Below are 57,671 nucleotides of genomic sequence, written 5' to 3'. Positions count from 1 at the left end.
GCGTTCAATTCCAATCTGATGAAAATTTGCGTAGCTCATCGATTGCGTCGAGGTGTGATCATCCCCGGGTGACAAAGCGGTCGGGTCGGCAAATCATCTAGTTGGAGCCGATACATCCTCGTGTTGAATCGTCACCTGCGTGTCACCTTGGAGAGATTAAAAACTTCGATCGGCGGTATCCTTTTGACTGTCATTATCAACTGCATTACTCGTAGTTCATCAACGTCGTTTGTTAGTAGGAGTAGCCGGGCATGATGATCTTCGACAGAGATGACGTCACCTTCACCGTCGTCGTGAATCACGAAGAGCAATATTCGATCTGGCCGACGTTCAAGGACATCCCGAACGGGTGGACGGCCGTCGGCGTGACCGGGAGCAAGAAGGAGTGTCTGGACCATATCGAGCAGGTATGGACCGACATGCGGCCGCTCTCGCTGCGGAAATTCATGCAGGAGAACGCGCAGGCTTCTGCCGAATCCTGAAGCGAAGGAGGCTGGCTGCCATGCGGCTGATCTGTTTGCCCTATGCCGGCGGCAGCGCCATGGTCTATGCGCGCTGGAGGAGAGGTCTTCCGTCCTGGATCGAGGTCCAGCCGCTGGAGCTGCCAGGACGGGGCGCGCGGATGGACGAGCCACTGCAAACGGATGCGACGGCGTTGGTCGATCAGCTCGCGTCCGAACTGGTCGGGACGCCGTTGGCGGAGCCTTACGTCCTGTTCGGGCACAGCCTCGGCGGCTTGCTCGCCTTCGAGCTCGCGCACAGGCTGCTCGCGCTCGGCGCGCCAAGGCCGCAGATGCTGCTCGTGTCCGGAACGGAAGCGCCTGCCGTGCGCGACGGCAGCCGCTGGCGCGAGCCGCTCGGTGACGACGCATTGCGCGAGGAGCTTCTCAGGCTGAACGGCACGCCGCCGGAGGCGTTGCAGAGCATGGAGATCATGCGCGGCACACTGCCGATCCTGCGGGCCGATTTCCTGATGTGCGGGAACTACGTGTATCGGCGGCGCCAGCCGTTGCCGTGTCCGCTGCACGTGTTCGGCGGAGAGCTCGACGAAACGCGTGCCGAGGCACTGGAGGCATGGCGGGCCGAGACCTCCGGCACGTTCGGCCGCGACATGCTGCCGGGCGACCATTTCTTCATCCACAGCCAGCAGGCGGATCTGCTGAAGCTCGTTGCCGCATTGCTGGTACGTCGGGCATGGCCGGAGCCCGCCGTTGCTCGCGCGGGGCCTTGAGCGGCGCGTCGAAAGCAGGACCCAGCCGGAAAAGCCGGCTGGTGAAGAAACTTCGATGCTGAAATCGACGGGAGACGGGGAGAAGTCATGTTCGCAATACAATCTAAAGTAGAGCAAGAATCGCTGCCGTTCCTTCTGCGGGCCAGCCGCACGCAGCAGCCGCTGATGGAGGCCGTCAGCGAGGTCCGCGACATGATCGAGCGCCAGCTCTACGCGTGCGGCGGAATTCTCTTCCGTGGCTTCCATCTCGACGGCGCCGAGGCGTTCAGGAGCTTCGCCGCGAGCTTCGGCCATCCGCTGCTGTCCTATGAATTCGGCTCGACGCCCCGATCGCAGGTCAGCGCCGGCGTCTACACCTCGACCGAATATCCGCCGCACCAGAGCATCCCGCTGCACAACGAGCAGGCCTATACGCGCGACTGGCCGATGAAGATCTGGTTCTATTGCGAGCAGGCGGCACAGCAGGGCGGCGAGACGCCGGTCGCCGACAGCCGGTCGATCCATCGCGACATTCCGGCCGCGATCCGTAACCGCTTCGCCGAGCGGGGCGTCATGTATGTTCGCAACTACGGCAGCGGACTCGATGTCGACTGGCGACAGGTGTTCGGCACGGAGTCGAAGGCCGAGGTCGAGGCCTATTGCGCCTCCCATGCGATCGCCTGCGAATGGAAGGATGGCGACGAGCTGCGGACGCGGCAGGTCTGCCAGGGGACCGCGGTGCATCCCGTGACCGGGGACATGGTGTGGTTCAATCAGGCGCATCTGTTCCACGTCTCCAGCCTCGCACCCGAGGTGCGGGAAAGTCTTCTCGACATCGTCGGCGATCCGCTCGAGCTGCCGCGCAATGCGTTCTACGGCGACGGCTCGCCGATCGAGGATGAGACGCTGGCCACGGTCAGAGCCGTGCTCGACCGGCATAAGATCGTCTTTCCCTGGCAGACCGGCGACGTCGTCATGCTCGACAACATGCTGACGGCGCACGCGCGCGAGCCGTTCAAGGGGCCGCGCAGGGTGATCGTCGCGATGGCGCAAGCCCATCGCGTGAATTGAGCCTGCGCGATCGATCCTCACATTGTTATCGGACCTTCGGAAGATGCCGACACAGACCCTCGTCGAACGACTCCGCGAGCATGCCGCCTCGCGTGCCGATCATCCGGCGCTGCGCTTCATCGAAGGCGACGATGTCGTCGACGAGCTGACATTCGCCGCGCTGGATCGACGCATTCGCGCAACGGCCGCACATCTGCAGGAGCTTGCCGGCGCAGGCGAGCGCGCCGTGATTCTGCTGCCGAACGGTCCCGACTATGCCGTCGCGTTCTACGCGTGCCTTTATGCCGGGGTCATTGCCGTGCCGGCCTATCCGCCGGAAACCGGCAAGGAGCGTTACACGAGCCGGCTCGACGGCATCCTGCGCGATGCCGCGCCGCGGCTCATTCTCACCCAGGCGCGTCTGCGCGACGCCATCGTCGCTGCGTTCGGCGAGCCCAAGGCTCATGTTGTTGCCGTCGACGAGGTGCCGGTCGATGCCGCCGCATCCTGGCGCGAGACGGACTTGCACGGCGAAGCGATCGCGTTCCTCCAATATACGTCGGGTTCGACGTCGCAGCCGAAGGGTGTCTGCGTCACTCACCGGAACCTGGTCGCCAATGAGATCGCAATAGAGGCGGTGCTCGGCGGGACCAAGGATGACGTCTTCGTCAGCTGGCTGCCGCTCTATCACGACATGGGATTGATGGGCGGATTGCTGAATCCGCTGTTCACGGGCTTCACGGCGGTGCTGATGTCGCCGCGCAATTTCCTGGAGCAGCCGCGGCGCTGGCTCGACGCCATCCATCGCCACGGCGGCACCTGCAGCGGCGGGCCGGACTTTGCGTTCGCGCTCTGTGCGGACCGGATCTCGGACGAGGCGATCGCGCGTCTGGACCTCGGCCGATGGCGGTTCGCGTTCTCCGGCTCGGAGTTCGTGCGCCGCGCGACGCTGGATCGATTTGCCGCGCGCTTCCGGCCGGCGGGCCTCGATCCTCGCGCGCTGACGCCGTGCTACGGCCTTGCCGAGGCGACCTTGCTGGTGACGGCAGGCGACCGCGCGAGCCGGGCGGTTTGTCACACGCTCGATCCCGCAGCGCTCGCCGGCGGGCGCGTTGCGGGCGCCGGCGAGGGCACGGACCTGATGGCGTGCGGCGCCGTGGCAGACGGCCACGCCGTGCGCATCATGAGGGTCGATGCGTCCGCCGAGGCCGAGAGGAATGAGGTCGGCGAAATCTGGGTCGCAGGTCCGAGCGTCGCGCTGGGCTATTGGAACAATCCCGAGGCGACGCAGCAGACGTTCGTCGTTCGCGACGGCGCGCGCTGGCTGCGGACCGGCGATCTCGGCTTCGTCCGCGACGGCGAACTCGTCGTCACGGGAAGGCTCAAGGATCTGCTGATCGTCCGCGGCCAGAACATCTATCCATTCGATCTGGAGCAGGCCGTCGAGACCGAGGTGGCCTCGGTGCGGAAGGGACGTGTCGCGGCCTTCCCGGTCCAGATCGATGGCGCCGAAGGCATTGGCGTAGCTGCCGAGTTCAGCAGGGCAGTGCTGCGGCGAACGCCGGCCGACGTGCTGATCAAGGCGATCGGCGACGCGGTCATGCGGCAGACGCAGGAATATCCGGCGGTGGTCGTGCTGCTGAACCCGCAAGGCATGCCGCTGACCACCAGCGGCAAGCTGCAGCGGTCCGCCTGTCGCGCCAGGTGGGCGCAGGGCACGCTCGATAGCTTCATGGTGTTCGAGCGGCGACGCGAGGCGGCGGACCCATCGCCGTCCCCGGAGCTCGCGACGGCGACCGAACGCCGTCTTGCGCTGATCTGGCGGGATGTGCTCCGGCGCGAGACCGTCGATCGCGACGACGACTTCTTCATGCTCGGCGGCAACTCGGTCGCGGCCGCTCAGATCACGGCGATGGTGCGCGAGCAGTTCGGAATCGAGCTCGCGCTGCGCGGCTTCTTCGATGCGCCTACGCTCGCCGCGCTCGCAGAGCTTATCGATGCCGCCAGCGCGGACGCGAAAGTGCTTCCGCCGCTGCAGCCGGCACCGGCGGGCATACGCGAGCTGCTGTCTCCCGCGCAGGAGCGGCTGTGGTTTCTCTGGAGCATGGATCCGGCCGGCACGGCCTACACCATCGCCTGCACGGTGCATTTCGACGGCCCGCTCGATCAAGCACTGCTGGTGCAGGCGCTGACCGAAATCGTCGCCCGTCACGAGACGCTGCGCACCACCTTCTCCGCCCCGGATGGCCGCGTCGTGCAGGTCATCCATGCGGCGCCGGACATTCCGGTCGCGGTCGAGGATCTGCGGCGCAGCCCGGCGGCGGAGCGCGCGTCGCGGGTCGCGGCGCGGACACGCGAGGAGCTGGCGCGGCCGTTCGATCTCGTCAATGGCCCGCTGCTGCGCGCCGTGCTGATGCAGCTCGCGGACGACCGCCACGTGCTGCTGCTATCGGCGCATCACATCGTCGCCGACGGGCTCTCGCTCGACGTGCTGCTGGCGGAGATCGCCGCGCTCTATGACGGGCTCCGGCGCGGGGCAGGGGCGCCGCCGTCCCCATCCGCCGTCCAATATGCCGACTACGCCGCATGGCAGCGGGATTGGCTTTCCGGCCCCGAGGCTGCGCAGCAGCTCGCCTACTGGCGCGAGCGGCTCGGCGACGCGGATACACCGCTTGCATTGCCGTTCGACCGGCCGCGCCCGCCCGTACCGAGCTATCGCGGCGACACCATTCACGTCGAGATCGCGCCCGATCTGGTGCTGAGGCTCCGCGTGCTCGCCAGGGAGCATCGCGTCAGCATGTTCATGCTGCTGCTCGCCGCCTATCAGCTGCTGCTGTTCCGCTACTCCGGCCGCTCCGACCTGCGCGTCGGCGTGCCCGTCGCCGGGCGCCGCCAGGCCGAGCTGGCGTCGCTGATCGGCTGCTTCGTCAATACGCTGGTGCTGCGGGCCGACGTGGCCGACGGCATGAGCTTCGCCGAGCTGCTGGGGCAGGCGAAAGAGGAGGTCATCTCCGGGCTTGCACATCAGGATCTGCCGTTCGACCGTCTCGTCGATGCGCTGAAGCCGACCCGCTCCGGCGGCCACAATCCACTGTTCCAGGTCAAGTTCAACTACATGGACGCGCCGGCCGGATTTGCGCTCGGCGATGGCCTGCACGCCCAGCCGCGCATCGTCGATCTCGCCGGCTCGCATTTCGATCTCGCGCTCGACATCATCGACGGCCCAACGGGCATGAATGCGAGCCTGAATTTCGCAACTGATTTGTTCGATGCGGCCACGGTCGAGCGGATCGGGAGCCAACTCGTCGATTTCCTGCGGCAGATCGCGGCGGGCATCGACCAGCCGCTGCGCGACTTCGCAATCGCGCGAGACGTCAGGCAGGTCGTCGCGGCGGAGGTGAAGAGCTTCCCGTCGACGGACATCCTCGATCTGATCGACGCTGCGTTCGCGGGCCGCGACGATCGGATCGCGCTGCGCCAAGGACAGGACACCGTCAGCGTCGCCGAGCTCGTGGGCTGGTCGGACCAGATCGCGCGCACGCTCGTTGCGGCGGGCGTCACGCATGAGACGCCGGTGGCGCTGTGGATCGAGCGGTCGCCGAGCTTCGTCGCGGCGCTGCTCGGCGTCCTGAACGCGGGCGGCGCCGCCGTGCCGCTCGATCCGGCGTGGCCGGTGGCGCGTGTTGACCGTATTCTTCACGATGGTGGCATCGACACCCTGGTCGCGACCGGCGAATGCCTCGCTGCGGCGAGCGCGTTGCAATGCGTCGCGCTGGATGGCGAGTCGCGCAGCGATGCGTCTCGCGGCGAGTTCATTCGCCCGCACGTTCATCCGGCGCAGACTGCCTACATCATCTACACGTCGGGCTCGACCGGCGCGCCCAAGGGCGTCGCCGTGTCACACGGCGCACTTGCCAACTATGTGCAGGCGCTATTGTCCCGGCTGCGGCCACGCGCCGACGCGAGCATGGCGATGGTCTCGACTGTTGCCGCCGATCTCGGCCACACCGTGCTGTTCGGCGCGCTCGCGAGCGGCGCAACCTTGAATCTTCTTCCGGCCGATGCCGCGTTCGATGCGGATGCGTTTGCGCAAGCGATGCGCGACGGCGAGATCGGCGTCCTCAAGATCGTGCCGAGCCATCTGCGCGGCTTGCTGCGGGCACGGCGCTCGGCCGACATTCTGCCGCGCGACATGCTGATCCTTGGCGGCGAGCCGTGCGATCACGGCTTGATCGAAGAGGTCCGCCGGCTGCGGCCGGATTGCCGGATCATCAATCACTATGGACCCACCGAGACGACGGTCGGCGTTACGACACATGAGTGGACGGAAGCCGCAGGTCGAGGTCCGGTGCCGGTCGGATTGCCGCTTGCCAATCTGCGGACCTACGTTCTCGACGATGCACTGAATGCCGTTCCGGCCGGGGTCGCCGGTGAACTCCACGTCGGTGGTGTTGGGTTGGCGCGCGGCTATCGCTGTGCGCCCGCGCCGACGGCAGAGCGCTTCATCCCCGATCCGTTCGGGGCGCCAGGTGAGCGCCTCTACCGAACCGGCGATCGCGTGCGTTGTGATCAGGCCGGCCGGATCGTGTTCCTCGGCCGGCGCGACGATCAGGTGAAGCTGCGCGGCTACCGCGTCGAGCCCGCCGAGATCAGCCGCGCGATTACATTGATGAGCGGCATCGCCGATGCAGCCGTCGTGGCCCGCGCCGTCGATGCTGAGCAGGAGCGCCAGGAGCTCGTGGCCTATTGTGTCGCTGCAGCGGGCGCCGTGTTGCAGCCGGAGACGCTGCGGCAGCAACTCTCGGCGATGCTGCCGGACTACATGGTGCCGTCGCGCATCGTCGTGCTCGACTGGCTGCCGCTGACCGCCAACGGCAAACTCGACCGCGCGGCGCTGCCGCAGCCGGACGAGGACGCCGTGCTATCCTATGCCGCCCCGGTCGGGGCGGTGGAGGAGACAATCGCCGCGGTCTGGCAGGACGTGCTGGGCCGCGAGCGGATCGGCCGCAATAACAATTTCTTCGAGCTCGGCGGCGACTCCATCCTCAGCCTGCAGATCATCGCGCGGCTGCGCAAGCGCGGCGTCATGCTGACGCCGAAGCAGATGTTCGCGCAGCAGACGATAGCGGCGCTGGCCGGCGTGGTTGCGACCACCTCCGCGCCAGCCATCACGCCGCCGGCAGCAGCACGCAACGCAATGAACGCCTGCGCTGCGGAGCTGCTGCCGATCCAATTGCGCTTCTTCGCGGAGGATATCTCCAACCGCGATCACTTCAACCAGGCGGTGCTGCTGATCCCGCGGGACCGGATCAACTGGAGCGTGCTGCAGCGGGCGCTCGCTGCCGTCGTGGGGCATCACGATGCGCTTCGCATGACGTATCGGCAGGTCGCGGGTGAATGGCAGGCGGTGCCGTCCGACCTGCCTGCCGCGCCTGAGCTGCTTTGGCTCCGCACGGCAGTCGAGCCGGCCGACGTCAGCGCGATCGCGTCGGCGGCGCAGGCGAGCCTGTCATTGGCATCGGGATCTCTGCTGCGCGCCGTCGGGTTCGACATGCGCGACGGCAGCCAACGGCTGCTGATCGCCATTCACCATCTCGCCGTCGATGGCGTGTCGTGGCGGATTCTGCTCGAGGACATCGCGTCGGCCTGCGAGCAGCTGACGGGGCAGGTGGCCGCCGTCAACCTGCCGCCCCAGAGCTCCACGCCGTCCTCCTGGGCGCAGCGACTGCGCGCGCATGCGGCCTCCGATCGGCTGGTCGGCGAGATGCCGTTCTGGCTGGCGTCCTCCCGCGGCAGCGAGCTGCCCTGCGACGACGACCATGGTGGCGCCGACGTCGAAGCCGACGCCGAGGAGGTCGTGCTGAAGCTCGAAGCGGAGCTGACCGAACGACTGCTCGATGCGGCGCCCGCGGCCTATCGCACGCAGGTCAACGACCTGCTGCTGGCTGCGCTGGCGCGTGCGGTCTGGAACTGGCGCGGGATCGATGGCGTCGTGATCGAGCTCGAAGGCCACGGCCGCGAGGATGTCTTTGCGGACGTCGATCTCACGCGGACCGTGGGCTGGTTCACGACCGCATTCCCGGTCCGTCTCGACGGCGGCGGCAAGACCGACGGCGCGCTCATCACCCGCGTCAAGGAGACGCTGCGCGCCGTGCCCGATCGCGGGCTCGGCTATGGAGTCCTGCGCCATCTCGGTGCGAAGGAGCATCGCGAGGCGCTGGCCGCGGTGCCGAACCCGCGTATCGTCTTCAACTATCTCGGCCGCTTCGATGGCCAGCTCGGCGCGTCGGCGCCGTACCGGATTGCGCCGGAAAACCCGGGACCGATGCGAGCCGCCGACACGCCGTTGCGGGCCTGGCTCACGATCAACGGCGAGGTGCGTGACGGGCAGCTGCGTCTCGGTTTCCGCTATGGCAGCCGGTGCTATCGGCGCGCGACCGTCGAACGGCTCGCGGAGCTCTATCGGGCGGCGCTGCACGGTCTCGTCGATCATTGCCTCGGCGGCGCCGGCGGTCTCACGCCGTCCGATGTTCCGCTCGCGGGGCTCGATCAGGCGGCGCTCGACCGGCTCTGCGCGACGATCGACTGTCGCTCCGTCGAGGACATCTATCCGCTGTCGCCGATGCAGCAGGGCTTGCTGTTCCATGCCCTGCGCGATGGCGCTGATGACGTCTATGTCAACCAGCTCTCGATCGAGCTTCGAGGTGTGACGCCGGCGCGGTTGCGTGCGGCATGGCAGGCGGCGAGCGCGCGGCATGCGGTGCTGCGAACCGGGTTCGCCTGGCAGCAATTGTCCGGAGCGGCCCAGCAGATCGTCTACCGTCAGCTCGAGGTGCCCGTCGTCGAGGAGGATTGGCGCGGCCGTATCGCTGATGGGGCCGCTGCGGTGGCTATCGATGCGGCGCTTGCGGAGGCGGCGGGGCGCGAGCGTGAGCTCGGCTTCGACATCACCCGGCCGCCGCTGCAGCGGTTGCGGCTGATCCGGCTCGGCGATGACAGGCTGTGGCTGATCTGGACGCATCATCACATCGTGATCGATGGCTGGAGCTCGGCGCGGCTGCTCGCAGACGTGCTGCAGCAGATCGGCGGCGCTGCGCCGTCGGCGGCGCAAGCCAGTTATCGCGACTACATCGCCTGGCTGCAGACGCGCGACCACGCGGCGGCTGTGGATTTCTGGCGCGAGACGCTGCGCGGCTTCGATGAGCCAACGCCGCTCGCCGACGCCTTGCGTGCGAGCCGCGCGATCGACGCTGCGAGCGGCCACGGCCGGCTGACGCTGCGCGTGGACGTCGATCTCGCTGCCCGCCTGCGGCGGTTCGCGACGCAACAGCGCATCACGATGAATACGCTGCTGCAGGGGGCCTGGGCCCAATTGCTGCGGCAGTATACGGGACAAAGCTCGGTCTGCTTTGGCGTGACGGTCTCGGGCCGTCCGGCCGAGCTTGCCGGCGCCGAGCACATGGTCGGCCTCTTCATCAACACGCTGCCGCTGATCGACCGCGCGCACCCGCAGACCGCGACCGGCGACTGGCTGCGAACCCTTCAGGCGCAGAGCGTCGCGGCGCGCGACTATGAGTGGCTGCCGCTGCACGAGATCCAGCGCCTCGCCGACAGGGCCGGGCAGCCCCTGTTCGACAGCCTGATGGTGTTCGAGAACTATCCGATCGATCAGGCGCTCACCGCGCGCAACGGTGCTGGGCCGCAGATCGGGCGGGTCGAACATGTGACGCCGACCAGTTATCCGATCGCGGTCATCGTGTTCGACGGACCCGAGGGCCTGCGCCTCGACTTCAACTACGATCGTGCGCAATTGGACGAGCACGCGATTCGACGGGTGAGCGCGTCGTTGCGGGACTGGCTGATGCAGATTTCGGCGGATGCCACCCGTCCGACCGGCAGCCTTCGAATGGTCGATGGGGAGGCGCTGGCGTGGCTCTTGCGCTGGAGTGGAGCTGCGATTGGCGAGACGTCATCCCCACGTCCGTTGATCGACGCAGCGCCCGGCGTGGTGGCGCAGATCGAGGCGCGGGCGAAGGTTGTCCCGGACGCGGTTGCGATCGTCAGCGGCGACCGCCGGATCAGCTACGGCGAGTTGAACGCGCGCGCAAACCGGCTGGCGCGGCGACTGCGCGCGCGCGGGATCGGCGCCGATGTCGTGGTCGGACTGGCGCTGGAGCGCGACGCCGAGATGATCGTCGCGCTGCTCGCCGTGCTGAAGGCGGGTGCGGCCTACCTGCCGCTCGACCCGGATTATCCGGCCGAGCGTCTTGCTCACATGCTGAGCGACAGCGGCGCGAGGCTTCTGCTGACGCAAGCTGGGCTGCAGGATCGGTTCGCGCTTGCGCTGGCCGATAGCGGAGCCGAGGCCTGGCTGCTCGATCGCGACGATGATGCGGGCGACGCCGACAATCTCGGCAGCACCATCCATCCGGAGAGCCTCGCCTACGTCATCTATACCTCGGGCTCGACCGGCCTGCCCAAGGGCGTGATGGTGCGTCACGGCGCAGTGACGAACTTCCTGGCGACGATGGCCGAGCAGCCGGGGATCGCGTCCGACGACCGGGTGCTGGCATTGACCTCGCTGTCGTTCGACATCGCGGTGCTGGAGCTGTGGCTGCCGCTGACACGGGGCGCCCGGATCGTGCTGGCCGATCGCGCCTCGGCGCAGGATCCGACGGCGCTGAAGGCGATCGTGGCCAGGCACGGCGTGACCATGATTCAGGCGACGCCGTCGAGCTGGCGCATGCTGCTCGATCATGACGGGACCGCGCTGCCTCGTCGCTGTCGCGTACTCTGCGGCGGCGAGGCGCTGGCTCCCGATCTGGCACGGCGGCTCGTCGCGCTGAGCGGCGAGGTCTGGAACATGTATGGGCCGACCGAGACCACGGTGTGGTCTGCGCGCCACCGGCTCGATTCCAACGATCCTATGCCGGTGCTGGGTGGTCCGATCGGCAACACCACGCTCTACGTGCTCGACGCCAATCTCAATCTGGCGCCGCCCGGCGTGACCGGCGAACTGTTCATCGGCGGCGAGGGACTGGCGCGCGGCTATTGGCGGCGCGCCGGGCTCAGCGCAGAGCGCTTCGTTCCCGATCCGTTGGGCGGCCCCGGTGCGCGGTTGTACCGGACCGGCGATCTGGCGCGCTGGCGTGCCGATGGCACGCTCGACTATGTCGGCCGCGCCGATCACCAGGTCAAGATGCGCGGACATCGCATCGAGCTCGGCGAGATCGAGGCGCGGCTGCGCGCACTGCCCGGCGTTCGCGACAGCGTCGTGGTCGCGCAGGAGTTCGGCGGCGGGCGACACCTGATCGGCTATGTCAGCAGTGACAGCACCCTCGACGGCGGCGACTTGCGCGCGATGCTCACGGCCATGCTGCCGGACTACATGGTGCCGTTGCGCGTCATCGTGCTGCCGCGGCTGCCGCTGACGCCGAACGGCAAGGTCGATCGCAAGGCGCTGCCGCTGGCCTCACAAGGCGAAGCGGGAGACGACTATCAGGCTCCGGTCGGTGAGATCGAGATCATCCTGGCCGGCATCTGGGCGGAGCTGCTCGGCCTCGATCGCATCGGGCGGGGCGATCACTTCTTCAGGCTCGGCGGCCACTCTCTGCTGGCGGTGCGGCTGCTCGGCCGTGTCGCGCAGGAGTTCGGCACGTCGGTGCAATTGTCCGAGCTGTTCGCTCATCCGGAATTGGCGGAATTCGCGCGCGTCCTCTCGATCAGTCTGATCGAGCAGGAGTTCGCCGAAGGTGAGCTCCAGGAACTGATGACGGCGGAGCTATCATGAGCGGACAATCAGGACAGCCTCTTCTGCGTGACCTCGATCCGGAGGCGCTGCGCCGGTTGGCATCGCGCGCGCGACAGCGCGGCCGCAACGCCCCCAGACGCGACACAAACACGATCCCGATCGTCGATCGCGGGGGCCGGCTGCCGCTCTCCTTCGCGCAGCAGCAGCTGTGGCTGCTGGCGCAGCTCGATGGCGGAAGCGCGAATTATCACATCGACGTGGCGCTGCGGTTGCGCGGCCGGCTCGACATCGGCGCATGGCGCCGCAGCCTCGACCGCCTGTTCTCCCGGCACGAGGCGCTGCGGACGGTCTTTGTCGCCGAGGACGGCGAGCCGCGAATTGCGCTGTTGCCGTCCGACACCAGCCTGCCGCTGGAGATGCATGATCTTCGCGGCCGGCCGAACCGCGAGAAGCGGCTGGGCGACGTGCTGGATGAGTGCACGCGCGCGCCGTTCGATCTCGCTCGGGGGCCGCTGATCCGCAGCCATTTGATCCGTCTGGGCGATGATGATCACGTCGTTCTGCTCAGCCAGCACCACATCATCTCCGACGGATGGTCGATGGGCGTCATCGTCCGCGAGTTCTCGGCACTGTATGGCGCCTTCGCCGCAGGCGGCGACGATCCGTTGCCGCCTCTGGCGATTCAGTATCCGGACTATGCAGCATGGCAGCGGCATTCGCTGACGGCAGATCGGCTGCAGCGGCAGCTCGATCATTGGACCGCCGTGCTGCGCGACGCGCCATCCTTGCTGACATTGCCGACCGACCGTGGGCGTTCTGCGCCGCGATCCAACGCCGGCGCCGCGGTGCCGGTGGAGATCGACGACGGTCTATCGGCCGACATCAGGCGGCTGGGCCACGCGCTCGGCGCCACCCCGTTCGTCATCGTGCTGGCGGCCTGGGCCATCGTGCTGTCGCGGTTGGCGGGCCAGCAGGATCTCGTGATCGGCACGCCGAGCGCAAATCGGATGCGTTCGGAGCTCGAAGGCCTAGCCGGCTTCTTCGTCAACATGCTGGCGCTGCGGCTCGACCTCTCGCATGGTCCTGCTGTCGCCGAGCTGATCGACCGCGTCAAGACGGCGGTCCTCGCGGCGCAGGATCATCAGGATCTTCCGTTCGAGCACCTGGTCGAGGCGCTCCAGCCGCCGCGGCATCCGGAATACACGCCGGTGTTCCAGGTGGTGTTCGCGTGGCAGAGTAACGATGTCGGCTCGTTCGCACTGCCCGGCCTGGCGGTCGAACGCCTTGCGATCGAGCAGCACAAGATCAAGTTCGATCTCGAGCTCGATCTCAGCGAGAGCGGCGGCCGCATCTCTGGCAAGCTCAACTACGCGACGGCGCTGTTCGACGCCGAGTCCGTGCAGCGCTATCGCACCTATCTGCTGGCTGCGCTGCGCGCCATGGTCGCCGACACCAGCCAGCCGGTCGATCGGATCGAGCTGCTGCCGGCCGAGGAACGTACGCTGCTGCTGGATGTCTGGAACCGCACGCAGTCGTTCACGCCAGCCGACTGCTGCATCCAGGAGCTCGTCGCAGAGCAGGCGCGCCGCCGCCCCTCCGCCGTGGCGCTGGTGCATGGCGCGGTCAGCTTGAGCTATCGCGAGCTCGAGGAGCGCGCCAATCGCCTCGCGCATCATCTCGTTGCGCTGGGCGCCGGTCCGGACCGGCTGGTCGCGATCTGCCAGCAGCGCGGCATTGATGCGATCGTCAGCGTGCTCGCGGTTCTCAAAGCGGGAGCGGCCTATCTGCCGCTTGACCCTGCCTATCCGCCGCAGCGTCTGCGCGAGACCGTGGCCGATGCTCAGCCGACGATGCTGCTCTGTGACGGCGCGAGCGCCAGTACGCTCGGCAGCGTGGCATGTCCGGTAGTGGATGTGGAGAGCGATGCGCCGGCCTGGAGCGGGCTGCCGGAGGGCGCACCGGATGTTGTTGCCCGTGGCCTGACGCCGCGCAGCCTCGCCTATGTCATCTATACCTCGGGCTCGACCGGACAGCCGAAGGGCGTGATGATCGAGCACCAGGGCCTGGTCAATCTCGCGCAGGCCCAGATCGGGCTGTTCGACACCGGTCCGCACAGCCGGATCGTGCAATTCGCCTCCTTCAGCTTCGACGCAAGCGTGTGGGACATCGTCATGGCGCTTTGTGCCGGTGCCGAGCTGCATCTGCTCGGAAGCCGCGAGCATCGCGACGCGGCGGAGCTGCTGAATTATCTCGTCGAACATCGCATCACCCACGCCACCTTGCCGCCCGCGATGCTGCAGGGCCGCTCGGACCTCGCCCGGCTCTCCGGGCTCGAGGTGCTGGTTCTCGCCGGCGAGTTGCCAAGGCCGGAGCTGTTCGAAGCGCTGCCGCCCGAGATTGCGGTCTTCAACGCCTACGGGCCGACGGAAGCGACCGTCTGCGCCACCGCATGGCGCCGTCCGCCCGGCTTCGCCGGCGGTGACGTCCCAATCGGTCGCCCGATCGCCAACGCGCGGATCTATCTGCTCGACGCCCAGGGCATGCCGGTGCCGCGCGGCGCCGTGGGCGAGATCTGGATCGGCGGGGCAGGGGTTGCCCGCGGCTATCTCAACCGTCCCGATCTGTCGGCGCAGCGCTTTGCTGCGGATCCCTTCGATCGTTCGGCCGATGCGCGGATGTATCGAACCGGTGATCTCGGCCGCCATCTCGCCGACGGCAACATCGAATTCCTGGGCCGCAACGACCATCAGGTGAAGATCCGCGGCTTCCGCATCGAGCTCGGCGAGATCGAGCATCGGCTGAATGCGCAGGCTGGCGTGCGGGACTCGGCAGTCCTGGCGCGGCGCGATGCGCAGGGCGATCTCAGGCTCATCGCCTATGTGGTGCCGACGGAGGACGCCGACGACACCGGCGCGTGGGCCGCGAAACTCCGTTCACATCTGCAGGGAAGCCTGCCGGACTACATGGTCCCGTCGGCGATCGTTCGCGTCCCTGCACTTCCGCTGACACCCAACGGCAAGGTCGACCGGCAGGCGCTGCCGGCGCCGGATGACGAGGCGTTCTCGCACGCCACCTATGATCCTCCCCAGGGCGAAGCCGAGCAGACGCTCGCTGCCATCTGGCGCGAGTTGCTTGGCGTCGAGCGCGTCGGCCGCAACGATCATTTCTTCGAGCTCGGCGGTCATTCGCTGCTCGTCGTCCGCATGCTGGACCGGCTGAAGCGCCATGCGCTGACGATCGACGCGCAAGCGGTGTTTGCAAGGCCGGTGCTGTGCGATCTCGCGGCCAGCCTGCGGCGCGGCGAGGAGATCGCGATCCCCGACAACCTGGTCACGGCGGAGAGCCCGGCCATCACGCCGGACATGCTGCCGCTGATCGCGCTGAGCCAGCCCGACATCGACCGCGTGGTGGGCCGTATGCCCGGCGGCGTCGTCAACGTCCAGGACATCTACGCGCTGTCGCCGTTGCAGGAGGGAATCCTGTTCCATCATCTGCTCGCGACCGAGGGCGACCCTTACGTGCTGGTCGCGCAGATGGCATTTGCGGGCCGTGATCTGCTGGATCGCTATCTTGCGGCCGTTCAGGACGTGATCGACCGGCATGACGTCCTGCGGACGTCGTTCCTCTGGGATGGGCTGTCGGTGCCGGCGCAGGTGGTCTGGCGCCAGGCACCGCTAAGCGTCACCGAAGTCACGCTCGAAGGCAACGAGCCGGCCCAGGTCGAGCTGGCGCGCCGCTTCGATCCGAACTCCTGCCGGCTCGATCTGACCCAGGCGCCATTGCTGCGTCTCGTTGTCGCCCGCGACCCAGGAAGTGATCGCCTGCTGCTGCTGGTCGTTCTGCATCACATGGTCGGCGACCATACCACTCTGCAGGCGCTGCACGAGGAAGTGCAACTGATCCTGGCGGGCCGCCGCAGCGCTCTCTCTCCACCGATTCCGTTCCGCAACCTCGTCGCCGAGACTCGCAAGTCGGGCGGACAGGATGCTCAGCAGCGCTTCTTCCGCAGCATGCTCGCCGACATCGATGCGCCGACGGCGCCGTTCGGATTGATCGAGGTGCGCAGCGACGGCGCCGGCGTGCGCGAGGCAAAGCTGCCCCTGCCGGCTGCGCTCGATGCGCGGCTGCGCGCGCAGGCGCGGCGCGTTGGCGCGAGCCTCGCCAGTCTCTGTCATGTCGCCTGGGGCCAGGTGCTGGCGCGCAGCAGCGGACGTGAGCAGGTCGTGTTCGGCACCGTGCTGCTCGGCCGCATGCAGGCTGGCCATGATACCGGCCGCAGCCTGGGCCTGTTCATCAACACGCTGCCGTTGCGGCTCGATCTCGACGGCACGTCGGTTGAGGACAGCGTTCGCGCAACGCATGCGCGGCTGGCGGAGCTGATGGTTCATGAGCATGCCTCGCTGGCAATGGCCCAGCGTTGCAGCGGCGTCGCGCCGCCGACGCCGCTGTTCTCCGCGATCCTGAACTATCGGCACGGCCAGCGGCAGGACGCGCGGGCAGACGCGCAGCCCATCCAGGCTCTGCGTGGCGTCGAATGGCTCGGTGGCGAGGAACGTACCAACTATCCGCTGATGCTGGCGGTGGATGACGACGGTCATGGACTTCACCTGACGGTCCAGGCCGTGGCGCCGGTTGCGCCCGAGCGGGTCGGCGCGATGATGCAGCAGTCGCTCGATCGGCTGGCGCTGGCGCTCGAAGCGGCGCCGCACACGCCGGTGCGCCAGCTCGATGTCGTTCCAGTGGATGATCGCGCGCGACTGCTGCGCGCTTGGAATGCGACGGCTGTCAGCTTTGCGGATACGCTCTGCGTGCACCGGCAGTTCGAGGTGCATGCGGCGCGATCTCCCGATGCGATCGCGCTCGTACACGGGCAGGAGACGATCAGCTACGGCGCGCTGAATGCGCGGGCGAACCGCCTGGCGCGGCGGCTCAGGGATCGCGGCATCGGGCCGGATGTGGTGGTCGGGCTGGCGCTGGAGCGCGGCGTCACGATGATGGTGGCGCTGCTCGCGGTGCTCAAGGCGGGCGCGGCCTATCTGCCGCTCGATCCGGACTATCCGGCCGAGCGTCTCACGCACATGCTGAACGACAGCGGCGCCAAACTGCTGCTGACACAGGCCACGCTGCATGACCGGTTCGCGCCGGTGCTGGCCCGGAGCGATGCCGAGGCCTGGCTGCTCGAGGTGGCGGCCGGCGATGGCCTCGGCCAGACCGATGATCTTTCCGTCGACGTGCATCCGGAGAGCCTCGCTTACGTCATCTACACCTCCGGCTCCACCGGTCGGCCCAAGGGCGTGATGGTGCGTCACGCCGCGGTGACGAACTTCCTGACGACGATGGCCGAGCAGCCGGGCATCGCGGCCGACGACCGCGTGCTGGCGTTGACCTCGTTGTCGTTCGACATCGCCGTGCTGGAGCTGTGGCTGCCGCTGACCCATGGCGCCCGGATCGTGCTCGCCGACCGTGCCGCGGCCCATGATCCGGTGGCGCTCAAGGCGATGGTGGCACGGCACGGCGTGACCATGGTCCAGGCGACGCCGTCGAGCTGGCGCATGCTGCTCGATCACGACGCGGCCGATACACACGAGACGGCTCCATGGCTGCCGAAGGGCTGTCGCCTGCTGAGCGGCGGGGAGGCGCTGGCCTCGGACCTGGCGCGGCGGCTGGGCGCGCTGGGCAGCGAGGTCTGGAACCTGTATGGGCCGACCGAGACCACGGTGTGGTCGGCGCGTCACCGCCTCGATGCGACCGATCCGTTGCCGCTGCTCGGCAGCCCGATCGGCAACACCCGGTTGTACGTGCTCGACACCGAACTCAATCTGGCGCCGGTCGGCGTCACCGGCGAGCTCTTCGTCGGCGGTGACGGACTCGCGCGCGGCTATTGGAAACGCGCCGCGTTGAGCGCGGAGCGCTTCATCCCGGATCCGTTCGGCAGCGACGGCGCGCGGCTGTACCGGACCGGCGACCTCGCGCGCTGGCGGGCCGACGGCGTGCTCGACTATGTCGGCCGCGCCGATCATCAGGTGAAGATCCGCGGACATCGGATCGAGCTCGGCGAGATCGAGGTGCGGCTGCGGGAGCAGCCGGGCGTGCGCGACAGCGTCGTCGTGGCGCAGGAGCTCGGCGGCGGCCGTCAATTGGTCGGCTACGTCAGCGGCGAGGATACGCTCGACGGCGGCGGCCTCCGCGCTGCGCTCGCAGCAGCGCTGCCGGACTACATGGTTCCGTCGCGCGTGATCGTGCTGCCGGAGCTGCCGCTGACGCCGAACGGCAAGATCGACCGCAAGGCGCTGCCGCGGCCCGATGTCGGGGCTCCCGAAGCGCATCGCATCGCCCCGCGCAATCCGACCGAGGCCGCACTCGCGGCGATCTGGGCAGAGCTGCTGCACAGGCCGGACGTCGGCGTCACCGACAATTTCTTCGAGCTCGGCGGCGACTCGCTGGTGGCCGTCCAGCTCGTCGGCCGCATCAAGCGCGATCTCGCGCGGGAGGTGCCGCTGAAGCGGTTGTTCGAGCTGACCACGATCGAGGCCATAGCGTCTGCGCTCGCCGCGGACCCGCCGATGAGCAGGCGGAGCGACGACATCGCCGCCATGTTCGATCTGCTTGAGGAAGTCGAGTTTGCCAATGAATGATCAGTCCGGACTCCAGGCCCAGCAGCTCGGCGAAATCGCGCGTCGGTTGGTGCGTCTCGATGCGTCGAAGCAGCGCGCGTTCCTGACGCAGTTGGCGGCCAAGGGGATCGATCTGTCGATCTTGCCGATCGCCCGGCAGCATCTGCAGCGCGCGCCGTTGTCGTTCGCGCAGGCCCGCCTCTGGTTCCTGTGGCGGATGGATCCGGGCGGCTCCGCCTACAACATGCCGGTCGCGATCCGGTTGCGGGGTCGGCTTGATGTTGGTGCGCTCCAAAGGGCGCTCGATGAACTCGTCATGCGCCATGCCGCGCTCCGCACGACGTTCCGGCAGGACGACGGCGAGCCAGAGCAGATCGTAGGGTTGCCGGCGCCTGTCGCGCTTCGCCGCATCGAGATCGCGGGCGATGACCGCGAGCAGCAGGCGCGCCGGCTGCTGCGTGAGGAAGCGGCGTTGCCGTTCGATCTGGAATCCGGACCGCTGCTGCGCGCGGCGCTGCTGGGACTTGGCGAGCACGACCATATCCTTTCCGTCACGCTGCACCACATCGTCGCCGATGGCTGGTCGATGCAGGTTCTCACCGACGAGTTCTGGCAGCTCTATCACGCCGCCGCCTGCGGCGAGGCGGCCTCGCTGCCGGCGCTCGAGATCGACTACGCCGATTTCGCAGCCTGGCAGCGACTGTGGCTCGGTGCCGTCGAGGAGGAGCGGCAGCTTCGCTACTGGACCGGCCGTCTCCATGACACGGCCATGCTGCCGCTGCCGTTCGATCGGCCGAGGTCAGCCCAGGCCGATCAATCCGGCGATGCCATACGGCTGTCGCTCGGGGCGGAGCTTGCCGATCGCCTGCGCGAGCTGGCGCGGGGACAGCACACGACGTTGTTCGTCGTTCTGCTGGCGGCGCTGAAGCTGGTGCTCTATCGCTACAGCGGCCAGCCCGACATCAGCGTCGGCGTTCCGCTCGCCAATCGCGACCGGTCGGAGACGCGGCGTCTGATCGGCCTGCTCGTCAACACCCAGGTGCTGCGCACACGGATCGACAGTCAGGGTACGATCGGCGAAGTCATCAAGGCACTGCGCGAGGCCTCGCTCGAGGCCCAGGATCACCAGGATCTTCCATTCGAGCGGCTGCTCGACGTGCTGCAGCCGCAGCGCAGCCTGAGCCAGATGCCGCTATTCCAGGTGCTCTATAACCATCAGCATCGGCGCGAGCCGGCGCATGCGCCGGCTGCGTCCGAATTGCAGATCGAGACGATCGCGGCAGAGATCGACACGGTGAAATTCGACCTCGCTCTCGACAGCGAGGAGGCGCCGTCGGGAGACGTCTCGGCGCTGTTCTCCTTTGCCACCGCGCTGTTCGACCGGTCGACCATCGCACGGCTCGCCGGGCATTGGCTGACGATCCTACAGGCGATGGTCGCGGATCCCACACGTCGGATCGCGGCATTGGAGCTGTTGTCGGCCCGGCAACGCGACGACGTCAGACAGTGGAACGCTTGCCCTCCCGCGCTCATGCCGTTCCAGCCGGTGCATCGGATGTTCGCCCGGCACGCAAAGGAGACGCCGAGCGCAGCGGCCCTGGTGTTGGGGGCCGAGACGATCACCTATCAGGCGCTCGATCGCCGCGCCAACGCCATCGCACAGCATCTTGCAACGCTCGGCGTTCGTCCCGGCGAGCTCGTCGGGCTCTCGATGCGGCGCTCGCCCGATCTCGTCGCCGGTTTTGTTGCCGTCCTGAAGGCCGGCGCGGCCTATCTGCCGCTCGATCCGGATCATCCGCCAGCGCGGCTGGCCGCCACCGTTCGAGATGCCGGCGCGCGCGTCGTGCTGGTCGATGCGGCGGGACTGTCGCAATGGCCGCCGATGCCGGGGATCGCGGTCGTCGATCTCGGCGCGATGGCGGCTGAGACGACGGAGAGCGACCCGGCGGTCGATGTCCATCCCTCGAGCCTCGCCTACGTGATCTATACGTCCGGCTCCACCGGCGTGCCGAAGGGCGTTGCGGTCGCTCACGGATCGTTCGCAATGCATTGCGAGGCCACCGCCGAGCTCTACGAGATGGGCCGGCAGTCGCGCGAGCTGCACTTCCTCTCCTTTACGTTCGACGGCGCGCATGAGCGGTTGTGGACCGCGCTGGGCTGCGGCGCCGCGCTGGTGATGCGTGATGCCGATCTCTGGTCGGCGGAGAAGACGCTCGACGTGATGGGCGCGCAGCGGGTGACCAATGCCGGCTTTCCGCCGGCCTATCTGCGGCAGCTCGCCGACTTCGCGGCGTGGCGCGGCGATCCGCCGCCCGTGTCGCTGTATTCGTTCGGCGGCGAGGCAATGCCCAAATCGGGCTTCGACAAGGTCAGGCAGGCGCTGCGGCCGCGCAAGCTGATCAATGGCTACGGTCCGACGGAGACAGTGGTCACGCCGCTGGTCTGGAAGGTCGACGTCGATGCCGAGATCGACTGCGCCTATGCACCGATCGGCCGTCCTGTCGGCCGGCGCTCGGCCTATGTTCTCGACGGCGATCTCAACATCGTTCCGGTCGGCGTCACCGGCGAGCTTCATATCGGCGGCGAGGGGCTCGCGGCCGGCTATTGGAATCGGCCGGCGCTGACGGCGGAGCGCTTCATCCCCGATCCGTTCGGCGCGCCTGGCGCGCGGCTGTATCGCACCGGCGATCTGGCGCGCTGGCGCGCCGATGGCGTCATCGACTATGTCGGCCGGTCCGACCACCAGCTCAAGATCCGCGGCTTCCGCCTCGAGCCGGGCGAGGTCGAGGCACGGCTGACGCGGCAGGCGGGTGTTCAGTCGGCGGTGGTGGTGGCACGCGAGATCGGCGGACGCCAGCAGCTCGTCGGCTATGTCTGCGGCGGGGACGGCCTCGACGAGACCGGGCTGCGGGCGGCGCTCTCGGAGGCGCTGCCGGACTACATGGTTCCGGCGCGGATCGTGCTGATGCCGCGGATGCCGCTCACCGCTCATGGCAAGGTCGATCGCGACGCCTTGCCGACGCCCGAGCAATTGTCTGCCGAGACCGACTACGTCGCGCCGCAGTCCCCCGCGGAATTGGAGCTGGCGGCGATCTGGGCGGAATTGCTTGGCCATTCGCGGGTGGGCCTGACCGACAATTTCTTCGAGCTCGGCGGCGATTCCATCATCTCGCTGCAGGTGGTCGGACGTGCGCGCCAGCGCGGGCTTGCCATCGAGCCGCGCGACCTGTTCCGGCATCAGACGCTGCAGGAGCTGGCGCGGGTCGCGCGTCGCGATCGGGCCGTCGTTGCATCCGCTGAGCCGCTTGCGCGCGATGGCGATCCGGTGCCGCTGTTGCCGATCCAGCGCCGCTTCTTTGCCGAGGACGCCGGCGAACGGCATCACTGGAATCAGGCGTTGATGCTCGTGCCGTCGGCGCGGCTCGACTGGTGGGTGATGGCGCAGGCGGTCGAGGCCGTGGTGGCGCATCACGATGCCCTGCGGCTGCAATTTCGGCAAAGCGACCGAGAGTGGCAGGCGAGATACGGCGCGATGCCGGCGAGCGCCGATCTGCTCTGGATCCGCACCGTCGCCGATGCGGCTGAGGTCACCTCGGCTGCCGCGACCGCGCAGGCAAGCCTGTCTCTGCAGGGACCGTTGCTGCGGCTCGTCGGCATGGACGTTGCCGACGGCAGCCAGAGGCTTCTCATCGTCGTGCATCATCTCGTCGTCGATGGCGTGTCATGGCGCGTGCTGCTCGAGGACATCGCCTCGGCGTATCGACAGGTGGCGCAGGGCGCGGCCGCGATTGCTCTGCCTTCCAAGAGCCGGTCCATGGCGTCATGGGGCATCAGTCTCGAAGACTACGCCGCCAGCGAGGAGCTGGCTGGTCAGCTCGACTATTGGAGACAGCGGACCGCCGCCGGCGACGTGCCATGCGACGATGATCACGGCGAGACCGATCGCGTCGCCGATGGTGAGGATGTCGTCGTGTCCTTCGATACCGACATGACCGGGCAACTGCTCAAGCAGGCGCCCGCTGCCTACAGGACCCAGGTCAATGACCTGCTGCTGGCGGCGCTGGCCCGCGCGGTCAGCCGCTGGAGCGGGCTCGATGAATGTCTGGTCGAGCTCGAAGGTCACGGCCGGGAAGACATTTTCGAGGGCTTCGACCTGTCGCGAACGGTCGGCTGGTTCACGACCGCGTTTCCCGTTCGACTCGCCGGCTGTGCTGGCGATAGCGCCACGCTGATCAGATCGATCAAGGAGGAATTACGGGCCATCCCGGCGCGCGGGCTCGGCTACGGCGTGCTGCGCTATTGCGGCAGCCCCGAGCAGCGCGCCGCCCTGACGGGCGGAGCCGAGCCGCGGATCGTCTTCAACTATCTCGGCCAGTTCGGCGCCGGCTCTGACCTTGCCTTCGCGCTCGCGCCGGAAAGCGCGGGGCCGTCACGCAGCGCCAGCGCGCCGCTCGGGCGCTGGCTCAGCATCAACGGTCAAGTGCTTGATGGCCAGCTGAGGCTGACATTCAGCTTCGGCCGCCGACGCTATCGCCGCGCGACGATCGAGCGGCTGGCCGCGTGCTATTCCGCGGCCCTGCGCGAACTCGTCGCGCATTGCACGAGCGGCGTATACGGCCTCACGCCGTCGGACGTTCCGCTCTCAGGCCTCAGCCAGCCGGAGCTCGACCTGCTCGGAGCGTCGCGCGATTGGCGCGATATCGAGGATATCTATCCGCTGTCGCCGATGCAGCAGGGCATGCTGTTCCACGCGCTGCGCGATGGTGACAGCGGCAACTATGTCAGCCAGATCGCCGTCGACATCAGCGGTGCGCACGCGGCGCGATTGCGCGCGGCGTGGCAGGCGGTGACGGCGAGACACGCGGTGCTGCGGACAGTGTTCGTGTGGAGAGAATTGTCGGGCGCGCCGCAGCAGGTCGTCCACCGGCAGGTTCCTGTCCCCTTCGTCGAGGAGGACTGGCGCGACCGTGTGGACTCGATGGATCAGGCCGCGCGTGACGCGGCGCTGGCCGATGTGGCCGCAGCCGAATGGCGGGCCGGCTTCGACCTGTCGCGTCCGCCATTGCAGCGGGTCCGTCTCATCGATCTCGGCGGCGGTGTGCACCGCCTGATCTGGACACATCATCACATCCTGCTCGACGGCTGGAGCGCGGCAAGGCTCATCGGCGAGATCATGCAGCATGTCGGTGGCGCGTCGCTGTCCGCCCCACGCGGCCGCTATCGCGACTACATTGCCTGGCTGCAGCAGCAGGATCGCGATGCGTCGAGTGCGTTCTGGGCACGCTCGCTCTCGACGGTCGGCGAGCCGAGCCTGCTTGCCGATGCGCTGGGCGGGCCGGCCGCGCCTGCCGACGGCCATGGCTCGATCGATCTCGTCATCGATGCGGCGACGACGGAGCGGCTGCAGGTCGTGGCGCGGCGCGAGCGGGTGACCCTGAACACGGTCGTGCAAGCGGCCTGGGGACAGCTGCTGCGGCGCTTGACCGGCCAGGATGTCGTCTGCTTCGGCGCCACGATCTCCGGCCGGCCGCCTGAGATCGCGGGCGTGGAGGAGACCGTCGGCCTGTTCATCAACACCGTGCCCGTGTTCGAGGATGCGAGACCTCAGACGTCGGTCGGTGATTGGCTGCGCGGTTTGCAGGATCGCAACGTCGACCTGCGCGAGCATGGCTGGATGCCGCTCCACGAGATTCAGCGGCTTGCGGGCCGCGCCGGCCGGCCGCTGTTCGACTCCATCTTCGTGTTCGAGAACTATCCGGTCGATGCGGCGCTGCGCGATCAGGCCGGCGAGGGGCCGCGTGCCAGCCGCGCCGAGCAGATCTCGATCACGAACTATGCGCTCACGGTCGCGGTGTTCGTGACGGACAGGGGCATCCGGCTTGGATTCCGCTACGATCGCAGCCGGTTCGACCAGGCGCAGATCGAGCGGATACAGGCAGCTTTCGCCTGTCTGCTCGCGCGCATTGCCGACGATAGCAGCCGACCGGTTGCAGAGCTGCATGGATTGGACGCCGCCGCTTTGCATCGAGTGCTCGGCTGGGGCTCGGGACCTGTCGCGCGGGCGGTGAATGACGACTTCGTCGACGTCGTGACGCAGATCGAGCAGCAGGTCGCACGGTCGCCTGCGGCCATTGCCGTGATCTCCGGTCAGGAGAGGATCAGCTACGCCGAACTGAATGCGCGGGCCAACCGACTGGCGCGACAGATCAGGCAGGCCGGCGTCGCTCTGGATGCTCCGGTCGGCTTGGCATTCGAGCGCAGCGACGACCTGGTCGTGGCTGTGCTGGCCGTTATGAAAGCCGGCGCCGGCTACCTGCCGCTCGATCCGGACTATCCCGCCAAGCGGCTCGCCGCGATGCTGTGCGACAGTGGTGCCCGGCTGGTGCTGACGCAGGCGCAACTGCGCGATCGGCTGATCGAGATCACGGCAGGGGCGGGCGCCGAGCTGATCGTGGTCGACGGCGCCCGTGAGGGGCGCGGTTTGCGCGCCACTGATGGCTCCGATGTTCGGATTCCGGTTCATGCCGAGAGCCTCGCCTATGTGATCTACACGTCCGGCTCGACCGGCGTGCCCAAGGGCGTGGCCTGCACGCGCGGCGCCCTGGCGGCACGGCTAGGATGGATGCAGAAGGAGTACGGGCTCGATCCCAGCGAAACGCTGTTGCAGAAGACGCCGTTCAGCTTCGACGTCGCGGTGTGGGAAATCCTGTGGCCGCTGATCGTCGGCGCGCGGCTTGCGATTGCAGCGCCGGGCGCACATCGCGAGCCGAAGCGGCTGATCGATGCGGTCACTGCGCATGGCGTGACCACGCTGCATTTCGTGCCGCAGATGCTCGCGCAATTCGTGGCTGAGCCAGAGGTTCAGCGATGCGTGACCTTGAAGCGCCTGTTCTCCGGTGGCGAGGCCCTGCCGGTCCAGCTGAAGGACCAGGTCTATTCGGTGTTCCCCGCGATCCGGTTCGACAATCGGTATGGGCCGACCGAAGCGCTCATCAATGCCAGCTTCTGGCACTGTCGCGGGCCGAGCGGATCGGGCGTGCCGATCGGATTTCCGATCCCGGGCACGACCCTGCGCATTGTCGATGCCGATCTCAATCCGGTCGCCGAGGGAACGACGGGCGAGCTCCATATCGGCGGAGACGGGCTGGCGCGCGGCTATCTCGGGCGCGCGGCGCTGACGGCCGAGCGCTTCATTCCCGATCCTTTCGGACCTCCCGGCGCGCGGCTCTATCGAAGCGGCGATCTGGCGCGCTGGCGCAGCGACGGCGCCATCGCCTATGTCGGCCGGGCCGATCACCAGGTGAAGGTTCGCGGCTTCCGCATCGAGCTCGGCGAGATCGAAGCGCGGCTCCTGCAGCAGCCCTCGGTCAGCGCGGCCGTTGTGATCGCCAGGGATTTCGGCGTGGGCCGGCAGCTGGTCGGCTATGTCTGCGGCGACGGCATGCTCGATGCTGCGACGCTGCGTGAGGCCCTGTCCGCAACGCTGCCGGACCACATGGTGCCGGCGCGGATCATGGTCCTCGACCGCCTGCCTCTGATGGTGAATGGCAAGGTCGATCGCAACGCGCTGCCGGCGCCGGAGGCGCCCGTTGCGGCGATGCGGATTGCGCCGCGGACGCCCGCCGAGGCTGCGTTGGCCACCATCTGGGCCGAGCTGCTGCATCAGCCGGATGTCGGGATGACCGACAATTTCTTCGAGCTCGGTGGCGATTCCATCATCTCGCTGCAGATGGTCAGCCGTGCGCGGCGGGCCGGCCTTCTGGTCGAGCCGCGAGACGTCTTCAAGCACCAGACGCTGGAAGCCCTGGCGCGCGACGCGCGGGTGATCGTCCGGCTGGAGACGACGGCAGAGCAGGGGCGCATCGCCGGGCCACTTCCGTTGCTGCCGATTCAGCTCCGCTTCTTCGAGCAGGAACTGGACGCCCCTGATCACTGGAATCAGGCTTTGCTGCTGCGGCCGCGGCGGCGGCTCGACTGGGACGTGTTGCGACGCGCAGCGGTGGCCGTCGTCGCGCATCACGACGCACTGCGACTGCGCTTCGAACGCATCGACGGTGTCTGGCGCGCCGAGCACGGGCCGGGGCCGGCTGTGTCGGACCTGTTGCGGTCGTGCGAGTTGGCCGACGGCGAGGCGGTCACCGCGCTCGCCGCAGAGGTCCAGGCGAGCCTCTCGCTCGCGCATGGTCGTTTGGTGCGGATGGTCGGCATGGATCTGCCGGAGGGCGAGCAGCGCCTCCTGATCGTGATCCATCACCTCGTGATCGACGGCGTGTCGTGGCGCGTGCTGCTGGAGGATCTCGCGGCTGCCTATGAGCAGCTCATGCGCGGGCAAGAGGCGACACTGCCGGCCAAGACGCACGCCTACGCCCAATGGGGCGCAGCGCTACGCGCACACGCGGCCTCGGATGCGCTGGTTGCCGAGCTGGACTACTGGTCAGGGCTCCGGCGGGCGGACGACGTGCCATGCGATTCTGATCATGCGGATCGGGATACGATCGCCGACGCCGACGACGTGCCGCTTGTGATCGACGCCGAGCTGACCGCGCGTCTGCTGGGTACGGCGCACGGCGCGTACAGAACCCAGGTCAATGATCTGCTGCTGTCGGCGCTCGCGCGCGCGGTGTGGCGGTGGTCGGGCCGCGAAATCATGACGGTCGAGCTCGAAGGCCACGGCCGCGAGGATCTGGGCGGCGGGCTCGATCTGTCACGAACCATCGGCTGGTTCACGACTGCGTTTCCGGTACATCTGATGGCTGGATCGCAGCCACCCGCGGTGCTGATCAAGACGACCAAGGAGATGCTGCGGTCAGTCCCCAGCCGGGGACTTGGTTACGGCGTCCTGCGCTATCTGGGTTCTGATGCCCAGCGTGCGACGCTGACGACGGGAGCGCAGCCGCGCATCGGGTTCAACTATCTCGGTCAGGTCGATGGCAGCACGGACGAGACTGCGCTGTTCTCGATCGCGCCCGAGAGCGCCGGCCCGTCGCGTGCGGCATCGAGCCCGTTGCGCCACCATATCGCCATCAATGCGAGGGTGCTCGACGGTCGTCTGGAGCTATCGTTCGGCTTCAGCAGGAAGCGCTATCGACGCGAGACCGTGACCCGCGTCGCAGGCTGTTTCGAGGCGGCGCTCCGTGAGCTGGTCGATCACTGCACGAGCGGCGTCCACGGCGTGACGCCATCCGATGTGCCGCTGTCGAAGCTGAGCCAGGCCGAGCTCGACGCGCTGATGCTGGATTGGCGCGAGGTCGAGGACATCTATCCGCTGTCGCCGATGCAGCAGGGCATGCTGTTCCACGCGTTGCACGACGACGGCACCGGGGTCTACGTCAACCAGGTTGCGGCCGAGATCCGCGGTCTCGACGCCGGCAAGCTGCAAGCCGCGTGGCAGGCTGTCAGCCATCGTCATGCCGTGCTTCGCACCGGCTTCTTGTGGCGTGAATTGTCAGGAACGCCGCAGCAGGTCGTGCATCGTGACGCCGACGTTTCCTTCGTCGAGGAGGACTGGCGGGAGCGTGCGGCTGGGCTTGCTCCGGCCGCCTTGGATGCTGTGCTCACGACGGTTGCAGACCGCGAGCGCGTCGACGGCTTTGATCTCTCGCGGCCGCCGCTGCAGCGCGTGAGGCTGATCTGGATCGCCGACGATGCGCACTGGCTGATCTGGACTCATCATCATATCCTGATGGACGGCTGGAGTTCGGCCCGCTTCATCGCCGAGGTGATGCAGCACGAGGAGCAGGCGGCGCTGCAGGGACAGCCGCCGCGCTACCGCGACTACATCGCCTGGCTGCAGGCGCAGGACCATGGTGCTGCGGCCGAGTTCTGGCGAGCGGCGTTGGCCGGGCTCGACGAGCCGAGCCTGCTAGCGCAGCCTGCGGTCGACGGGCGCGTGGGCCATGGCTCGCTCACCATGGCGGTGGACGTCGATCTCAGCGAGCGACTGCAACGTTTCGCGACCCGCGAGCGGGTCACGCTGAACACGGTGATGCAGGCGGCATGGGCGCAATTGCTCCGTCGATTCACCGGCCAGGACACGGTCTGCTTCGGCGTGACGGTGTCCGACCGACCCGCCGGGCTCGCCGGCGCCGAGGAGATGGTCGGCCTGTTCATCAACACCTTGCCGGTGGTCGACGCCGAGAATCCGCAGCAGCGGATCGGCGCGTGGTTGCGCGACCTGCAGGATCGCAATCTCGCCTTGCGGGATCACGGCTGGATGCCGCTGGCCGACATCCAGCGGATCGCGGGCCGGGCAGGGCGTCCGCTGTTCGACAGCATTCTCGTGTTCGAGAACTATCCGGTCGACGAGGCCTTGAAGACCAAGGATGGCCGCCTGAGCGTCAGCCGGACGAGGATCCTCGAAACGAGCAACTATCCGCTGTTCGTGAGCATCGGTCTCGAAAGAGAGCTGCGGTTGGTGTTCAATTTCCAGCAGCAACATTTCGACGAAGTCGAGATCCGTCGGCTGCAGATGGCGTTCGTGCAACTGCTCGCGGCCATCACTCGCGATGCCGAGCAGGCGGTCGGCTGCATTGCGGCCGATGATTCCGCAGACCTCGCGCTGCTGGCGCGGGTCAACGATTCGGCGGGGGCCGTGACGACAGCGAGCGTCGTCGCTCAGTTCGAGGCGCAAGCAGAGCGCGCGCCCGATGCGATCGCGCTCGTGCACAATGAGGAGACGATCAGCTATGGCGCGCTGAACGCGCGCGCGAACCGGCTCGGCCACAGGCTCAGGGAGCATGGCGTAGGTCCCGACGTGGTGGTGGGGCTGGCGCTCGAGCGCGGTGTCACGATGATGGTGGCGCTGCTCGCGGTGCTCAAGACAGGCGGAGCCTATTTGCCGCTCGATCCGGACTATCCGGCCGAGCGTCTCGCGCACATGCTGAGCGACGGCGGCGCGAAGCTGTTGCTGACGCAAGCGACGCTCCACGACGGGCTCGCGCCGGTGCTGGCAGGCGGCCACGCCCAGGCTTGGCTGCTGGACGAGGTGGCTGGAGAAGAAACGGTCGACGCAGGCAATCTCGACGTCGCCATCCATCCTGAAAGCCTCGCTTACGTCATCTACACCTCCGGTTCGACCGGCCTGCCCAAGGGCGTGATGGTGCGCCATGGCGCCGTGACGAATTTCCTGGCGACGATGGCTGAGCAGCCCGGCATTGCGCGCGACGACCGCGTGCTCGGTTTGACCTCGCTGTCGTTCGACATCGCGGTGCTCGAGCTCTGGCTGCCGCTGACGCGTGGCGCTCGGATCGTGCTGGCGGATCGCGCCTCGGCCCATGATCCGGCGGCCTTGAAGGCGATCGTGGCCCGGCAGGGCGTGACCATGATCCAGGCGACGCCGTCGAGCTGGCGCATGCTGCTCGATCACGACGACGATTCGCACGGATGGCTTCCTCGGCGCTGCCGGTTGCTGAGCGGCGGCGAGGCGCTGGCTCCCGACCTGGCGCTCCGGCTGCTCGCGCTCGGAGACGAGGTCTGGAACCTGTTTGGACCGACGGAAACCACGGTGTGGTCGGCGCGCCATCGGCTCGATGCGCGCGATCCCGCACCCGTCCTGGGCGGCCCGATCGGCAGCACCACGCTCCATGTGCTTGACGGCGGTCTCAACCGCGCGCCCATCGGCGTGACAGGCGAACTCTTCATCGGTGGCGAGGGCCTGGCCCGTGGCTATTGGAGCCGTCCGGCGCTCAGCGCCGAGCGCTTCATTCCCGACCCATTCGGCGATCCCGGTGCGCGGCTGTACCGGACCGGCGATCTGGCGCGGTGGCGGCCCGATGGATTGCTCGATTATGTCGGCCGCGCCGATCACCAGGTGAAGATCCGCGGCCACCGCATCGAGCTCGGCGAGATCGAGGTGCGGTTGCGATCACAGCCCGGCGTGCGCGACAGCGTCGTGGTGGCGCAGGAACTCGGCGGCGGCCGGCAGCTCGTCGGCTATGTCAGCGGCGGCGATGCGCTCGACGGGGCCGAGCTGCGCGCGACTCTCGCGTCAGCGCTGCCAGACTACATGGTGCCGTCGCGCGTGATGGTGCTGCCGCGGCTGCCGCTGACACCGAACGGCAAGATCGATCGCAAGGCGTTGCCGTTGCCCGGTACGCGGCTTGGACAGGGACAGCGCATCGCGCCACGCAATCCGACCGAGGCCGCACTCGCTGCGATCTGGGCCGAGCTGCTGCACCAGGTGGATGTCGGCGTCACCGACAACTTCTTCGAGCTCGGCGGCGACTCGATCATCTCGCTGCAGATGGTCAGTCGCGCACGCCGCGCCGGTCTCGAGCTGGAGCCGAGAGACGTGTTCCGGCTGCAGACGATCGAGCTGCTCGCGCCGGCCTGCCTGGTGGCGCGGAACGACCAGCCCCCGGTTACCGTCGCGCGCGGCGCATTGTCGGGACTGACGAGTGAGGAGCTCGCGCGGCTTGGTGTCGACTGGGACCGCATCGAGGACGTCTATCCGCTCTCGCCGATGCAGCAGGGCATGCTGTTTCACAGCCTGCGCGATGCCGGCAGCGGCGTCTATGTCAACCAGGTCAGCGTCGAGATCCGAGGGCTGGACGTCGAGCGGCTGCGCAGCGCGTGGCAGGAGGTCTCTGCTTGTCATCCGATGTTGCGCACCGGTTTCCTCTGGCGCGAGCTGTCCGGCGCACCGCTGCAGGCGGTCCATCGCGAGGCGAGCGTGCCGTTCACGACGGAAGACTGGCGCGGACAGGCCGTCGATGAGGCGCGGCTGTCAGCGACCCTGGCCGCAGAGCGTGACGCCGAGTTCGATCTCGCGGTACCGCCGCTGCAGCGTGTCCGCCTGTTGCGGCTCGACCACGATCGCCATCGCCTGATCTGGACTTACCACCACATCCTGATGGATGGCTGGAGCTCGGCCCGCTTCATCGCCGAAATCCTGCAGCGCTATGCCGGGCGGGCGCTCACGGCTCGTTCGGCGCACTATCGCGACTATGTTGCCTGGCTTCTGGCCCAGGACGCGCAGGCGGCCGAGCGCTTCTGGCGAGGACAACTCACGGCCTTCGACCAGCCGACGCAACTGGCCGATGCCTTCGGCGCGCGGCGCCACGATGCGCACGGACATCGCCGCTGCTACACGCGGCTCGACAAGGATGCGACCGCGGCATTGAAGGCGTTCGCACGGCACGAGCGCATCACGCTGAACACGCTCATCCAGGGCGTCTGGGCGCTGCTGCTGCAGCGCTACACCGGCCAGCAGACCATCACGTTCGGCGTCACCGTCGCTGGCCGTCCGCCCGGTCTCGACGGCGCCGAGCAGATGATCGGCCTGTTCATCAATACGCTGCCGATGATCGAGGCGCCCCCGCCGGATGTTCTGATCGGTGACTGGCTGCGCGCCATGCAGGACCGTAACGCCGCGATGCGCAACTTCGAGCAGACGCCGCTCTACGACATCCAGAGCTGGGCCGGGCGTGCCGGCGAAACCATGTTCGACAGCATCATCGTGTTCGAGAACTATCCGGTCGAGCGTGGCCTGCTGCAGGGTGATGGCTCGCTTCAATTCGGCGAGCTGCGCAATGTCGACGTCACCAACTATCCGATGGATCTGTCCGTCTTGGTCGAGGATACGCTGCAGGTCGAATTCACCTATATGCCGAGCCACTTCACGCCGGATCAGGCGGAGCAGGTGAGGGCACAGTTCGAACATCTGCTTGCGGTCATGATGCGAAGTCCGGATGCCCCGCTCGGCGCGATCGATGCGGCGGCTGCTCAGGACGTGCAGCGAGCACGTGTCTGCAATGGTCGGGCGGCGTCTGCCGCGACGCGCCCGCTCGTGCACGAAATGATCGGCGGTCATGCACAGCGCAATCCTGAGCGTGTCGCTCTCACGATCGGCGGCAGCAACGTCTCCTACGGCGAGCTCGATCGTCGCGCCAATCGGCTCGCGCACCATCTCATCGAGGCCGGGCTCAGGCCGGACCAGCGAGTCGGGGTCGTCGTCGAGCGCAACGACGCCACGATGGCAGCGCTGCTCGCCGTGCTGAAGGCCGGCGGAGCCTATGTGCCGCTTGATCCCGAGCTGCCGCCGGACCGCATTGACTTTGTGATGCGTGACGCCGGCATCACGGTTCTGCTGTCCGGCTCGCGTCACGTCGCCGCCATCGCCGGCGTTCGGGCCATCGATCTCGCCTCGTTTGGTTTCGAAGCCGGTCCGCATCATGCGCCGGATCCTCATCTGCATCCGGAGAACCTCGCTTATGTGATCTACACGTCAGGATCGACCGGGCGGCCGAAGGGCGTTGCGGTTGCGCATGGCCCGCTCGCGATGCATTGCAGGGCGACCGCTTCGCTCTACGAGCTCGATGAGCACGCAAGCGAGCTGCATTTCCTGTCGCTGGCGTTCGACGGCGCACATGAGCGCTGGCTCACGGTGCTGTCGCAGGGCGCAAGGCTGGTCATGCGCGATGCTGAGCTATGGACCCCCGAGCAGACCGTTGCGACGCTTCATGCCCAGCGCATCACGCACATCGGCCTGCCGCCGGCCTATCTCCAGCAGGTCGCCGAGTGGGTGGCGCAGACCGGCAATCCGCCGCCGGTGAGGCTGTATTCGTTCGGCGGCGAGGCCATGCCGAAGGCCGGCTTCGACAAGGTCAGGCGGACGCTGAAGCCGCAGATCCTGATCAACGGATATGGTCCGACCGAGACCGTCGTGACACCGCTCGTCTGGAAGGTCGACGGCAGCGCGGAGTGTGACAAGGCCTATGCGCCGATCGGCAGTCCCGTCGGCCGCCGCACGGCCTACATCCTCGATGCCTTCCTGAATCTCGTTCCAGCGGGCGCCGCCGGCGAGCTCTACATCGGCGGGTTCGGGCTCGCGCGCGGGTACCACGCCAAGCCAGGCATGACGGCGGAACGCTTTGTGCCGGATCCATTTTCGACGAACGAGGGCGCACGTCTCTACCGCACCGGCGACCTGGCGCGATGGGATGCGAGCGGCACGATCGAATATCTCGGACGCAGCGACGATCAGGTCAAGGTCAGCGGCTTCCGGATCGAGCTTGGCGAAATCCAATCGGCTCTGCTGAGCGACCCAGCAGTCGCGCAGGCCGCCGTGATCGCCGTACCCGGAGCGGGTGGCAATCAGCTGGTGGCCTATGTGGCGCCGCGAGCGCCATGCGACGCCGCCGCCGCTGCGGCCGAGCGGCTGTCCGCGGCGCTGACCGCCGCGCTGCGCCGGACCTTGCCGGCCTACATGATTCCATCCCGCATCATCGTGCTCGAGCGCCTGCCGACGCTGTCGAGCGGCAAGGTCGATCGCAAGGCGTTGCCCGCGCCGGACATCGCTGCCGCGGCCGCGTTCATCGCGCCGGAAAGCGCTGCCGAAGTCGCGATGGCGAAGCTGTGGGCGGAGGTTCTCGGCGTCGCGCAAGTTGGCGTCACCGACAACTTCTTCGAACTCGGCGGCAATTCGATTCTCAGCCTCAAGGTGATCGCGCGACTTCGCCGCGACCCGGTCCTCGATGGCGAGATCAAGCTGCGCGATCTCCTGCAGAGGCCGACCATTCGCGCCTTGCTCCGCACCCCCGCAGCATCATCCACGCGGCCGTCGGTGCTGCTGCCCCTGAGTTCGCCGGTCGATGGCACGCCGCCGGTGTTCTGCCTTCACGGCGGATTCGGCACGGTGTTCGACTATGCGCCGCTGGCGCGCCGTTTGGAGGGACAGAGGCAACTGATCGGACTGCAGTGCCGGACGCTGGTCGAACCATCCTTCATAGACCAGTCGCTGGCGGCGATGTCCGTTGACTATGTCGATGAGATCGTGCGGACGCAAAGCAAAGGACCCTATCATCTGATCGGCTGGTCGCTCGGCGGGCTGGTCGCATGCCTGGTTGCCGCCGAACTGGAACGGTGCGGTGAGCGGGTCGAGCGCTTGGCGCTGATCGACAGCTTCGTTCCGCATCCGCATGGTGGCGAGCACCCGTCGGTCGGACGGCACTGGACCGACGATGTGCTGGCGCTGCTGTCGGTCACGGTACCGGACGTACAGTCTTCAGCGATCACGTCGCAGGTGTCGGCGATCCGCTCCGCCGACGCGCCGGTGACGGACGAGGTGATCCGGCGCCTGGTCGCCGATGCAATCGGCATGGCGCCACTGCAGCCGCGCGACGGTCTTCTCGGCGTCGACGATATCGTCGCGGCCTTCAGGGTCGGGCGCCACCTCGCGCAACTGGCTCGGGCGGCCGAATGGCCGGCCGATCTCGTTGCAGCACCCGGCTGCTGGTGGACGTCCGGCCGGCTTCGACAGCGCGATCGGCTCGCGGCGCGGCTGCCGCACGCGGCGGATTGTGGCGTGGCCGGCGACGACCACTTCTCGATCCTTAGCAACGAATCCTTCCTGGCGGCGCTCGGCGCGTGGCTGGAGCCCGTCCGGGCGGCGCAGACATCGCCGGATCTGCAGCCCGAACCGGCTGAATGAGGTGATCATGAGCCTTCATCCTGATATCGCTGCACTGCTCGAGATGATTCAGCTCGGAACGGAATCCGGCGCGCGCATTCCGTTTCGGCAACTCACGCCGGCGCAGGCGCGTGCCGATTTCGACGCCTCCTCGCCGTTGCTGGATATCGATCCGCCGCCGCTCGCATGCGAGAGACAGCTTGTGCTGCCCATGCGCGACGGGGCGGAGATCGCCGCGCGGCTCTATGCGCCGCGGCCGTTGGACGTCGCCGATCCGATGCCCGTGCTGCTCTACATGCATGGCGGCGGCTTCGTCGTCGGCAGCCTCGACTCGCACCAGCCGCTGTGCCGGGGTCTTGCCGATGACAGCGGCGCGCCGGTGCTGTCGATCGGCTACCGGCTGGCGCCGGAGCATCGGTTTCCGACCGCGTTCGAGGACTGCGTGGATGCGCTCGCCTGGATCGGGCGCGAGGGGCCTGCGCTTGGTCTGGACCCGCGGCGTGTCGCGGTCGGTGGCGACAGTGCGGGCGGCACGCTCGCTGCAGCCCTGGCGATCGCCGCGCGCGATGACCGGGCCTTGCCGCAGCCCGCTCTTCAGGTCCTCGCTTATCCCGGCCTCAGCCCGCAGCAGATCTCGGATTCCTACGAAAAATACGGCTCGGGCTATCTGCTCGAGCGCGAGACCGTGGACTGGTTCTTCGACCACTATCTCCCCCAGGACGCCGATCGCCACGACTGGCGATTTGCGCCGCTGGCGGCATCCGATCTCACGCGCGTCGCGCCTGTGCTGATCGTGCTCGCCGAGTTCGATCCGCTTGCCGACGAGGGGCGGGCCTATGCTGAACGCTTGCACGCGGCGGGGGTCGCCGTGGATCTGAAGGTCTATCCCGGCATGATCCACGAGTTCCTGCGCATGGGCAACGTCGTGCCGGACGCTCTGCGGGCCCGCGCCGACATCGGCGACAAGCTCGCTACCGTCTTCGGCATGGGAATGGGAGCTGGCGACCGATGATGACGTCATCCAATCCAGGACTTGCCAACGTCGGAAGCCTGCTGCGGCCTTATTGGTTGCTGCTCGTCGCAGCCATCCTGCTCGGTCTCCTCGGCGGCGCCAGCGTTGCGGGTCTGCTCGCCGTGGTGAACCGCGGCCTTTACGCAGGGCCAGGCGACATTGGTGGGCTGGTCGCCTCGTTCGCGGGTCTCTGTGTCCTGATCGTGGTCGGCTCCGTCGGCTCGGACATCAGCGCCAACGTCGTCGGACAGCGGATCGTCGCCTCGCTGCGCAAGTCGCTGGCCGCCAAGATCCTGATGGCGCCGATCGACCAGCTCGAATCCTATCGGTCCCACCGCCTCATCCCGGTCCTGACCAGGGATGTCGACGCCATCAGCGATTTCGCCTTCTTCTTTCCGGTCCTCCTGGTGTCCGGCGTCATCGTCGCCGGCTGCCTGATCTACCTGGCGGTGCTCTCGTGGCCGCTGTTCCTGGTCACGGCAGCCTTGATCGCGCTCGGATCGTTCGTCCACTATCTCGCTCGCAAGCGCGGAATGACGGGCTTCAATCTCGCGCGCCAATACGAAGACGACCTGCAGAAGCATTACCGCGCGATCTCCGACGGCGCCAAGGAGTTGCGGCTGCACCGCCCGCGCCGGCGCCACGTCCATGTCGATCTGATCGGGCAGACCGTCGACCGGATCGGCGACGTCCAGATCAAGGCCATCAATCTGCTCGTGACGGCGCGTGCGCTCGGGACGGTTCTCCTGTTTCTGGTGATCGGGACCACGCTCGTGCTGCGTCCGCTGCTGTGGCCCGACAGCCCGGCCTCGGTGTCCAGCGGCTTCGTTCTGGTGCTGCTGTTCATGCGCGGACCGATCGACCAGTTGATCGGTATGCTGCCGTCGCTCGGCCGCGCCCAGGTCGCGATGCGTCGGATCGCCGAATTGTCGGACCGTTTCACCACCGAAGAGGCGGAACTGCTTGATGATCCGGCCGGTCGGACTGCCGACCAGATTGAATCGATCGAGTTGCGCGGAGTCTCCTACGCATTCCCGGCGTCCTCATCCGAACGGCCCTTTGCCATCGGACCGATCGACCTTCGCATACGCCGCGGCGAGATCGTCTTCATCGTCGGTGAGAACGGCAGCGGTAAGACGACGCTGATCAAGCTGCTGCTCGGACTCTATGTGCCCGACCGGGGCGTGCTGCTGCGCGACGGCAGTCCTGTCGTCAGCGAGACCCGCGACGACTACCGGCAGCTCTTCACCACCGTGTTCTCGGACTATTTCCTGTTCGACACCCTTGCACAGCAGAGCAATCAGCGATCTGAGATCGCACAGCGCTATCTCGACCGCCTCGAGCTTGCGCACAAAGTCTCCATCGAAGGCGGCGCATTCTCCACCACCGACCTGTCGACAGGCCAGCGCAAGCGGCTCGCCTTGATCAATGCCTGGATCGAGGGACGGCCCGTGCTGGTGTTCGACGAATGGGCGGCCGATCAGGATCCGGCGTTCCGTCAAATCTTCTACACCGAGCTGCTCGCCGACCTCAAACGCCTCGGCAAGACGATCATCGTGATCTCACACGACGATCGCTACTTCCACTGCGCCGATCGGATCGTGCGCCTGCGCAACGGGAATATTGACGTGGGCGACCCCTCCGAGCGCCGCGAGCCGGCACGAAGGCAACGCTCGCTCACGCCGGCTCTGCAGGAGTCCATTGAGTCATTTGAGGCAACGAAGCCGTGATGCGCAGCTTTGTAGTTAATCTAAACGCGGTGCCTCGGACCTTCTTGTTTTCGTCGTGCCGGCCGATCTACATCCTGAACGGGAGTGGACAGGGATGACGCCCGTGCAGATCAATGAAGGGGGAGGGTTTCGCATGAGCGCGACCGCGAGCGCTGCAGGCAGCGCCAGGACATTTCCCGTCGCAATTGACGCGACAATGTCGGTCGTGCGCGACGATGACGGGATAAAGGTGATCGCGGATGGCGCGGCGCTGTTGTCGTTCCGGTCAGACGGCGAGCTGATGCGGCTGACTGTGGGCGACGAACCCCGTGATTTTCGCCGGGTGTCGCGCGGAGTCGCGGCAATGGCCGAAGCGGTCTTCGGCTGGACGCCGTCGCTGGAGAGGCTCGTCCTTGCGCTCGACGACAACCCGGCAGCAGCATCGGCCTTGGCGAGAGACGGCCTTGCGGTGGTCACCGACGGCAGGTTGACGCTGCGTCCGGACATGGTGATGCAGCGACGCGAGAACTGGCTGACGGACGCCGCATGTCCGCCGTTTCCACTATCCTACACGATGACCGATGGCAGGCGCCATCCACGGCGACCGCCCAAGCCGGTCGGCACCGTCTACGCCCGTTTCATTCCCTGGCTGTCCGACGTCATTAGTTTTCGCGTCGTCGACATCGCTCACGATCTCCCGCTGGTGCACCGCTGGCTCAACGACCCGCGGGTGGACACGTTCTGGAACGAGGCGGGGGACATCGACAAGCACCGGCAGTATCTGTCGCGGATCATGTCGGACCCGCACATGGTGCCGCTGATCGGCTCCTTCGGTGATCAGCCTTTCGGCTATTTCGAGCTCTATTGGGCAAAGGAAAATCGCATCGCGCCGTTCTACGAGGCGGCGGACTATGATCGCGGTTGGCACGTGATCGTCGGCGAGCACGGCTTCCGGGGCCGCCGCTTCATCACGGCCTGGCTTCCCTCGCTCATGCACTACATGTTCCTCGACGATTGCCGCACCGAGCGCATCGTCGGCGAGCCGGCGGCGACGCATTCCCAGCAGCTGCGTAACCTGGATCTGGCGGGCTTTGCCAGGCTCAAGAACTTCGACTTCCCACACAAGCGGGCAACCCTGGTCATGTTGCTGCGCGAGCGCTTCTTCGGCGACCGGCTGTGGCAGCCGGCGCCCAAGGAAGCACCCATAGAAGCCTAGCGCGGACGGAGCATCACTCATGTCGTATCATCCTGCCCCTGAATATGATGTCGTCGGCGTTGGCTTCGGGCCATCGAACCTCGCACTGGCGATTGCGCTCGACGATTGCGCCAGGCAGCAAAGCTTGAAATGCCGGTCCCTGTTCGTGGAAAGGCAGCAGGACTTCAAGTGGCATGGCGGAATGCTACTGCCCGGCAGCAACATGCAGATCTCCTTCCTCAAGGATCTGGTATCGCTTCGCGATCCGACCAGTCCGTTCACCTTCGTCAACTATCTTCACAAATCTGGCCGGCTGCTCGACTTCACCAACTGCAAGACGTTCTATCCGAGCCGGATCGAGTTCAACGACTACCTCCGATGGGTCGCCGGCCAGTTCAGCGCCATGGTCGCATATGGGGAGACAGTCGAGGCTGTCGAGCCCGTGCACGCCGGTCAGTCCGTCACCGCGCTTCGCGTGCTCACGCGCATGGTTGACGGGAAAGAACGGTCACGCGTCACGCGACACCTCGTGGCCGCCGTCGGCGGCGTGCCGCACATCCCGTCCGTATTTCGAGCGGTCGCGATGGATCCGCGGGTCGTGCACACCAGCGGCTATCTCGGCTCGTCGCTTGCGGCAGGATCGGACGGTCGCTCGCCGCGGGTGGCGGTCATCGGCGGCGGGCAAAGTGCGGCTGAGGTCACCCTCGATCTCAGCGAGAGGATTCCGGGCGCCGAGATCGATCTGGTCTTCCGCGGGCATGCGCTCAAGCCGGCCGACAGCAGCCCGTTCGTGAACGAGATCTTCAACCCGGACTACACCGATTATTTCCATTCGCGGTCCGACGGGCAGCGCGAGACAATCGTCCGCAGCTTCCGCAATACCAATTATGCGGTGGTCGACCCCGACCTGCTCGATCAGCTCTACCGGATGACGTATCAGCAGCGCGTTGCCGGAGCTCGGAAGCTGGCGCTTCATCCGCGCAGCGAGATCGTCGCAGCTCACGCCTCCCCCGAGGGGGTGGTGCTCGAGTTCAATAACAAGGACGAGGAGGTCCGCCGCCGAGCGGCATACGACGCCGTCGTGCTCGCCACCGGCTACGAGCGATCTCCGATCCCGGGGTGTCTCGATCCGATCAGCCGCTACATCGAGTCGGCGTCGCTTGATCGCGACTATCGTCTGCAGACAAGTCCCGCGTTTCGTCCACACGTCTATGTGCAGGGCTGCGCCGAAACCTCGCACGGCCTCAGCGATACGCTGCTCTCGGTGCTGCCGATGCGGGCTCAGGAGATCACGAAGTCGCTCGTGTCGACAACGGCGAGAGAACAGGACGCCGCGCCCTCGCAGGACCGGGCCGAGCGCGTGTACTCGTGATGGAAAGCCGAATGCGGAGCCACGACGCGCGCGCCGCGCGCGACGTCGTGGAATGATGCCGAAGGGGCATCGTTGCGACGACCTGGCCGTCCCTGGCGTGTCACGGTCGAATTGTCATCGGGGGGCGCCGTGCCTGCAACTGCTGGATGACCGACATCTCGTGTCGGCCGGCGGGCACGGTGGAGTGCAGGATTGGAAATGGGTGAGCCGCATCTGCCTGAGCGGGTCGTAACCTTGCTAGTGTCGAGTGAATACGCGCGGCTCGTCGGCCGGACCATGTCGGAACGGCTCGATTACATCGTCGACATCGCCTCGCTGCATACGCGCGACGAGTTGGTGCGGCGACTGGGACTCGGCCGCGTGGTCGTGCGCCAGGTCGAGAAATGGCTCGCGTTCCACGGACGCCGTCTACGGCATTCGAACGAAAGCATCGATATTGCCATGTGCGGACTGGAATTTCGGAAGCGGCGCATCCGGCGGTCTCGGGTGGCGGTACGATCGCGTCGGTTGAACTCCAAGACGATCCCAAGGGAGCCGGGCCGAGGCAGTTGAGTTGCCCGTGCTCTGCCAGCGCGGCCAGGCCGCTGCCACGCCGACGAAGCCCTGACGGGACCGCGATGCACGCGGAGTGCATCACAGGCTTATCGCGTCGCATCATGGAAAATGAGACTCGTCGTCAAGGCCGAGGCCTGGCGGGTTGCGCCCGGCCTCGGCTCATCCGCTAGCCTCCGCGGTCGATGGGAGCTCACCGTCGCTCGTCAGAGATCACGCGAGGCGTCGGGAAGGTCCGCTGCCAACATGGCCAACAAACAGCGGCCGGCACACGCTCGTGTGCCCCTGCAATGGGCGACAAGGGAGGAGTTCGATGCACATGCGAAGTGTAGGTATCGCCGTGTTCACGGCGCTTTTGCTGTCCGGCACGGCATTCGCGCAGGAAAAGATCAAGGTCGGCGTCACGGCGACGCTGGAGGGCACCTATACCGTGCTCGGCGAGGACGGAATGCGCGGCCATGTCACCGCGCTGAACGTGCTCGGCAAGAAGGTCGGCGACAAAGAGCTGGAGTTCGTCGTCGCGTCGACCGATGCCACGCCGGACTCGGCCGTCCGTGCCGTGCGCAAGCTGATCGAGCAGGACAAGGTGCAGATCCTGCTGTCGCCGCTGTCGGGCGACGAGGGCATCGCCGTCAAGAACTTCGCCAAGACGCACCCGGAACTGACATTCGTCAACGCGGCGTCCGGTGCGCAGGAGACGACCTATGTCGATCCCGCGCCGAACTTCTTTCGCTTCAACATGGATGGCGCCCAATGGCAGGTCGGCCTCGGCAAATATGCCTATGAGACCAAGGGCTATCGCAAGATCGCGACTGTCGGCGAGGACTATTCCTTCATCTATACCCAGGTGTTCGGCCTGGCGCTGGAGTTCTGCGGCCTGGGCGGCAAGATCTCCAGCCGGCAATGGGTGCCGCTCGGCACCAAGGATTTCGCGTCGGTGATCGCGGCGCTGCCCGATGATGTCGATGCGATCTATCTCGGTCTCGGCGGCGCCGATGCCGTCAACTTCCTCAACCAGTATCAACAGGCCGGCGGCAAGGCGCACTTGATGGGCGGCTCGATCATGATCGACCAGACCATCCTGTCGTCAAAGGGCAATGCCAAGAACGCCCTGATCGGTACGATTGCGGCATCGGGGCAGGCCGATACCTGGGAGGATCCGCGCTGGCAGAAGTTCGTGAAGGCCTATCAGGACTCGTTCCCGCCGGAGAAGCGCTTCCCGAGCCCGTCGCTGCTTGCCACCAACTACTATGGCTCGACCATGGCGTTGATCCTGGCGCTGCGCGAGGTCAATGGCGATCTGTCGAACAACCAGGCCAAGCTAAAGGCGGCGCTGGCGAAGATCGAGATCGATGCTCCCAACGGCAAGATCAAGCTCGACGCCAACCGCCAGGCGATCGGCACCAACTTCGTCACCGAGGTCGTCGACGATGGCAAGGGCGCGCTGTTCAGCAAGGTCGTGAAGGTGATTCCCGACGTCAACCAGACGCTGGGATACGACGCCGCCACCTTCGCCAAGATCGGCCTGCCGAGCCGCACCGTGCCCGAATGTAAGAAGTACTGACCTTCTGCAGAGAGCGACGCGGCTCGAGCGGGCTCGGGCCGCGTCGTCGCGTCTCTTGCTTTCTGCAAAACAATGATCGACGCTGACGAACAATAAGAACCATTTCGGTGAGGAAGTGATGAGTAGGGCGCTCGCCGTCTTTCATGCTCGCTTCGGCCGCGCGACGGTTTATCAGCTCAATCGGCCATTCAATGTGCATGCCCACCGCGAGGGACATCTGATCTTTCATGTTGGCGGGACGCCGGCCGATATCGACGTCTGCGACCAGCATTATCAGATCGGCGAGGACTGGATCGTCGCGGTCAATCCGTGGGAGCCGCACAACTTCCTGCCGAACGATGTCGGCAACGGCGCCATCTTTTTCGTGCTCTACGTCAATGCGGAGTGGTTCACGCCGTCGGCCGCGCGCGAGCAGGGCCTGCGGTTTGGTCGTACCTGCTTTCGGCGAACCGCCGCCCTCGACCGCTGCATTCGCCGCGCCGCAGCGTTGGTATGTGGCGCGCCATCGCTCGGTTGCCTCGACGGCGAGTTGCGGCAGCTGATCGACAGTTGCTACGAGGAGAGCTGGCGCGTCTCGGATCAGATGCCCGAGCGGCCGTGCGCGGAAGTGACGGATTTTCGAGTTCGCAAGTGCATCAAGCTGATGTCGGACAGTCCGTGCGCCGAGATCGAGCTCGATCACATCGCCCGCGAATCCGGACTGTCGCGGCCTCATTTCTATCGGCTGTTCCGTAGCCAGACCGGAGTAACGCCCAACCTCTATTTGAATACGCTGCTGATGGAGCGGGCGCTCGATGCGGTGGTGGCGACGGAGTCGCCGATCGCCGACATCGGCTTCGATCTCGGATTCACCTCCCAGAGCGGCTTCACGCGCTTCTTCGCCGGAAATGTCGGCATGGCGCCGACCGATTATCGCCGCGCTGCAAAAGTGCTGCGTGCCTGACGTGCTGCTGCGCGTCGCGCGAAAGAGACTGTCGATCAAGTGCGCATGCTTGTCTGCCGCTACACTCTTCGGAACGTGATCCGGAAAAGGATCCGACGAGGGAGGACGAGCGATGACCGGCACACCCGGCGATCTTCGGCTGAATGCGCCTTTCCGCTGTGATGACGGATCCGTCCCTCTGACCATGAGGGAGGGACGATGAGCCGCTTCATCGAGCGTCACCCGATCTGGTCCCTCATCATTCTCCTCGCCTTGGCGCTGCTGGCGTGGCTGATTGTCGCCGTCTGGCCGCCGGGGCTTGAGGAGGCGATCGGTAGGAAGAAGGTGTTCCTGAGTGCGGTGTTCAACGGCATCACGCTGGGCGGACTGTATTTCCTGGTCGCGAGCGGGTTTACGTTGATCTTCGGCCTGATGCGAAACGTCAATCTTGCGCACGGCTCGCTCTATCTGCTCGGCGGCTATGTGGGCTACGGCGTGTCCGCCGCGACCGGGTCATGGATCCTCGCCTTCGTCGCAGCCTTCATCGTCGTCGCGGCCATCGGCGTTCTCCTGCAACTGCTCGTCTTTCGCCGCATGGAGGGCCAGGATCTGCGCCAGACCATGGTGACGATCGGCCTCTCGATCGTATTCGCCGATCTGATGCTGTGGGCGTTCGGCGGCGACTTCTATCAGATCCAGACGCCGGCCTGGCTGATCGGACCGGTGCAGCTCCCGCTGATGACGGCGATGAAATCGTCGGGCGAGCCGGTGTTCCTGCAGTATCCCCTGGTACGGCTGGTGATCTTCTGCGGCTCGGTCGTGATCGGCGTCGCGATGTGGCTCGCGCTCAACCGCACCCGTGTTGGCATGATCGTGCGCGCCGGCGTCGATGATCGCGAGATCCTGGCGGCGACCGGCGTCCAGATTCAGCTCGTCTTCGTGCTGGTGTTCGCGCTGGGCGCGGGGCTGGCCGGCATTGCCGGTGTGGTCGGCGGAACCTTCCAGTCGATCTCGCCCGGCGAGGATACGCGCTTTCTGCTGGCGTCGCTGGTCGTCGTGATCGTCGGTGGCATGGGATCCATCCCTGGCGCGGCGCTCGGCGCTGTCATCATCGGGCTCGCCGAGCAGCTCGGCTCTGTCTACATCCCGACCTATGCGATCGTCGTGACCTTCCTGATCATGGTGCTGGTGCTGGCGCTGCGGCCCCAGGGCCTCCTGGCGAGGCGGTGAGATGTCGCTGATCCAGGAGGCACGGGCGCGGGAGAGCATGCTGGCGGGAAGCGCGAGAGCGCAACCGGCGGCGTGGTCGGTGACCGAGCAGCCCTGGGCCTGGGCAGTGGCGGCGCTGCTGCTGATCATGCCGCTGATCGCCAACGGCTTCTTCCTGATCGAGATATTCGGCACCACCCTGATCCTCGGCACCATCGCGCTGAGCCTGATGTTCCTCGCCGGCTATGGCGGCATGGTCAGCCTGATGCAACTGACCATTGCGGGCTTTGCCGGCTACATGGTTGCCGTGTTCGGCGTCAGCGGCAACGCCAATATCAGCCTGGGCTGGCCGTGGTGGCTGGCGACGCCCATGGCGCTGGTGCTCGCGGTGCTGTTCGGCACGCTCGGCGGCGCGCTCGCGGTGCGTACCGAGGGCATCTACACCATCATGATCACGCTCGCGATCGGCGCCGCGTTCTACTACTTCACCAACCAGAATTGGGCGATCTTCAACGGCCACACCGGCATCAACACGATCGCCACGCCGCATTTTCTCGGCGTCGATTGGCGCATGGACATCGCGTTCTATTACCTGACGCTCGCGGTGGCCACGCTGTGCTATTTCGCCGTGCTCTATCTGTCGCGCGCGCCATTCGGCCTGGCGCTGCAGGGCGTACGCGACAATCCCAGGCGCATGGCGGCGCTCGGCTTCAACGTCAATGAGCATCGCATCGCCGCCTATGCGTTCGCGGCCCTGATCGCCGGCATGGGTGGCGTGCTGCAGGTCTGGAACTATCGGCAGATCTCGCCCGGATCGGTCGCGGTCGAGCGCTGCATCGACATTCTCATCGTCGCCGTCGTCGGCGGCATCACCCGGCCGGTCGGGCCGTATATCGGCGCCTTCATCTTCGTCATCCTGCGCACCTTTGCGCTCGACTTCCTGGTCAAGGTTGGGCTCGACGGCAACCGGTTCCGGCTGCTGATCGGGCTCGGCTTCCTCGCCATCGTCTTCTGGTCGTCCGATGGCGTGATCGGCCTCTATGATCGGTGGCGCCGTCGCAGCGAGGCATCGCAGACGCGGTCGCGTCCCGGAGGTCACCGCCATGGATAGGGTCGCGGACCGGCTCTCGGCGCTCGGCTCGACTGCGGCCCTCGAATTGCGCGGTGTCACGCGGATGTTCGGTGCGCTCGCCGCGCTGACCGACATCACGATCACGGTGCGGCCTGGGGAGCGGCGCGCGGTGCTGGGCTCGAACGGCGCCGGCAAGACCACCTTGTTCAATTGCGTCACCGGCGACTTTCTGCCGACCTCCGGCACGATCCGCTTCTTCGGCGAGGACATCACCGCCTTTCCGCCCTATGAGCGGATCCGCCGCGGGCTGCGCCGCACCTACCAGATCTCGGCGCTGTTCCTCGGCCTCTCGGTGCGCGACAATGTCTACCTGGCCTGCCGCGGCGTCTCGCGCGCGCGGTTTTCGATGCTGCGACCCAGCGTCAACGATGCACTGATGCAGGCGACTGAACGCCTGATCGAGGCGGTGCATCTGACGTCCGTGCGTGATCAACTGGTTTCGGAGCTCGCCCATGGCCAGCAGCGGCAGCTCGAGATCGCGCTGGCGCTGGCCGGTGCGCCCCGATTCATCCTGTTCGACGAGCCGGCGGCGGGTCTGTCGCCGACCGAGCGGCGCGAGCTGGTCGAGATCCTGACGTCGCTGCCGCCGCACATCGGTTACATCATCATCGAGCACGACATGGACGTGGCGCTACGCGTCGTCGAGAGCGTGACGATGATGCACAACGGCCGCATCTTCAAGGAAGGCGCGCCGCAGGAGATCGAATCTGATCCGGAGGTGCAGGAGCTCTATCTCGGAGGCGGCCATGAATGACGTCCGCCGCTCCGCGCCTGCGCTCGAGGTCCGCGGCCTCGACGTGTACTACGGCCATTCGCATGCGCTGCAGGGCGTCGATCTCCGGCTCGACAGCGGCGTGTTCTCGCTGGTCGGCCGCAACGGCATGGGCAAGACGACGCTGTGCAAGGCCATCATGGGCCTGCTGCGGCCGTCCGGCGGATCGGTTCGGCTGCGTGGTGAGGATATCACCGGGCTCAATCCGGCGCGCATCGCAAGGCTCGGCGTCGGCTATGTGCCGCAGGGGCGGCGTCTGTGGCGCTCGCTCAGCGTCGACGAGCATCTGCGCCTGGCAGCGGGCCAGCGCCGCGGTGCCTGGACCGTCGAGCGCGTCTACGAGACATTTCCGCGCCTGGCCGAGCGGCGCAACAATGGCGGCGGCCAGTTGTCGGGCGGCGAGCAGCAGATGCTGGCGATCTCGCGCGCGCTGCTGACCAATCCGCAGCTCCTGATCATGGACGAGCCGACAGAGGGCTTGGCGCCGGTCATCGTCGCCCAGGTCGAGGAGATGCTGATCCGGCTCGGCCAGGACGGCGACATGGCGGTCCTCGTGATCGAACAGAACATCGGCGTCGCCACGGCGATCTCGCCGCGCGTGGCCATCATGGTCAACGGCCGCATCAACCGCATCATCGACTCGGGCCGGCTCGCCGCCGATCGTGAGCTGCAGCAGCGTCTGCTCGGCGTCGGCCAGCATGCCGGCGACGAGACCGATCTCGGGACAGGCGAGGTTCAGGAGGTGCCCGTCGCACGTGCGGCGGTGTCAACGACGCCGAAAGCTGCGCCCGTCAAGGTCTACGTCTCTAATCCCGTGCTGCCGACGCGCTGGTCGCAGCCGGTGCCGATCGCGCAGATCGAGGCCAAGGCGCGCACGCTGTCCACCAGTGTGACCCGGCTCGACGAGGCAACTCGCCAGAGTCGCGAGGGCGCCGTGTCGATCGCGGCGGGCCCGCCGGCGGTGATCGTGGTCGGCACGCTCGACACCAAGGGGGACGAGCTGCGCTTCATCCGCGACATCGTCGCGGGCCACGGCCTGCGCACCCGACTTGTCGATGTCTCCACCAGCGGACGGCACGCGAGCTGCGATGTCTCGGCCCAGGAGGTCGCACTCAATCATCCCCGCGGCGGCTCCGCCGTGTTCGGCCCCGATCGCGGCGCATCGGTCACCGCGATGGCAGAAGCTTTCGCACGTTGGCTGCGGCGGCAGGACAACGTAGCCGGCATCATCTCGGCCGGAGGGTCTGGGGGCACATCGCTGGTCACGCCGGGAATGCGCGACCTGCCGGTCGGTGTACCGAAATTGATCATCTCCTCTGTCGCATCCGGTGACGTCGGCGCCTATGTCGGGCCGGCCGACATCGCGATGATGTACTCGGTCACCGACGTCCAAGGACTCAATTCGATTTCGCGCGCGGTGCTGAGCAATGGCGCGCATGCGCTTGCCGGCATGGTGACGGCGCGCGAGCAGCAGTCCGCCGTCGCTGACCGCACCCGACCGCAACGTCCCGCCATCGGCATCACCATGTTCGGCGTGACCACGCCGGCGGTGCAGAAGCTCACGGCCGAGCTGCGCGACGACTACGAGTGCCTGGTCTTCCACGCCACCGGCGTCGGCGGCCGCTCGATGGAGAAGCTGGTCGAGTCCGGCATGCTCGCCGGCGTGATCGATCTCACCACGACCGAGGTCTGCGACCTGCTGATGGGCGGTGTGTTTCCGGCCATCGAGGATCGCTTCGGCGCCATCATCCGCAGCCGCGTGCCCTATGTCGGCTCGGTCGGCGCGCTCGACATGGTGAATTTCGGCGCGCCCGAGACCATTCCCGAGCGCTATCGCGGCCGCAAGTTTCACGTCCACAACCCGCAGGTCACGTTGATGCGCACGACCGCGGAGGAGAATGTGCTGATCGGCCGCTGGATCGGCGAGCGCCTCAACCGCATGGATGGGCCGGTCCGCTTCTTCCTGCCGGAGAAAGGCGTCTCGGCGCTCGATGCGCCCGGGCAGCCGTTCTTCGACCGCGAGGCGGACGCCGCGTTGTTTCACAGCCTCGAACAGACCGTGCGGCAGACGTCGAACCGGCGCCTGATCCGCGTGCCGCATCATATCAACGACGGTGAGTTCGTCGCAGCGATCGTTGGCGCTGTCAGGCCCATGCTCGGGCGGCTGCCGGCGCGGCGCAGACAGGCGAGGTGACGTGATGGCGGGTTTCGAGCGCGCGCCGCTGTTGAAGAAGTTTCGCGACATGGTGCGACGGGGCGTGCCGATCATCGGCGGCGGCGCCGGTACCGGCCTGTCTGCCAAGTGCGAGGAGGCGGGTGGAATCGATCTGATCGTGATCTACAACTCCGGCCGCTACCGCATGGCCGGCCGCGGCTCGCTGGCCGGCCTGATGGCCTATGGCGACGCCAATGCGATCGTGGTCGAGATGGCGAGCGAGGTGCTGCCGGTGGTGAAGAGCACGCCGGTGCTCGCCGGCGTCAACGGCACCGACCCGTTCCGCGACATGGATGTGTTTCTCGATCAGCTGAAGACGCTGGGCTTCTCGGGCGTGCAGAACTTTCCAACGGTCGGCCTCATCGACGGCACCTTCCGCGCCAATCTCGAGGAGACGGGAATTTCCTATGCGCTCGAAATCGACATGATCGCCCGGGCGCACGACAAGGATCTGCTGACGACACCCTACGTTTTCAACGAAGCCCAAGCCACGGGCATGGCGATTGCGGGTGCGGACATCATCGTCTGTCATCTCGGGCTCACAACGGGCGGATCGATCGGCGCGCACACCGCGCCGAAGCTCGAGGATTGCCCTGGCCTGATCGACGGCTGGGCCTCCGCCGCGCTCAGCGTCAATCCCGAGATCCTGGTGCTGGCGCATGGCGGCCCGATCGCGGAGCCGGCGGATGCCGACTTCATCATGAAGAATACCCGGAATTGCCACGGCTTCTACGGCGCATCCTCGATGGAGCGGCTGCCGGTGGAGCGGGCGCTGACGGAGCAGGTGCGGCATTTCAAGGCGATCAGCTCGCGGCCCCGCCGTGTCTGAGTCGACAACACGAGGCCGGACGGCGATGGCGCCAGGCGCCAGGGTGTCCGGACCAGAGACTGAGGGAGGAACTGCATGTCCGGAGCTCTGATCGGTGAGCTGATCCTGTGGCTGATCGTCGCGATCATCGTCATCGTCGTCGCCGTCTATATCGTCAACTGGCTCTATCACCGATCCTCGAAGGAGGTTTCGTTCGTCCGGACCGGCTTTCTTGGTGAGCGCGTCGTGATCAATGGCGGCGCATTCGTGCTGCCATTCATCCACGACTACACGCCGGTCAACATGAACGTGCTGCCGATGGGCATCACGCGCTCCCGGCAGGACGCGGTGATCACGCGCGATCGGATGCGCGTCGATATCGAGGCGGATTTCTACGTTCGCGTCGAGCCGACCAGGGAAGCGGTGTCGATCGCCGCCGCAACGCTCGGCCGTCGCACGCTCGAACCCGAGAAGCTGCACGCGCTGCTATCCGGAAAGTTCGTGTCCGCCGTGCGTTCGGTGGCGGCGGAGATGACGATGGAGCAGATGCACGAGCAGCGCGGCGACTATGTCGCACGCGTCAAGGCGGCCGCCGCCGAGGCGCTGGCGCAGAACGGTCTCGAGCTGGAATCGGTCGCGATCACCGATCTGGACCAGACCGATCTCGAGTTCTTCAACCCGTCGAACCGGTTCGATGCCGAGGGTTTGACGCGCTTGATGGAGGACATCGAGAGCCGGCGCAAATTGCGCAACGACATCGAGCAGGATTCGATGATCAAGATCCGCACCCGCAATCTCGAGGCCGAGCGCGAGGCGCTCGACATCGAGCGTGAGAGCGAGACGGCCCGGCTGGATCAGGAACGCGACATCGAGATGCGTCGCGCGCTGCAGCGGACGGAGGTGGCGCGCGAGCGGGCGCTGCGCGAGACCGAGGCCGAGCAGGCACAGATCTCGGCGCGCGAGGCGATCGAGAAGGCCCGCATCGCCAATGAGCTGACGATTGCCGAGGCGCGGATCGCCGCCGAGCGCGACACGCGGCAGCGGGAGATCGAGCGCACGCGCGCAGTCGAGGAGCGCGAGCTGCTCGCCCGCGAGGACATCGAGAAGGCGAGGATCGCGAACCAGCGCGCCATCGACGCCGCGCGCATCGAGTCGGAGCAGGAGGTGCGCCAGCGCGACATCGAGCGCACCCGCACGATCGAGCAGGCGGAGATCGCGGCGCGCGAGGCAGTGGAGAAGGCGCGGATCCAGCAGGATCGCGCCGTGTCGGACGCGCGCATCGCCAATGACGAGGAGACGCGCCGCCGCGAGATCGAACGCACCCGTGCGATCGAGCAGGCGGAGATCGCGGCTCGCGAAGCGACCGAGAAGGCGCGGATCGCGCAGACCATGATCGTCAATCTGGAGAGGATCAGCTCCGACGAGCGGACCCGTGCCACCGAGATCGCGCAGGTGCGCAATATCCAGCAGGCCGAGATCGAGGCGCAGAAGTCGGTCGAGGCGGCACGGATCGTGCGCGAGCAGGCGCTGTCGGCGGAGCGGATCGCGGCCGAGCATGCGACCCGCAGACTGGAGATCGAGCGCAACCAGGGCATCGAGATCGCCGGGATCGCTGCGCGCGAGGCGACGGAAGCGAGCCGCATCGGGCAGGAGGAGCGGGTCCGCGCGCTGGAGATTGCCCGCGTCAGGACCATCGAGGAGGCCGACATCGCCTCGCGCGAGGCGATCGAGGCGGCCCGTATCGCGCAGGAGCAGGCCGTTGCCGAGAAGCGGATTCGTTCGGAGAAGGAGACGCGCAGCCTCGAGATCGAGCGCACGGAAGCCGTCGAGGCCGCCGATCTGAAGCGACGCGAGGCCGTCGAGCGGCGCCGCATCGAGGTCGAGCTGGCGCTGGAAGCCGAGCGTATCGCATCGTCGCGGACGCGCGAGGTGCTCAACATCGACCAGAAGAAGGCGATCGAGCTCGCGGACGAGATCAGGGTCATCGAACTCGCCGCCAAGCGCTCCGAGCGCATCGATGCAGATCGTCAGGTGAAGGAAGCCGAGATCCTGGCCCGCAAGCAGGTCGAGACCTCCGATGTCTCGCGCGAGCAGGCGCTCGAAGCCGCACGGCTCGAACGTCGCCGTTCCATCGAGCAGCTCGAGGTCGGCCGTGTCCAGGCGCTTCAGGAAGCCGAGATCGCCGCGCGTGAGGAAGTCGAGCGCGCGCGCATCGCCTCCGATCGCGGTCTGGACGAGGCCCGCATCGGCCGTGAGCGCGAGCTGCGCAAGCTCGAGGTCAACCGCGAGAAGGACGTCGAGACGGCGCTGATGGAGAAGGCGATCGTGCTCTATCAGAAGTCTTTGGAAGAATCCGCCGCCAAGGTCGCGGCCGAGGAGGCGCGGACGCGCGCCACCGAGGCCACGGAGAAGGTGATCACGGCGCGTGAGAGCGAGATCGCCCGCCGCCGCAAGACGGTCGAGGTGCTGCTCGCCGAGAAGCAGGCGGAGGAAACCAAGATCGCCGCAGATGCCGAACGGGTCCGCGCCGCAGTCGAGGCCGAAGCGCAGAAGCTGCTCAACGAGGCCGAGAACGTCTTGACCGACCAGGCGCGCTACTCGCTGTTCCGGCGCAAGCTGCTCGACCGTATCGAAGGCATCGTGCGCGAGAGCGTCAAGCCGATGGAGAAGATCGAGGGCATTCGCATTCTCCAGGTCGATGGCTTGAACGGCCATGGCGGCAACGGCAATGGCGGCCGCAGCGCGACCGACGAGGTGATCGACTCGGCGCTGCGCTATCGCGTCCAGGCGCCGCTGATCGACTCCATCCTGGCCGACATCGGTGTCGAGGGCGGCAGCCTCGCCAAGATGCCCGGTCTGATCCGCGAGGCGCGCGACATGCAGGGAATCCGCAAGGAAACCTCGGCGCGCAAGGACCCGGGTGGCGGGGGCGGAGCCGCGGAGGGCGGTCCGTCGGAGCCGCCGGCCGACCGCGGCCCGCGCAAGAAGGGGTGAGGCGCCATGGCGAGGGTTTACGTCTCCACGGTGGTCAATGCGCGAAACGATCGGGTGTGGGCGCGCGTCCGCGACTTCAACGGCCTGCCGAACTGGCATCCGGCGATCGCCGAGAGCCGGATCGAAGGCGGCGAGCCGCCCGACAAGATCGGCTGCGTCAGAGACTTCCGCCTGCGCAATGGCGACCGCATTCGCGAGAAGCTGCTCGGCCTGTCCGACTACGACATGTTCTGCACCTATTCGATCCTGGAATCGCCGATGGGAGTATCGAACTATGTCGCGACCATCAGGCTGACGCCTGTCACCGACGGCGACAAGACGTTTCTGGAATGGACCGCCGAGTTCGACTGCACGCCGGAGCGCGAGGCCGATCTGGTCGCCTCGATCGGCGGCGGCGTGTTCCAGGGCGGCTTCGATGCGCTCAAGCGTGCGTTCGGAGGCTGACGCCGTGCCGCACGTCGTCAAGAGCACCATCATCGATGCGCCGACGGAGGCCGTGTGGGAGGTGCTGCGCGACTTCAACGGCCATGACCGCTGGCACCCGGCGGTCGCGACGTCGGCGATCGAGCGTTCGCAGACGTCTGACAAGATCGGCTGTGTCAGGCACTTCCGTCTCAAGGATGGCTCAGAGCTGCGTGAGCAGCTGCTGGCGCTGTCCGATCTCGAACAGAGCTTCAGCTATTGCCTGCTCGATACGCCGCTACAGCTGTTCAACTACGTCGCCCATGTCCGGCTGCTGCCGGTCACCGACGGCGACCGCACCTTCTGGCACTGGGAAAGCCGTTTCACGACGCGGCCCGAACAGGCCGAGGCGCTGACTCGCATGGTGGCGGAAGACATCTACCAAGCCGGCTTCGAAGCGATCCGATCGCATCTGAAGCAGGCGGCATGAGGACGAGGTGAATCGATGCCGGTTACGGTGAAGACGTTTCAGGCCGCGAGCGAAGCTGCGTCTGCGCTGTCGTCGGACCGCGCCGCGCGCTATCTGGGCGGCGGCACGCTGGTCATGCGCGATCTCAACGAAGGCGACGTCTCGATCGCCACCGTGATCCGCGCCACCGATCGCGCGCTGCAGAGCATCGACGCCACGGGCGGGCGCATCCGGATCGGCGCCGGCGTCACCTTCGCCCGCGTTCTGGCCGAGCGCGAGCTGTCCTTCCTGCATCCGGCGGCGCGCTCGATCGGCGGCCCGGCGGTCCGCAACATGGGCACCATCGGCGGCAATCTGTTCGCGCCGGCGCCGTTCGGCGACTTCACGGTGGCGCTGCTGGCGCTCGACGGCATGGTCTCGCTGCAGGGCGGCTTTGGCGTCCGGGAGATGCCGATCGAGGATTTCCTGCAATCGCGCGACCGCCAGGGTGCTGCGCTGGTGGTCGCCGTGTCCTGCATCAGGCCGGCGTCATCGGATGCGTTCCGCTATCGCAAGATCGCGCGCATCAAGCCGAAGGGCGGATCGGTGGTCACGCTCGCGGCGCATCTTCCACAGAGCGGCGGTCGCGTGACCGGCGCGCGGATCGCGCTGGGATCGATGGCGCCGACCGCTGTTCGCGCCAAGGCCGCTGAGCGCGCGCTCGAAGGTCGGCCGCTCGATGCCGGCGCGATCAGCGCCGCCGCTGCTGCGGCAGCCGAGGGAACGGCACCCACGGACAATTCGCTGGCGAGCGCGTGGTATCGCCGCGAAGTGGTCGGCGTGCATCTGCGGCGGCTGCTGTCGGGACAGGAGAGCTAGACCATGGCCAAGACCCCACTTCAGTTCCGGCACAATGGTCGCGACGTCGCGCTGTTCGTCGACGGCGGCACCAATCTCCTGGTCGTGCTGCGCGAGATGATTGGCGACGTCACGCCGAAATTCGGCTGCGGTCAGGGCGGCTGCGGCGCCTGCACCGTGCTGATCGACGGCGACGCGCATCTGTCGTGTCTGACGCTCGCCGAAGCCGTCGAGGGCCGCGCGGTCGAGACGCTCGACGGTATCAAGAGCGGTCCGACCCTGCATCCGCTGCAGCGCGCTTTCGCCGAGGGGTTTGCCGCGCAATGCGGCTATTGCACGCCGGGCATGCTGATGGCGGCCAAGGCGCTGCTGGACAAGATCCCGCAGCCGAGCCGCGAGCAGGTGGTGGAGGCGATCTCCGGCAACATCTGCCGCTGCACCGGCTACGAGCCGATCATCAATGCGGTGCTGGCGGCAGCCGCGTCGCTGCGCGCGAGCGCCTGAGGGGAGATCGCCATGCTGGAACTGCGCAAGGACATCTTCGCCGACGAGCGCGACGACAATCTCAACGAGGTCGGCAAGGGCACGCAGCGCCAGGACATGCTGGGCCACGTCACGGGGACCTCGACCTATTTCAATGACCACAAGCTGCAAGGCATGCTGCACCTGAGGGTCGTGAGGTCGACGCAGCCGCATGCGCGGCTGCGTCGCATCGACACCGGCGAGGCCGAGCGAAGCGACGGCGTGCGGCGGATCATCAGGGGCGGCGACGTGCCGCGCAACCTCAACACGCTGCTCAGCCTGATCAATTTCGGCAAGGACGATGAGCCGACGCTCGCCGTCGATAAGGTCCGCTACAAGGGCGAGCCGATCGTTGCCGTGGTCGCTGACACGCCGCGCGCCGCAGCCGAGGCGGCTGCCAAGGTGCGGGTGGACTACGAGAGCTTGCCGGCCGTGTTCGATGTCGAGGAGGCGTTGAGACCGGGCGCGCCTGTTGTCAACGAGACCTATCCGAAGAACACGTTCACCTATCACGAGCGCTACGATCACCAGAAGCTGCGCTTCGGCGATGTCGAGCGCGGCTTTGCGCAGGCCGACCATGTGCTGGAGCAGCGCTACCAGATGTCGCCGATCGAGCACGCGCCGGTCGAGACCAACGGCTCGATCGCCGCGCCCGACACCAACGGCCGCTATGTCGTCTACACCTCCACCCAGGCGCTGTTCTTCTCGCTCGACACCTGCGCCAAGATCCTCGACCTGCCGTCCAACACCTTCCACTTCATCGGCGGCACCGTGGGCGGCGGCTTCGGCGGCAAGGTCGATACGCTGACCGAGCCGCTCGCCATTCTGGCCGCGATGCTGACGGGGCGGCCGGTGCGCTATGTGCTCGGGCGCGAGGAGGAGATGCAGTTCGGCCCACCACGCGGCGCCGAGCGCATCTACGTCAAGGACGGCGTGATGCGCGACGGCCGCATCGTCGCGCGCCAGATCCGCGCCTATTTCGACTCGGGCGCCTACACGCGGCTGTCGAGCTACGCGGTGGTCAAATGCGCCGCGCACCTGCCCGGTCCCTACACGATCCCGAACGTCCATGGCGACATCTACTGCGTCTACACCAACCGCACGCCGGCCACCGCGATGCGCGGCTTTGGCATCACGGGCATGGACTTCGCGCTCGAATGCCAGATGGACAAGCTCGCGCATCTGATCGGCATGGACCCCATGGAGTTCCGCATCCTCAACGCCTATCGCGACGGCGACATGAAGGCGCATCGCCGCGAGGCCAAGAACACGGCGCTGATCGAATGCGTGCAGGTCGCGGCCGAGAAGGCCAAATGGCCGATCCGCGAGGAGTTCCGCCGCATGTCGTCGCGCAAGGATGGCGGCGGGGCCCGGGCGGCTGTTCCCTCCACGCCACGTGAGCCGGTGAGCGCGCGGCCTGCGCCGGCGCAGCAGCGCACGAGCTACGACCGAGGGCTTCCAGTTTCTCCACCTCCTGAGCCGCCGTCACCACCCCCACAGAGCCCGGCACCGGCTCCCGCGCATGGCGCGACGCGGTTCTCGTCGGTGTTCGGAACGAGGAGGCGCTGACATGACCAGGCACCGCGGCCGCGGCATGGCGGCGATCAACTATCCCATCGGCATGAATCTCGGCGGCGATCCGAGCCAGGCACTGGTGCATTCCAATCCCAGCGGCAAGTTCACGGTGGCGCTGTCGTCGATCGATCTCGGGCAGGGCATGAAGTCGGTCACGCGGCAGATCTGCGCCGAGACGCTCGGCGTGCCGGTCGAGGACGTTTATGTCGACACCGCCGATTCCGATACCGGGCCGCACTGCATGGGCTCGTTCGCCTCGCGCGGCACCCATCGCGTCGGCAATGCCGTCATGGCGGCGGCCAGGGAGGCGCGCGGCGTCATGATGGAGGCAGCGGCCGAGGAGCTCGAGGTCAACGCCAGCGATCTCGAAACCGACGGCCGCGGCAACATCCACGTCAAGGGCGCGCCGCATCGCTCGATCTCGGTCAAGGACGTCGCCATCGCCGCCCAGTTCCGACAGGGCAAGACCATCTCCGGTCGCGGCATCTTCCTGGTGCCGTTGTCGGACGTCGATCCCGAGACCGGCGAGATGTCGCCGGCCACCTGCTACGCGCATGCGTGCCTCGTCGCGGAGGTCGAGGTCGATGACGAGACCGGTGAGGTCGGTGTGGTCAGGATGGACAGTGCCTACGAGCTGGGACGTGCGCTCAATCCGCGCCTCGTTGAGCAGCAACTGGTCGGCGGCGCCTGGATGGGCATGAGCCATGCACTCTATGAGACGACCGAGCCGTATTATCCCGATCCCAAACAAGGTCCGCGGGACTTCGTCGAATATCTGATGCCGGGACCTGGCGACATCTGTCCGCACGACATTGCCGTGCTGGAACGCCCCGCGCCGGACGGCCCGTTCGGTGGCAAGGGGCCGGGTGAGATGTGCGCCAATCCGGTGCTGCCCGCGATCGCGAATGCGATCTTCAATGCGGTGGGCGTACGAATCGACGAGCTGCCGATCACGCCGGAGAAGGTGCTGCGCACGATCAAGGCCCAGGGCGGCGCGCGGCCGCAGACGCGGCGGTGAGACGATATGGTCGTCCGCAGCAACATCGTCGGCATCGACTCGCCGCAGGCGCTGGAGAAGGCGCTGCGCGCGGCTTATTATCTCGCCGATGAGGGACTCTCCACCGCTGCCTATCTCGCGCTTGCGCTAGGCAAGCCGCTGCTGCTGGAGGGGGCGCCCGGCGTCGGAAAAACCGAGGCGGCGAAGGCAGTCGCCGCGGTGCTCGGCCGCAAGCTGATCCGCCTGCAATGCTATGAAGGCGTCGACGCTGCGGCGGCGCTCTACGAGTGGAACTATCCGCGCCAGATGCTCGCGATCCGCCAGGCCGGCGAGGACAGCATCGACATCTATGGCGAGAGTTTTCTGATCGAGCGGCCGAT

26 protein-coding genes (1 of these 26 only partly in view) are annotated in these 57,671 nt (G+C 67.1%); all 26 read left to right on the top strand.

Annotation, left to right across the window (positions count from 1 at the left end; genetic code table 11):
- Nucleotides 1–251 precede the first annotated feature (251 nt).
- Entirely contained in the window at nt 252–482 is a 231-nt protein-coding gene (locus QX126_RS12530; protein WP_315781226.1) for an MbtH family protein, read from the top strand.
- A gap of 20 nt (nt 483–502) precedes the next feature.
- The gene (locus tag QX126_RS12525; RefSeq protein WP_315781224.1) at nt 503–1,231 is read left to right on the top strand and encodes a thioesterase II family protein; all 729 of its coding nucleotides are present in this window, start codon (nt 503–505) and stop codon (nt 1,229–1,231) included.
- 87 nt (nt 1,232–1,318) lie between these two features.
- Nucleotides 1,319–2,281 (top strand): TauD/TfdA family dioxygenase, encoded by a 963-nt coding sequence (locus QX126_RS12520; RefSeq protein ID WP_315739515.1) that lies wholly within the window; start codon nt 1,319–1,321, stop codon nt 2,279–2,281.
- A 43-nt stretch (nt 2,282–2,324) separates the two neighbouring features.
- On the top strand, nt 2,325–12,050 hold the full coding sequence (locus QX126_RS12515) for a non-ribosomal peptide synthetase (protein WP_315781221.1): 9,726 nt from the start codon (nt 2,325–2,327) through the stop codon (nt 12,048–12,050).
- Nucleotides 12,047–18,646 carry a non-ribosomal peptide synthetase gene (locus QX126_RS12510; RefSeq protein WP_315781219.1) on the top strand — a complete coding sequence of 2,200 codons (6,600 nt, stop codon included), beginning with the start codon at nt 12,047–12,049 and terminating at the stop codon, nt 18,644–18,646. The genes QX126_RS12515 and QX126_RS12510 overlap by 4 nt, the downstream gene beginning before the upstream one ends.
- The gene (locus QX126_RS12505; RefSeq protein WP_315781216.1) at nt 18,639–35,054 is read left to right on the top strand and encodes a non-ribosomal peptide synthase/polyketide synthase; all 16,416 of its coding nucleotides are present in this window, start codon (nt 18,639–18,641) and stop codon (nt 35,052–35,054) included. The genes QX126_RS12510 and QX126_RS12505 overlap by 8 nt, the downstream gene beginning before the upstream one ends.
- A 7-nt stretch (nt 35,055–35,061) precedes the next feature.
- Complete coding sequence (locus QX126_RS12500) at nt 35,062–36,045, top strand: alpha/beta hydrolase (protein WP_315781214.1); 984 nt, start codon at nt 35,062–35,064, stop codon at nt 36,043–36,045.
- On the top strand, nt 36,042–37,775 hold the full coding sequence (locus QX126_RS12495; protein WP_315781212.1) for a cyclic peptide export ABC transporter: 1,734 nt from the start codon (nt 36,042–36,044) through the stop codon (nt 37,773–37,775). Before QX126_RS12500 ends, QX126_RS12495 begins: the two co-directional genes overlap by 4 nt.
- 133 nt (nt 37,776–37,908) lie before the next feature.
- The gene (locus QX126_RS12490) at nt 37,909–38,970 is read left to right on the top strand and encodes a GNAT family N-acetyltransferase (protein WP_315781210.1); all 1,062 of its coding nucleotides are present in this window, start codon (nt 37,909–37,911) and stop codon (nt 38,968–38,970) included.
- Nucleotides 38,971–38,989: 19 nt separating this feature from the next.
- Nucleotides 38,990–40,321: a lysine N(6)-hydroxylase/L-ornithine N(5)-oxygenase family protein gene (locus tag QX126_RS12485; protein ID WP_315781207.1), complete on the top strand. Its 1,332-nt coding sequence runs from the start codon at nt 38,990–38,992 to the stop codon at nt 40,319–40,321.
- Between the two features lie 198 nt (nt 40,322–40,519).
- Nucleotides 40,520–40,873: a hypothetical protein gene (locus tag QX126_RS12480; protein WP_315781204.1), complete on the top strand. Its 354-nt coding sequence runs from the start codon at nt 40,520–40,522 to the stop codon at nt 40,871–40,873.
- A gap of 313 nt (nt 40,874–41,186) precedes the next feature.
- On the top strand, nt 41,187–42,437 hold the full coding sequence (locus QX126_RS12475) for an ABC transporter substrate-binding protein (protein ID WP_315781202.1): 1,251 nt from the start codon (nt 41,187–41,189) through the stop codon (nt 42,435–42,437).
- Nucleotides 42,438–42,555: 118 nt separating this feature from the next.
- A complete protein-coding gene (locus tag QX126_RS12470) occupies nt 42,556–43,380 on the top strand; it encodes an AraC family transcriptional regulator (protein ID WP_315739524.1) in 825 nt (274 codons plus the stop codon).
- 198 nt (nt 43,381–43,578) lie between these two features.
- On the top strand, nt 43,579–44,589 hold the full coding sequence (locus QX126_RS12465; RefSeq protein WP_315781200.1) for a branched-chain amino acid ABC transporter permease: 1,011 nt from the start codon (nt 43,579–43,581) through the stop codon (nt 44,587–44,589).
- Between the two features lies 1 nt (nt 44,590).
- Complete coding sequence (locus tag QX126_RS12460; protein WP_315781199.1) at nt 44,591–45,679, top strand: branched-chain amino acid ABC transporter permease; 1,089 nt, start codon at nt 44,591–44,593, stop codon at nt 45,677–45,679.
- A complete protein-coding gene (locus tag QX126_RS12455) occupies nt 45,672–46,454 on the top strand; it encodes an ABC transporter ATP-binding protein (RefSeq protein ID WP_315776976.1) in 783 nt (260 codons plus the stop codon). Before QX126_RS12460 ends, QX126_RS12455 begins: the two co-directional genes overlap by 8 nt.
- A complete protein-coding gene (locus QX126_RS12450; RefSeq protein ID WP_315781197.1) occupies nt 46,447–48,666 on the top strand; it encodes an ABC transporter permease in 2,220 nt (739 codons plus the stop codon). The genes QX126_RS12455 and QX126_RS12450 overlap by 8 nt, the downstream gene beginning before the upstream one ends.
- A gap of 4 nt (nt 48,667–48,670) precedes the next feature.
- Complete coding sequence (locus tag QX126_RS12445; protein ID WP_315781195.1) at nt 48,671–49,516, top strand: phosphoenolpyruvate hydrolase family protein; 846 nt, start codon at nt 48,671–48,673, stop codon at nt 49,514–49,516.
- Between the two features lie 75 nt (nt 49,517–49,591).
- On the top strand, nt 49,592–52,489 hold the full coding sequence (locus tag QX126_RS12440; RefSeq protein WP_315781193.1) for a flotillin domain-containing protein: 2,898 nt from the start codon (nt 49,592–49,594) through the stop codon (nt 52,487–52,489).
- Between the two features lie 6 nt (nt 52,490–52,495).
- Nucleotides 52,496–52,933: an SRPBCC family protein gene (locus QX126_RS12435; protein WP_315781190.1), complete on the top strand. Its 438-nt coding sequence runs from the start codon at nt 52,496–52,498 to the stop codon at nt 52,931–52,933.
- Nucleotides 52,934–52,937: 4 nt separating this feature from the next.
- On the top strand, nt 52,938–53,381 hold the full coding sequence (locus QX126_RS12430) for an SRPBCC family protein (protein WP_315776973.1): 444 nt from the start codon (nt 52,938–52,940) through the stop codon (nt 53,379–53,381).
- Between the two features lie 15 nt (nt 53,382–53,396).
- Nucleotides 53,397–54,218, top strand: a complete 822-nt coding sequence (locus QX126_RS12425) for an FAD binding domain-containing protein (RefSeq protein ID WP_315781188.1) — start codon at nt 53,397–53,399, stop codon at nt 54,216–54,218.
- A gap of 3 nt (nt 54,219–54,221) precedes the next feature.
- Entirely contained in the window at nt 54,222–54,701 is a 480-nt protein-coding gene (locus QX126_RS12420; protein ID WP_315776971.1) for a (2Fe-2S)-binding protein, read from the top strand.
- Between the two features lie 12 nt (nt 54,702–54,713).
- Complete coding sequence (locus tag QX126_RS12415) at nt 54,714–56,288, top strand: xanthine dehydrogenase family protein molybdopterin-binding subunit (RefSeq protein WP_315781186.1); 1,575 nt, start codon at nt 54,714–54,716, stop codon at nt 56,286–56,288.
- A 1-nt stretch (nt 56,289) separates the two neighbouring features.
- Entirely contained in the window at nt 56,290–57,312 is a 1,023-nt protein-coding gene (locus QX126_RS12410) for a xanthine dehydrogenase family protein molybdopterin-binding subunit (protein ID WP_315781184.1), read from the top strand.
- A gap of 6 nt (nt 57,313–57,318) precedes the next feature.
- A protein-coding gene (locus tag QX126_RS12405; RefSeq protein WP_315739539.1) for a MoxR family ATPase crosses the window boundary here: on the top strand, nt 57,319–57,671 show its 5' end (the start). It continues 529 nt past the right edge of the window; 353 of the gene's 882 nt are visible here — the first part of the coding sequence; it begins with the start codon at nt 57,319–57,321; its stop codon lies beyond the right edge, outside the window.

The sequence above is a fragment of the Bradyrhizobium sp. SZCCHNPS1003 genome (genome assembly GCF_032381555.1).
Taxonomy (GTDB): Bacteria; Pseudomonadota; Alphaproteobacteria; order Rhizobiales; family Xanthobacteraceae; genus Bradyrhizobium.
This window is presented reverse-complemented; position numbering and strand designations above follow the sequence as displayed.

Bases quoted from the DNA above. Each gene is read 5' to 3' on its own strand.
- QX126_RS12530 (WP_315781226.1), top strand. From the start codon at position 252: ATGATGATCTTCGACAGAGATGACGTCACCTTCACCGTCGTCGTGAAT.
- QX126_RS12525 (WP_315781224.1), top strand. From the start codon at position 503: ATGCGGCTGATCTGTTTGCCCTATGCCGGCGGCAGCGCCATGGTCTAT.
- QX126_RS12520 (WP_315739515.1), top strand. From the start codon at position 1,319: ATGTTCGCAATACAATCTAAAGTAGAGCAAGAATCGCTGCCGTTCCTT.
- QX126_RS12515 (WP_315781221.1), top strand. From the start codon at position 2,325: ATGCCGACACAGACCCTCGTCGAACGACTCCGCGAGCATGCCGCCTCG.
- QX126_RS12510 (WP_315781219.1), top strand. From the start codon at position 12,047: ATGAGCGGACAATCAGGACAGCCTCTTCTGCGTGACCTCGATCCGGAG.
- QX126_RS12505 (WP_315781216.1), top strand. From the start codon at position 18,639: ATGAATGATCAGTCCGGACTCCAGGCCCAGCAGCTCGGCGAAATCGCG.
- QX126_RS12500 (WP_315781214.1), top strand. From the start codon at position 35,062: ATGAGCCTTCATCCTGATATCGCTGCACTGCTCGAGATGATTCAGCTC.
- QX126_RS12495 (WP_315781212.1), top strand. From the start codon at position 36,042: ATGATGACGTCATCCAATCCAGGACTTGCCAACGTCGGAAGCCTGCTG.
- QX126_RS12490 (WP_315781210.1), top strand. From the start codon at position 37,909: ATGAGCGCGACCGCGAGCGCTGCAGGCAGCGCCAGGACATTTCCCGTC.
- QX126_RS12485 (WP_315781207.1), top strand. From the start codon at position 38,990: ATGTCGTATCATCCTGCCCCTGAATATGATGTCGTCGGCGTTGGCTTC.
- QX126_RS12480 (WP_315781204.1), top strand. From the start codon at position 40,520: ATGGGTGAGCCGCATCTGCCTGAGCGGGTCGTAACCTTGCTAGTGTCG.
- QX126_RS12475 (WP_315781202.1), top strand. From the start codon at position 41,187: ATGCACATGCGAAGTGTAGGTATCGCCGTGTTCACGGCGCTTTTGCTG.
- QX126_RS12470 (WP_315739524.1), top strand. From the start codon at position 42,556: ATGAGTAGGGCGCTCGCCGTCTTTCATGCTCGCTTCGGCCGCGCGACG.
- QX126_RS12465 (WP_315781200.1), top strand. From the start codon at position 43,579: ATGAGCCGCTTCATCGAGCGTCACCCGATCTGGTCCCTCATCATTCTC.
- QX126_RS12460 (WP_315781199.1), top strand. From the start codon at position 44,591: ATGTCGCTGATCCAGGAGGCACGGGCGCGGGAGAGCATGCTGGCGGGA.
- QX126_RS12455 (WP_315776976.1), top strand. From the start codon at position 45,672: ATGGATAGGGTCGCGGACCGGCTCTCGGCGCTCGGCTCGACTGCGGCC.
- QX126_RS12450 (WP_315781197.1), top strand. From the start codon at position 46,447: ATGAATGACGTCCGCCGCTCCGCGCCTGCGCTCGAGGTCCGCGGCCTC.
- QX126_RS12445 (WP_315781195.1), top strand. From the start codon at position 48,671: ATGGCGGGTTTCGAGCGCGCGCCGCTGTTGAAGAAGTTTCGCGACATG.
- QX126_RS12440 (WP_315781193.1), top strand. From the start codon at position 49,592: ATGTCCGGAGCTCTGATCGGTGAGCTGATCCTGTGGCTGATCGTCGCG.
- QX126_RS12435 (WP_315781190.1), top strand. From the start codon at position 52,496: ATGGCGAGGGTTTACGTCTCCACGGTGGTCAATGCGCGAAACGATCGG.
- QX126_RS12425 (WP_315781188.1), top strand. From the start codon at position 53,397: ATGCCGGTTACGGTGAAGACGTTTCAGGCCGCGAGCGAAGCTGCGTCT.
- QX126_RS12420 (WP_315776971.1), top strand. From the start codon at position 54,222: ATGGCCAAGACCCCACTTCAGTTCCGGCACAATGGTCGCGACGTCGCG.
- QX126_RS12415 (WP_315781186.1), top strand. From the start codon at position 54,714: ATGCTGGAACTGCGCAAGGACATCTTCGCCGACGAGCGCGACGACAAT.
- QX126_RS12410 (WP_315781184.1), top strand. From the start codon at position 56,290: ATGACCAGGCACCGCGGCCGCGGCATGGCGGCGATCAACTATCCCATC.